This window comes from Kineosporia babensis (assembly GCF_021129305.1).
GTDB classification, from domain to species: domain Bacteria; phylum Actinomycetota; class Actinomycetes; order Actinomycetales; family Kineosporiaceae; genus Kineosporia; species Kineosporia babensis.
The window spans coordinates 1-57671 of the sequence record NZ_JAJOMB010000034.1; the positions used below are offsets into that span (position 1 = coordinate 1).

Here is a 57671-nt window from a genome sequence, read left to right on the forward strand (position 1 = left end):
ATGGCGGCCCCCGCCAGGCAACCCGCAAAGGTTGCCGGTGGAGCGGGCCGCCATCACTGCGTTTGCGCCCCAAGAGCGCGCGAACGCAGGCCGGGTGAACAAGGCGGCGCCACCGCGCGCCTTGTTCACCCGGCAAAGACCTGCTTACCCGGCCAAGAGCTACAGGTTCTCGGCGAAACGGATCGGTACTGGCTCGTTCAGGCCGGCCGGGTCGAAGCCGAACACCTTGCCGTAGAACGACAGCTCGGACTCGAAGGCCCGGATGATGTTCTCCGCCTTCCGGAAGCCGTGCTGTTCCCCGGCGAAGAGCAGGTAGCTGTGCGGCACCTGCTTCTCGGCCAGCGCAGCCACGATCATCTCGGCCTGAGCCGGCGGCACCACAGCGTCCTCGTCACCCTGCAGCACGATCAGCGGACGGTCGAAACCGTCGATGTGCGACAGCGGCGAGCGTTCGGTGTACGTGTCCTTGGCCTGCGGCCAGGGGCCGACCAGCCCGTCCAGGTAGCGCGACTCGAACTTGTGCGTGTCTGAAGCGAGAGCACCGAGGTCGGCCACGCCGTACAGACTCGCCCCTGCGGTGAACACGTCGCGCGTGGCCAGAGAGGCCAGCACCGTGTAGCCACCCGCGCTGCCACCTCGGATGGCCAGGCGCGAGGCGTCGGCCAGACCTTGCGCGGCCACCCAGAGAGCAGCTGCGCAGGCGTCTTCGACGTCGACGATGCCCCAGGAAGCGTCGAGCAGCTTGCGGTAGGAACGGCCGTAACCGGTGCTGCCGCCGTAGTTCACGTCGATCACGGCGAAACCCCGGCTGGTCCAGTACTGCGTGCTCAGCCGGAACGCGGAGCTGGCGGCGCTGGTCGGGCCGCCGTGCACGGTGACGATCAGGGGCGGGCGAGCTCCCTCCGGGGCCTGCACCGAAGCCGAGGCCGGCGGGTAGAGCAGCGCGTGGGCATCGCGGCCGCCGACACTGGGGAAGGTGACGTGGCGCGGCACGGAAATGCCGGCCGGGTCGAGACGGTGGTCCGAAACTTCGTTCAGGATGGTCCAGTCGAGCTTGCCCTGGGCGCCGACCCGGAACTCGACCACCGCGATCTCGGCCGTGGCCTGGGCCGCGATGGCGGTCAGCCGGGAACCGTCGGGGGAGAGACGCAGCCGCTCCAGCGAGACGAAGGGCAGGGGATCGGTTTCCGGCGAAGTGCCGTCCACCCGAACCAGGTTGGCGCCCTTGTCATCGGTGTACGTCAGCCAGACCTGCTGCTCGGCGTCCACCGCGTAGTCGCTGTTGCCGAAAACCCAGGCCGGTCCGCCGACCTCGGTGTGCAGCGCCAGCACCGGCGAGAGCGATCCGCTGTTCTCGTCGACCCGGTAGAGGTTCCACCACTGAGACAAGTCCGAGATGACGTAGAGCTGGCCGTCCGGACCGAATCCCGGCTGCATCAGGGACTGTCCGTCTCGGCTGGCGGCCCGGCCGTGCCCGACGCGGGCTGCGCCGGCCAAGAGGTGAGCGTCCGCGAGGCTGCCATCGTCCAGAATCTCCGCGGTCCACAGCGAAGTGCTGTCCCAAGGCATGTTCGGGTGCTGCCACTCGATCCAGGCCAGCCGCCTGCCGTCGGGGCTGATCCGCGGCGCGGCCACGAAATCGGCTCCGGTCACCAGAACCTTCGGGGCCGGGTTCTCGGTGTCGCCCGGGGCGGCAGCAATCGCCACGATCTCGTTGCGGACATCGCCACCCTCATGCGATTCCCGCACGCAGATAACGGTTTTACCGTCGGGGGTGAGCCGGCCGTCCGCGTACCGCCAGGCTGCCTTGGTGGGCGGAGCAGGGGTGATCGGTACCGGGCGCTTGCCCGGCTCGGCGCGGTACAGCCGCTGGTCGTCCCACTTCACCGCGAAAACCACGTCACCCGCGACCCACCAGGCGGCGCCGCCGTACTCGTGCACCCGCGTCCGTACGTTCCAGTCCGGCCCCAGCACATCGGTGATCGTGCCGTCGTCGGCGCGGAAGACCAGCTGCTCCCGCCCGCCCTGGTCCGGACGGGCCTGCGACCACCAGGTGCCACTCTCACCGGGCCAGACCTCGTTCGGACGCGTGACGCCGGAGACCAGGTCGGCCGCGCTGATCGGGGAAGGCCAGGCGCCGAACGGAACGACGGGGAGCTCGGAACCCGTTGAGTCACTCATGCCAGCACGCTACTGCGATCGAGTGACAACACCAGAGCTACTTCCAGGAACACCCGCAGAACCGAACGGAGGACGCCGGGCGGCCCACCGCACCTGCACACCGGGGATGGGACCGGTGTCGGGTGCTGCCGCCGACGTCCCCCGTCGGTAGTTGGGTCTACCCCTTACGGCGAACCTTGAAGCTGTGCTCGACCTCCTGGTCGGTGGTGCCCTTCCCTGCAGGGTCGATCACCACCCGGGCCTTGGCCGAGCTGCCCTTCTTGACCTTGCCGCCGTCCAGCCAGGTGCAGTCGCCGTCCTTCAGCAGCTGACGGTCTACGGTGGCGAACTTCTTGCCCTTGAGCGCGACCTGCAGCAGGGCACGGGCATCGGCGTCACCGGTGTTGCAGACCCGGGCCCGCACCACACCCGCAGAGGTCAGAGCGGTCTTCGGTACGGTGAGCTCGTAGTCCGGCTGGGGGCAGGAGACCTTCTGCTTCAGCAGCTGAGCGCCGGTGAGCGCTGATTCGAGGGTGAAGCTCCAGGGGCCGGAGCCGTTCAGCCGCAAGGTGGCGGGGAGCGTCAGTTCGTCCTCGTCGTTCAGCACGGCCTCGGGGTAGCTACCGGTCAACCGCACGGTTGCACCCTTGGTGGAGCACACCGGCGCGGCGGCAGTGGCGGTGCCCAGAGCCAGCGGCGAGCCCGCATAACTGCTGGTGATGTTCATGGACGAGTCGAGACAGTCGACGGCGACCGCGTAGTCACCGAGCGGGGCGTCTTCCGGAATGGTGATCTTGGTTCTCTGCCAGGTGCCGGCGGTGAGCTCCAGCGGGACCGTCACGATCGCCTCGGGATCGGCCTCGGCCCCCAGCCCCTCCAGCTCCTCGGAGCCGTCGTCATCCGGGTCACCGGAGTTGTCAGAGTTACCGGAGTCATCTGAGTCATCAGAACCCGAGTCACCGGAGTCGTCCACCGGCATGGTCGGGCTGATCTGGATCCGAGCGCTGGTCGGCTGCGCGGCCGAGGCATCACAGACGTCCACTGGTGCCACCGAGATCGCGGCACCGGGCTCGGCGATGCTGCGGCTGACACTCACCTGGGCCGGAGTTCCGGCCGCAGCCAGCGAGACCGGCTCGTAGGTCTGGGTGACATTCCCGTCGTCGTCCGAGGGCGGGTCGTCATCCTCCGGCTCATCGAGCTGCCGGACCGGAGGATCGATGATCGCCTGGCTGACCTGCCCAGGCATCCGGGACGAGAATCCAGGGGCGGTCCCGGCCGCCACGTAATCAGCATCCAAGCAGCTCACGTCCACAGTGCCCGGACCGGCGGCGACTGCCGGATCGTCCCATTCGCCGGAGCTGTCCAGGCCGGCCACCGGCAGGCGCAGCGAGGTCGCACCCCAGCCGCCGGAGCTGTCCGTGCTCAGCGCCGCAAGCTGGTGGGTGGTCTCTTCGCTGTCGGTGTAGGTGATGTAGACGACCTGCTCGCCCATGGCGCTGGGGCAGGGCGTTGGCGGGGTGAGCGTGAACGAGGTACCTGGGCGCACCTTCTGCACGCTCAGTGTGGGAACTGGGGCAGCCAGGGCCATGACGGCAGCCGGGCCGAGCAGGGTGGCCACTGTGACGGTTCCGGTGATGAGGACGCGGCGAATCATGCGGGTAACTCCTCCTGCCGGGGTACGGTCTCTCTCGCCCTCGACACTCCGGCCGCTGACCTGAAGCCGCACCGCCGACCTGAAGCCGTGCGGCGCACGGGTCACACCCTGAGACAGTCGCGCACGACCAGGCAAGGTAGGCCTAACCTTGCGCCTCATGGCGACTGGCGCGCAGCAGAGACCGGTGGACGCGAACGACGTAGAGCAGGCCCGGAAACGGCTCTCGTCGGTTCTGTCCCCAACTGCTCTGCATCTTTCCGATCGGCTCAGCGCGCGTACCGGCGGCGAGGTGTGGCTGAAGCGCGAAGACCTGCAGCCGGTTCGCTCGTACAAGGTGCGGGGCGCGTACAACCTGATCGCCCAGCTGGAGCCAGAGGCGCGGGCCGCCGGGGTGGTCTGCGCGAGCGCCGGAAACCATGCGCAGGGTTTGGCCTACGCCTGTGGCCGACTCGGCGTGCGGGGCCGGGTGTACCTGCCCCGGACCACGCCGCGGCAGAAGCGGGACCGGATCGCGGTGCTCGGTGGCGATCTGGTGGAGATCCGGGTGCTGGGCGACACCTATGACGATGCGGCGGCCGAGGCCAAGGCGGATGCCGCCCGGACCGGCGCCACCCTGGTGCCGGCCTTCGACCACCCGTGGACGGTGGCGGGCCAGGGCACGGCCGTCGCCGAGGCGTTCGAGCAGCTGCAGGAGCTCGGCAAGCCGTTGCCGGACGTGGTGGTGATCCCGGTGGGCGGCGGTGGTCTGCTGGCCGGCGCGGCAACGTGGCTGTCCGAGCGGCATCCGGAAGTACGGGTGGTGGGGGTCGAGCCGGCCGGGGCGGCCAGCATGCATGCGGCGATGCAGGCCGGAGAACCGGTGGTGCTGGCCGAGATCGACGGTTTCGTGGACGGTGCCGCGGTGCGTCGAGCCGGTGACGTGACGTATCCGATCATCCGCGACACCAAGGTCGAGGTGGTCAGCGTGGCCGAGGGCCGGGTCTGCAGCGAGATGCTGGAGCTCTACCAGGCCGACGGGATCATCGCCGAGCCGGCCGGGGCGCTGGCCGCCGCGGCGCTGGGCGAGGTGGTTCGGCTGCAGCCCGGCGCGAGCGTGCTGGCCCTGCTGAGCGGTGGCAACAACGACGTCAGCCGCTACGCCGAGGTGGTCGAGCGGGCGCTGATCCACGAGGGTCGCAAGCACTACTTCCTGGTCGATTTCCCGCAGGAGCCAGGCGCTTTGCGGCGCTTCCTGGACGACGTGCTGGGCCCGGACGACGACGTCACGCTGTTCGAGTACGTCAAGCGCAACAACCGGGAGACCGGCCCGGCGCTGGTCGGGATCGAGCTGGGCAGCCCGGACGATCTGCCGGCCCTGCTGGCCCGGATGGAGTCCTCTCCGCCGAACATCGAGAAGATCCCCGCCGACAGCCCACTTTTCCGCTACTTGCTCTAGAACATTGGACGTTGTGGGCACCCGGGTGCCCACAACGTCCCTTTGTTCAGGAGTTGGTTTCGCTCTTGTCGCCCGCCCACAGCGTGTGGAACGACCCTTCGGCGTCCACCCGGCGGTAGGTGTGGGCGCCGAACAGGTCGCGCAGGCCTTGGATCAGTGCGGCCGGCAGGCGATCCCGCCGCAACCCGTCGTAGTACGCCAGCGAGGACGAGAAGGCCGGGGTGGCAATGCCGTTCGTGGCCGCGGCCACCACCACCCGGCGCCAGGAGTCGGCGCCGTTCTGCACGGCCTCGGCGAAGTACGGCGCAACCAGAAGGCTCTCGAGTTCAGGATTGGCGTCGTAGGCCTCGCGGATCCGGTCCAGGAAGCGAGCTCGGATGATGCAGCCGCCGCGCCAGATCGTGGCCGTCCTGCCGCGGTCGATGTCCCAGCCGAATTCCTCGCTGCCGGCCTGGATGTGGTCGAAACCCTGAGCGTAGGCAACCACTTTGGAGGCGTACAGGGCAGCGCGCACGTCCTCGGTGAACGCCTCGCGGTCTTCGGCGGCGACCCAGCCGGCCTGCACCCCCGAGCCGAAGGCCTGCTGCGCCGCGAGCCGTTGGTCGGCGTGCCCGGAAAGCGAGCGCGCGAACGTGGCCTCGGCGATACCGGTGATCGGAACGCCCAGCTCGAGCGCGTTCTGCACGGTCCAGCGGCCGGTGCCCTTCTGCTCGGCCTGGTCCTGCACCACGTCGACGAAGGCCTGACCGGTGCGGGCGTCGACATGGCTGAGCACGTCCACGGTGATCTCGATCAGGAACGACTCCAGGTCGCCCTCGTTCCAGCCCCGGAAGATCTCGGCGATCTCGGCCGGGGTAGCGCCCAGGCCCTGGCGCAGCAGGTCGTAGGCCTCGGCGATGAGCTGCATGTCGGCGTACTCGATGCCGTTGTGCACCATCTTGACGAAGTGACCGGCGCCGTCCGGGCCGACGTGCGTGCAGCACGGCGTGCCGTCGACCTGCGCGGCGATCGACTCGAACATCGGTCCGAGCCGGTCGTAGGCCCACTTCGAGCCGCCGGGCATGATGCTCGGCCCGAGCAGCGCGCCCTCCTCGCCGCCGCTGACCCCGCAGCCGACGAAGTGCAGGCCCTGGGCCTTCAGCGCCTCCTCGCGCCGCCGGGTGTCGGCGAAGTGCGCGTTGCCGGTGTCGACGACGATGTCGCCCTCCTCCAGCAGCGGCACCAGCTCGTCGATCACCGCGTCGGTGCCCGGGCCGGCCTTCACCATGACGATGACGACGCGGGGTTTCTGCAGGGAGTCGACGAAGTCCGCCAGCGACTCGCTGGGCACGAAGGTGCCCTCGTCGCCGTGCTCGGCGACCAGACTCTCGGTGCGGGCGTAGGTGCGGTTGTGCACCGCCACCCGATGACCGTGCCGGGCCAGGTTGCGGGCCAGATTGCGGCCCATCACGGCCAGGCCGGTCACCCCGATGTTGGCGGAACCGGTCCTGGTCGTGACGTCAGTGTCAGCGCTCGTGCTCACCGTTCTCCTCAGGTCTGGGACGTGACTGTTCCAGTGCCTCAGGAGAACGGGATGTTCCCGGAAGTGATCAGCAACGCTGTTCGTACTCCACGACCAGCATGGTCACCGGCACGCCGTCGAACGCCTCGCCGGCCTTCGGCTCCTGCGAGCAGACCCGGTAGTCACCGAGGTTGCCGTTGACGTCGTCGCCGTCCTCCCGGTCGATGAAGCGCACGCTGGCCTTCTCGCCGAGGATCTCGCCGGCCATGTAGGCGGTGCGGTTCTTCAGGTCGGGCATCTCGGTGGTGGCCTGGCGGTAGAGGGCCTGGTCGCTGGCCGGGCACTTCTCGTCGATCTGGACCGCGCCGAGCTCGACCTTCTTGTCCGCGTCGGCGTTGCCCGCGGCCGGGGTCTGGAAGCAGACCACCCATTCCTTGTCGTCGCTCCAGCGGCGGTCCCGGCCCAGCGCGTCGTGCGACTCCACGTCGCCGAAGCCGGACTGGTCGGCCTTGTCCTTGGCCCACTCCAGACCCTTGCCGACCAGGTTGGGCAGCGGCTTGGTGTTGGCCGAGGCGCTGTCGCCGCCGCTGCCGATCAGCCAGAAGATCAGAATCAGGACGACCGGGGTTGCGAGCACCGCAATCAGCACGATCGTGGGTGTGCTCGGACCGCTCCGTTCACCTGCCATCAGCGCAACAACCCTCTCGGCCGTACTTGTGGGCGGTTCCAGCGGCCCACAAAAGACTTTCCGGGCCGGAACGAATTATCCCGGACCGGACGGACGCAGATCAATCCGCCTCGCGGCCGCGGTCCGGCACCGGTTCTGCATTGTTTTCGGCGCCGGACCGTGGCCTGCGGGTTTGTGATCAGGCCGGATCGGTGTGCACCGACGGATCGCTGGGCGCGAGGTCGGAGTCGGGCTTGGCCGGGCTCGTGGTGGCCAGGGCGGCCCGGGCCTCGTCGGTGGAGGCGGAGACCGGCCGGGCCGGCGGCTCGGCCGATTCCGGCAGCGGGGCGATCTCCTCCACCGGCGGCAGGTCGCGGTTCTCGCGGGCCTGCCGGGCGGCCTCCTTGGCCTCTTCGATCTGGTTCAGCTCGGCCTCGTCGAGCGGGTGCACCTGCACCTTCAGGATGGCCCGCGGGGTGACCTCCAGAGCGGTCAGCCGCCACTGGCCCACGATGGTCTCGGTACCGGCCGGCGGGAACTCGCCCAGCGCCTCCAGCATGATTCCGGCGATCGTGGCGTTGCGGCCCGGGTCCAGGTCGATCCCCAGGTCGGGCAGGTCGTGGGCGGGGAAGGAACCGGTCAGCTCGATGTCGCCGTCGGGCCGGCGCACCACCTGCGCGGTGTCCAGGTCGAACTCGTCGTAGATCTCGCCGACGATCTCCTCGAGCAGGTCTTCCAGGGTGACGATGCCGGCCACCGCGCCGAACTCGTCCATCACCAGGGCGAGCTGGCCGCGCTGCTGCTGCATCCGGCCCAAAGCCTGCAGCACACCGGCGGAATCGGGCAGGACCAGGGCCGGGCGCACGTAGTCGGAGACCGTGCCGACCCCGGCCACCAGCTGGCGCAGGTGCACGAAACCGATCACGTCGTCCTCGGTCTCGCCGATCACCGGGGCGCGCGAGCGGCCGGCCTCGATCAGCACGTCGCGGGCGGTGACGGCGTCCTGCGCGGCGGACACGAAAACCACGTCGGTGCGCGGCACCAGCACCTGGTAGAGCCTGCGCTCGTCGAGCTCCAGCGCTCCCTCGATGATCGAGCGCTGCTGCTCGGGGATCGACTCCTGGGCCGCGATCATGTCCTTGATCTCCTCCTCGGAGACCTCCTCGCGCACCGCCTTGGGGTCCAGACCGACCAGCCGGACCACCATCTCGGTGGAGCGGGCCAGGATCCAGACCAGCGGCCGGGCCAGGGTGGCGATCAGGTTGATCGGGCCGGTGGCCCGCAGCGCCCAGGTCTGCGAGGTCTGCATGGCGATCCGCTTGGGCGCCAGCTCACCCAGCACCAGGGTGACGTAGGTGAGGATGATGGTGACCAGGACGACCGAGAACGGCTGGGCCGCGGCGCCGAGGAAACCCAGCGGCTCGACCAGTGGCTCGGCCAGCGAGACCGCGGCGGTGGCCGAGGCCAGCGCCCCGGCCAGGGTGATGCCGATCTGGATGGTGGACAGGAAACGGTCCGGGTTGCTGGTCAGCGAGGCCAGGCGCTTGCCCTTCTCGCTCTCCGCGGCCAGCCGGCTGACCTGGCTCTCGCGCAGCGTGACCAGGGCCATCTCGGAACCGGCCAGCGCGGCGTTGATCAGGATCAGCACGGCGACCAGGGCGATCTCGACCCACATGGTGTGCTCGGCTCCTTAGGCTGAAGGGTTCAGCACGAGGTGTTCAGTTTCGGGCAGAGGTGATCATGGCGCCTCCCGAGACACTTCGCAGCGTTCCCAAGGGGCCCACACGCACCAGGTGAGCTGGGAGGCTCCGCCGCTCACAGCGTCCACCATTTCTGCTGTTGCCCCCGGGCGCACCTTGGGTGATTTTGGAGCAGAGGCGCTGAACCTCAGGTGAACGGGCCGACGCCACCATTTCCCAACTACCGGTGAACACCTGGCCGTTGCGCAGTGAACCTCGCATCGCGGCTCTGTTCGGCGTGGGGAGCCGGATGCGAATCTCGGAGGCTGGGATCGAGGGCCCTCGTGACCTGCTGGAACGGAGATGGATCAGATGGAGAACGCACCTGTGACCGAGGAGCCGGAAGGCGGGGCGTCCGAGGCGCCGGGCGCTCTGGTCGCCGCCCGCGTGGCCGAGATCCACCGGGAGATCCACGTGCCGGGAGCGGGACAGCCTCTGGAGGGACTCTCGCTGGAGGGCCTGAAGGTGGACGACTCGGACGACGACGATCCGGTCCTGATCACCGCCGAGGGTTCCCCGGTGGACACCTGGCGCGAGGGCTACCCGTACCAGGAGCGGCTGCGCCGCGACGTGTACGAGGCGGAGAAGCGGCTGCTGCAGATCGAGCTGCTGAAGCTGCAGAACTGGGTGAAGAGCTCCGGCGAGAAGGTCGTGATCCTGTTCGAGGGCCGGGACGCGGCCGGTAAGGGCGGCACGATCAAGCGGTTCATGGAGCACCTGAACCCGCGCGGCGCCCGGGTGGTGGCGCTGGAGAAGCCGAGCGAGCGCGAGCAGGGCGAGTGGTACTTCCAGCGCTACGTCCGCGAGTTGCCCACCAGCGGCGAGATCGTGCTGTTCGACCGGTCCTGGTACAACCGCGCCGGGGTGGAGCGGGTGATGGGGTTCGCCTCCGCGCCCGAGTACCTGGAGTTCATGCGCCAGGCCCCGGAGCTGGAGCGGATGCTGGTGCGCTCGGGGATCCGGCTGGTCAAGTTCTGGTTCTCGGTCTCGCAGCTGGAGCAGCGCACCCGGTTCCTGATCCGCCAGGTCGACCCGGTCCGGCAGTGGAAGCTCTCGCCGATGGACCTGGCCTCCCTGGACAAGTGGCAGGAGTACACCGAGGCCAAGGAGGCGATGTTCTTCTACACCGACACCGCCGACGCGCCCTGGACCGTGGTCAAGAGCAACGACAAGAAGCGCGCCCGGCTCAATGCGATGCGTCATGTCCTGCACCGTTTCCCCTACGAGGGCAAGGACCTCGAGGTGGTCGGCACGCCCGACCCGCTGATCGTCGGTCTGGCCACGGACGTGTACGAGCACGGGGAGCACACTTCGCGGTACTTCCCCCGGCTGTAAAGGGCTTTCGAACCAGAGGACGGGGTGCTCACCGGAGCGGCTCGCATGCGGTTTGCGACTTTCCGTGGCTTTGCGCTGCCGTTCAGGGCATCCTTTGCGAGTGCCTGAAGCCCGTACGACACCGGAGCCGACCCTGACCTCGATCCCGCCTGCAGGCGCTCACCCGGCCCCGGCCGGGTCGGCGGTGGAGATCTGGTGGGCGCGGGTGGACGTGGGGAATCTGAGCGACGACACCCGGACCCGGCTGGCCTCCGACCTGGACGAATCGCGGACGGCCAAGATCGAACGTTACCGCCGGGCCGAGGACCGGGACCGGGGGCTGGCGGCGCACTCGCTGCTGCGCCGGGTGCTGACCTCGGTCACCGGTACCCCGCCGGCCGAGCTGGACCTGGGCTCGTTCTGCATCACCTGCAACGAGCACGGGCACGGCAAGCCCTACCTGAGCAGCGGCGACGGCGCCCGGCCGGTGGAGCTGAACCTGTCGCACTCGGGGGAGATCGTGATCGTGGCGCTGGCTGCCCCCGGGGTGCAGATCGGTGTGGACGTGGAGCAGTCCCGGACGGTGGACTGGGACGCGATGCGCAGTTCGATCTTCGCCGACCAGGAATGGGCGGCCACCGAGCGGCGCACCGACCGGGAGCACCGGCGGCTGTTCACCTGGGCCCGCAAGGAGTCGTCGGTGAAGGCCAGCGGGCACGGCCTGTCGCTGCCGTTGCGCGGGGTGGTCACGGTGGAGGAGACGGAAGGCACCTGGTCGGCCTCGATGCCCCAGGGGGTGGGCCGGGTGGCCGGCGCCGACCTGGATCTGGGCCCGGACGTCGCCGCGGCGGTGGCGGTCCTGCGCGAGTCGGGGTGGCCGGAACCGCCGGCCCTGCACCAGGTGGAGATCGGCTGATCGGTGGCCGGGGGAGGCAAGCGAGGGATGTCGCGCGGTGGCCGGACGAGCGGGGTGAACGGCTGAATGCCCGAGACCACCATCGCCACCAGCACCGAGGAGCAGCAGCGGGCCGTCGTCTCCCGGACCGAGCGGCTGCGCTCCGCCCTGGCCCAGGTGACGCTCGAGGAGTACCGCAGCGAGGACGTCCGGTTCGAGCGTGACTCCCGGCTCGGGCGGGAACTGCTCTACCTGGTCTCCAACAACTCCTGGTGCCGGCGCACCACCGAGGTGCTGCGGCTGAACCTGGCCGAGGCGGTGGACACCGACGTGATCGTCGACGTCGACCTGTCCTACGCCGACCACGAGGCGTTCGAGCTGGACGCGGGCCTGACCTGGCTGCCGCTGCTGGCGCTGCCCCCGATGAAGGCCCGTGAGCCCTCCCGATCGCGAGAGGCCCGGCTGTTCAAGGAGTTCCAGGCCCGGCGGCACGAGGTGCCGCTCGACCGGTGGGCCGACGAGGACGCCGACCCGATCGCCACCCTGGAGGTCAGCGACGCCGAGGGCACCCGGCTGCACCGGCTGACCCAGGCCGAGGTGCGCCAGCGCCTGGCGGCCGCGCTGGCCGAGATGATCCTGAACGTGATGACCCGCCGGCCCCAGCAGGTCGGCCCGGAGCCGGGCGCGGCGGTCCAGCGTTCGCAGAAGCTGTTGCTGTCGGCGGCGATTCGGCGGATGCTGCCCGGAGCCTCGCCGGTCGACGAGGCCGGGCAGTTGCCGGCCGGTGGCACGGTGCCCGACGGGATTCGCGACGCCCGGCGCCTGCTGGACGAAATTCTTTCTGCCGACGTGGAACTCGCACAATCGGCCACGGACGAGGCGGCCGGGCCGGGCTCGTCGAACGCCCGGTGGGCCGACGGTGGATACCTGGTTCCAGGCGCAAGGCCTTTCGAGTCAACGGATTCGGGTACGGCACCCGCCGGTGAGGCGACCGCGGAGGCGAGCACACCGTCCGTTGCTGGAGATCTGGACCCGGAAGCGACCATTCCGCTGCGGGTGACCAAGAAGCCGGGCCTGGACACCGAAGTCATGAAGGTGCTGACCGGGCCGGTGGCCGACGGGCCGGGGACCGGGCCGATCAGCGGGCCGATCGCGGTGGACTCCTGGCTGGAGGACGGCGGCCGGTTGCGGCCGGTGCTCGGATCGCACGTCGGGGAGATCCTCGACGCCCTGATCGGCACCATGCTGGTGGTGATCGCGGTCAAGGACGAGGGTCGGCCGATGTCGTACACCGTGCACGTGCCCTCGCGCCGGCTGGTGCGCCGCGGCCGGGCCTGGTTCCAGCCGCGGGCCCTGCTCAGCATCGACCTGCTGGCCCCGACCGCGCACGCCGACCGGCAGATCCGGCTGATGCTGCCCGAGGGCGTGGTCTGCCGCGGCGACCGGGTGCAGGGGCGGATCGACGTGCAGCTGCCGGCGCCGTTCGAGCGCCTGGAATCGCTGATGCGCCGGCTGTTCCCCCGGCACATGCCGCACGACCGGCCGGCCTCCTGGGTGGACGTGCAGATCGCCGAGATGGCGCTGCACAAGGTCGATTCCGCGCTCGACAGCCTGCGGCACTACCTGGTCGAGGCGACCCACGACGAACAGGCGGACGACGGCGAGCCCCGGCGGCTGCGGGAGATCCTGAGCGGGGTGCGCCGGCCCTCGCGCGAGCAGCTCACTCACCAGCTGGACCTGCGGCTGCGGGATCTGCGGGTGCAGCTGGACCGGGTGCGTGCGGCCGGGGTGCTGGGCGACGGGATGGCCGAGGTCTGGCGCGCCTGGGACTCGGGCACCTGGTACCCCCGCTGGATGCGCCGCCGGGTGGACGTGAACACGGCCAGCGTGAACCTGGTGATGCTGAGGGCGGCCTCGGTCGACGATGTGGCGATCCGGGCCCGGCCGATCCGCGCCCGGATCGAGGCCGACCTGGGGCTGGCCGAGGTGTCCGACGTGGCCCGGTACACCGGTGGGCTGAACCTGGCCGTGCTCGGGGTGCTGTTCCTGCTGCTGTGGATCGGGCAGCCCCCGGACGACGAGGTCGGCGACATCAAGCAGGTGCTGGCCACCATCCTGACCTTGTTCGCCGCCGTGCTGGCCGGGCGGATTGAGCTGGGCCAGGCCTTCACCCTGCGCGGCCTGCTGACCCGGGCCACCTACTGGCTGATGTTCGGGGCCGTGCTGCCCACCGTGCTGCTGGCGATGTGCCTGGCCATCCTCGACTTCCAGTACGCCGAGTCGGCTTCGTTCATCGCCTTCGTGGTGCAGGCCCTGCTGATGCTGCGCCTACGCCGCACCGAGCCCCGCCGATCCCGGCCCAAACGCCGCTCGCGGACCGCCACGATGCGGGTGACCAGCGCTTATTCACCCGACTACGCCCGGGTGGACATGCTGCGCGGACGGCGCAGCCGGGCCCTGATCACCGAGGCCCTGCTGCTCGGGCGGGACGCGTTCGCCTACGTGGTCACCCGGCCCGCGGGGGAGGGGCAGTTGCAGAGTCTGCTGGAGCGCAGCCAGGTCTCCGACGGCCCGGTGACCGGGCTGACCCGCAATGCCCGGCGGTCGATGGCGCGGTTCCTGACCGCTCGCGGGCTGGATTTCCCCGGCGCGGTGGACCTGGAGGCCCCGGCGAGCGCCGCGCGACAGCTCGGCATCACCTCGGAACAGGTGAACCTGCTGGGCGCAGTGCAGGCGGCCACGGCCGGCCGGGCGATGACCTACCTGGTGTTCCGCGATCAGCCGGTGGACGACTGGCGGACCGCGAACGGGGACAACGACGACGTGGTGGCCCCGGTGCCGCTGGACCCGGACCGGGTGGCCCCGCAGGAACCGCCGGAATGGCAGCTGCAGATCATGATCGGCCTGCCGGTGGACCCGGGCGCGGTGGCCTTGGCCCGGCACCCGGTGATGGCGGTGGTCTCGGCCGCGGCCCGGTACAACTTCCAGGTCAGCAGCGTGCAGTTGCCGGCCCCGCCGCCGGTCGGGTACTCCGGGCAGGCGCTGCGCTGGATGCAGCTGAGCGTGGGGGTGACCTACCGGCGCGGCGACTCGCTGCGCGGGCTGGGCTCGTTCCTCTACCGGGTGCACCGGATGGACGGCATGGCCTTCGGCAACGGGCGGCTCTCGGTGCTGGTGCAGATCAACGCCGAGAGCCGGCCGCTGCCCGCCCTGGCCGCCTCCAAACCGCTGAGCGACAAGGACTTCGACGTCGTACCGGACGACGAGGCAGCCGCCGACCTGCAGCGCAACTGGCGCACGCTGGCGCTGACCGCGCACTCGCGGGTGGGCCTGCTGCGCGATGTGCTGACCGGACTGGCCACCCAGGCGCCCAATTTCGAGCTGGCCGGGCTGACCGTGGAGGGGGTGTACGGGCAGACCGTGCTGTTCCTGGTCGGCCGGGACGCCGGGGGCGCCTCGGACGCCTCGCTGAAGGTGGCGCTGCAGCGCTGGATGCGGCCTTCGGACCGGCTGATCGTGGCGGTGGACCGGCGGGTCAGTGCGCGCACGCTGGACGGGTCGGCGGCGATGCGCGAGCGGTTGCTGCTGCAGGTCTCGCTGCGTACTCCGGACCGGCCCGGGGTGCTGCGCGAGACGCTGAAGAACCTGGCCCGGGCGCTGGACGTTTACGGGCCGCCGGGACCCGCGTTCGGCGAGGCGCTGGAGAAGATCGACGTCTGGTTCGTGACCATGGAGGTGGCCAACGGGCGCACCTTCAAGGGGCAGCTGACGGTGCGGCTGCCGGGCAAGCCGGAGGACTGGGACGAGTGGGCGGCGGTGGACTGGCCGGCCGTGGAGCGCTCGCTGAGCCAGGCCTCGGCGCAGGCTGCGCGGGGCGAGGGCAACGATGCGGCGATGGGCGGGGCGGTGGCGATCATGGACGACACGGTGATCACCGTCGAGTTGATGCGCACCGCCGACCAACGGTTGCCGAAACTGACTCCGCCCGAACTGCCTTAGGTGCGCACCGCGTCCGTTGTTGCTGCTCTTCGGCCAGCCGGAGCGCTCAGGCCGCCGGGCTCTGGGAGTCGGCGAAGGCGGAGTCGTTCAGCCGGCCCAGCTTCCAGTTGACGTTGTCGGCGGTGTACTGGGTGACCTCGACGTCGCGACCGGCGGCCGGGGCCTGCACGGCGGTGCCCGGCTCCACCACGATCATCACGTGCCCGGCCGAACCGCGTTCCCCGAGCGCCCCGAACAGCAGGTCGCCCGGCTGTTCCTGACCGGGCTCGATCATCGTCGAGTTGTCCATCATCTGCGCCGCGGTACGGATCTTGAGCGGGTGGCCGACCTTTTGGTACGAGTACACGACCAGGCCGGAGCAGTCGAACGAGTCGGGGCCGACCGCACCCCAGATGTACGGGTCGCCCTGCTGTTCCAGCGCCACCTGGAGGAAGTCGCCGACCGTGGAGTCGGGCAGGTTGGCGCCGACCATGTTCTGGTCGCAGCCCAGTTGGCCGTCACCGACCACGGATTCGACCAGCGAGCCGGCCAGGGACTCCCAGCGGGCGTAGGCGAACGGGAAGGCCGAGCGCTGCACCTCCTGGGCCGCGTCGGTGACGTCCATCGACTGCCAGTTGTCCACGTCCACCAGGCCGGGCTGCCCCTGCTGGCCGCCGGTGAAGAACATCCGGGCGGACTCTTCGGGGTTGGTCCGGTCCGAGGCCGGGCCCCAGGCCGCCCGCTGCTGGAACAGGCCCAGGCTGTCGCGGTCGCCGTAGTTGATGTTGCGCAGGGTTGACTCCTGCATCGCGGTGGCCACCGCCACCACCAGCCCGCGCGGCGGGATGTCCAGCGCCACGCCGGTCTCGATCACCGTCTGCGCGTTCTCGAGCTGGGAGTCGTCCAGCACCACGTCGGTGTTGCCGGTCTGGGCGATCCGGGCGCAGCTGACGCTCAGGGTGCCGCTGTCGGAGTCCTCGTCCAGAGGGACCCCGGCGATGCCCATCATCATCATCGCCGGTACCAGCACCAGGCCGGCGCCGAACAGGCCGAGGATCGCCAGCAGGACGATCACCAGGCGCAGCGGGACCCTACGTTCCATGGCTTCAATCCCCGGTGTTGGGTTGCACGTCGGACACTTTCGCCTCGCTGGTGCCGTCGCCGGCCACCACGGTGACCAGTACCGAGTCCCCACCGCCGAGCGGGATCGCGATCATCGCCGACTCCTGGGCCAGGAACCGGACCACCGGATCGCCGGAGGGCTGGCCGCCCGGCAGAGTGGCCGTGTCGGTGGTGCGCAGCGCCTGGGCGTAGTCCTCGGTGGCCCGCGGGACGAGCTTGTCCAGCCACTGCTGGTTGCTCTCGCCGGGCGCCACCTCGGCCCACAACCGGACGAACTCCACTGCGGCGAGCACGTATTCGTCCGCGTCGGGGATCGCCGCATTGGTCGACCCGATCGACTCGGTGTTGCCGGTGCCGCCGGTGGTGTCCACCGCCGTGTCGTCGTCGGTGAGCGCTGTGATCCCCACGAAGGCCAGGATGATCGCGGTCAGGCTGACCACCACGAGCCGGCGCGGACTGGCGAACAGCCAGGTTCGGAAGTTCTCGAGCATTGTGCCTGTCGGTTTCTAGCGCTGCCGGGCGCGGTCGTCGGAGTCCGCGGCGGAGCGGTGCGGGCGGAAGACCTCGTCGAGTTCGCTCTCGAAGGTGTCGGGGGCTTCGCTCTCCGAGCGCTGGAAACCACGGTCGCCCGGCCGGATCACCGGTGCGCCGTCGTCCTGCGGACGCCAGTTCTTGCTGCCCACCGGGACCGGCGGATCGGTGGCGAACACCCGGTTGCCGGTGTTGTTCTCGACCCGGCCGGCCTCTGCCGGTTGCTCCGGCTGGCGTTCGCCCGCGTTACCGCCGAAGCCGGACAGGGCCGAGCGGGCCGCGGCCCGGCCGGCCCCGGTGCCGTTGTTGACCGTGGCCGACTCGACCCGGTTGCCCGCGGCCGTGGGGGCGTAGATCTCGCCCTCGGCCGGAGCCTGGGCCGGCGCCGGGGCCTCGCTCTGCCCGCGGATCACGGTGACCTGGCCGCCGGTGACCGTGACCGGCCCGCCGAGCGCGGCCGGTTCCGGCGTGGCGCCCTCGGCCTTGGCCGGGACCGGGTAGTTGCTGATCGCCTCGACCCGTTGCGGCGCACGGCCTTCTGCGGCCTGGGCCTCGGCGATGGCGTTGGCCGGAGTGGCCCGCTGACTGGCCGAGACCCCGAGGAAGGTGCTGAGCGCCCCGGTGAGGATCCGGCTGCTGGTCCGGGCCGCTCCCTTGGCGCCTCCGGTGACTCCGCCGGCGGCCTGGGCGAAGTGGTTCTCCCGGGTGGAGACCATCTGGGTGAGCCGGCGGAACGGGCGCAGCGCCACCCACATCACGATGGTCAGCAGCAGCATCAGGATGATGCTGAGCCAGCCCGGGGTACCGCTGGTGGGGGAGAGCAGCACGCCCATGCCGAGTACCGTCACCGACGCCCCGATGCCGAACACCAGCGCGTTGATCAGGGCTGCGGCCACGGTGCTGCCGATCCCGGTGACCAGGGTGCGCATGGTCGGGAACAGGCCCAGGGTGGCGAAGGCGGGGAAGAGCATGATGCCGAAGCGCACGATGATCAGCGCCCCGAGCACCAGCAGACCGGCCACGAACAGGAACGGCACGGTGCACAGGGCGGCCAGCAGGGCCAGCATGGCGTAGCCGACCCGGCTGTCCGAGCGCTTGCCGGTCAGGTACTCGTAGGCGTCCGGGTCGACGGCCTTGATCTTCTCCGCGGCCTCGGCGAACTTCTCCTGCTTGGCCTCGACGATCTGCTTGCCCTGTTCCGGGTCGGACTGCATGATCGCGGCCTCGCGCCAGGTCAGCGCGGTGGCGTCGAAGATCACCGGGCCGTACTCCTTGGCCACCTCGGAGTCGGTGCTGCCGAAGGTGCCGCCCAGCCAGGACTCGTACAGCAGGGCCTGGTGCATGCCCGAGGTGGCGGCGCTGCCGGCGTCGGCCGAGCCGTCCGCACCCTGGCCGTTCAGCCCGGTGGAGACCGCCGAGAGCGTGGTGGCGACGGTCTGGTCGGCGGCGTGCCCGGCCACCAGGGGCCAGCGGAAGACCATGGTGACCAGCACCATCACCAGCAGGGCCCAGCCGATCGCGCCGGCCGAGGAGGCCAGCGCGGCGTGCCGGGACCGCCAGATCAGCAGCACGCCCAGCGCGGCGACGACCACGAAGGCCCAGCGCTCGAACACGGTCCGCTGCAGGGTGTCGACCACGTCGGTGATCAGCGGGTCGAACACGCCGAGGAAGTCGGGGGTGAAGGCCGCGTCGAGCACCGCCCCGGTGGCGGCGACCATGGTGGTCGGCACCTCCATCACCCAGTTGCCGATGGCGGTACCGATCGCCGCGTCCGGGTTGCGCACGATCTCCGAGCCGCAGCCCAGGTCGTAGGTGTTCCAGCGGACGCCGGCGTAGCCGTAGACCTCGTAGATCGAGACGTCGGCGTTCTCGGCGAACGGGTCGGCGTCCGGCGGGAGGTTCTTCGGGGGTGCTTCGAAGAACCCGACCACGCCGCGGCCCGGTACCTCGGGGACCGGGGGCTCGGAGCAGTCGACGAACGGGACGGCCGGGGCCGCCTGGTTCGGGGTGGTGGCCGCCAGGACGTTCGGGCTGGCGTTCGGGGTGGTGGCGGCCATGGCGGACGGGCCGATGCCGACGGCCAGCGCGAGCGCGGCCAGCACGGTGACGACGACGCGCCGCCGCTTCATCGCTGTCCGCCGGTCTCGTCCGGGTGCCGGGTGCCACGATCCGAACCGGCTTCGGCCGGGCCCGTGGGCCAGCCGTTGCCGTTGGTGCTGGGCGGGTTGCTGACAACCCGGTGGGAGCCGGTGCTCACAGCTGCATGCTCTCCCGTGGTCACGGCCGCGTGTTCTCCGGTGGTGGCGCCGTTGCGGGCCCGCATCCCGTGCCGGGGCCGGCCTGCGCCGACCGGCAGGGCGTGCCGGGACCCGCCTGGTGGAGTCTGTGGATCCTTGCGAGGCGCGGCCCAGGAACCGGTGCCGATCGGCCGGCCGGAACCGACCGGGGCCCCGGACGCGTCGAGTTCTACTGCGGTGAGGTCGATCTGGTCGGTCCGCGGCTCGCGGGCCGGGCGTTCCACCACCGGCCGCGGCGGAGTGATCGGCGCCGCGGTGGTGTCCAGTGCGGCCAGCACGTGCGGCAGGTGGTCCAGGTCCACCCGCATCCGGTCGACGTTGCCGTCCACGTCCCGCATCACGAATTCGCGCAGGCCGGAACGGGTTCCGGTGAGCGAGCGGGGAGACAGCCGGCCCAGCACGCCCTCGTAGCCCACTCCCGGCGGGACCCGCAGCATCCGCAGCGCGTCGGCGGCCACCTGCTCGTCCTCGATCCGGCCGACGAACGCGGCCGAGATGAAGTTGGAGACCTCCATGCCCAGCACGTCGGCCGGGTTCTGAGAAGCCGCCAGGACGCAGGTGTTCCACTTACGGCTGTCCCGGCCGAGCCGGGTGAACAGGGCCCGCCCGGCTCCCCACTCGCCCAGGAAGTGGGTCTCGTCCAGGGCCACCAGCTTGCGCTCGTTGCGCGGGCGGCCGTAGATCGTGCGGGTGGCGTACCAGGAGGCCAGGTGCAGCAGCGGCACCGCCATCTGCTCGCTGGTGGACCAGTGCTCGCGCGGCACCGAACCGGGCGGCAGCACCAGGCCGGGCATGGTCAGCACGGTCAGCACCGCGTCGTCGTGGATCGGCTCGGTGCTCGGCCCGATCGGGAAGAACAGCCGGGCCAGCGGCATCTCGGCCATGTCGCGCAGGTAGGCGGCGATGTCCGCGGCGTGGTCGTCGTGCCGCGACTCCAGGTGCTCGACCACCGTCCAGAGGCTGGTCTGCGGGGCGCCCTTGGTGGCCCGGATCGCCTCGGTCAGCATCAGCCGGGTCCGGGCGGCCGAGGCCAGGCCGGGCGGCAGCAGCATGGTGGCCACGTCCAGGGCGAGCAGCTTGCGGTCCTGGGAGGCCAGGGTGCGGGCCTCTTCTAGGGCGTCCAGCGTGGGGTAGTCCTCCGGCCGGGGCTGGACCACCACGGCGTAGGGGTTCAGCGTGCCGGAGGGCGCCGAGGTGAGGTCGATGTGCCGGGACCGGTCGCGCAGCTCGGGCAGATCGGTGAGCCGGGCCAGCGGTCCGGAGGGGTCGAGCATCACCGAGGTGATGCCCCGGCGCACCGCCTCGTAGGTGATCAGCCCGGCCAGCACCGACTTGCCGGAGCCCAGGGCACCGACGATCGGGACCAGGCCGGAGGTCTCCCGGACCTCGGTGGCGAAGTGCGTGTCGAACATCACGGCCCGCCGGCTCGAGGCCGCGGTGTGCCCGATGTACGGACCACGGCGGTCGCCCAGCGAGGACGAGGCGGCCGGTACCCCGGCCGCGAAGTACAGCGTGGGCAGCCGGCGGCGGTAGGCGGTGGAGGAGAGCGGTTCGCCGGGGATGAACTCGCGCAGCAGGCCGTGCTGGCCCTTCGGGTGAGCGATCGTGACCTGCCGCTTGCGGTACGTGTCGACCACCTGGCGGGCCCGCTCCAGGGCCTCCTCCTGGGTGGCGCCGGAGACCGCGATCCGGAACCAGCCGTGCACCCGGGAGGCGGTGGTGTCGCCCCCGGTGCTCATCTCGTCCTCGATCGCCCGGGCCTGCCGGGCCTGGCGCTCCAGGGCCAGCGGCTCGTCCAGGTCGTGATCGCGGTAGTGCCGCTGCATGTCGCGGACCACCAGGAGCTTGCGCTGCACCGCGTCCAGCGCCTGGTCGCCGTCCAGCACGTCGAGCCGGACCGACCACTCCACCGCGAACGGCAGCCGGTCGGCGTGCACCAGCCAGGGCTCGTGCGCCGGGTCGGGGATCTCGATCTCGTCCACCCGGCCGACGGTGAGCACGCTGACGTACCGCTCGGAACCGGCGCCGCCCGGGTCACGCCGGGAGATCTTGACGCTCGGGGCGAACGGCTCGGCCTCGTGGATCACGCCCTCGGTGAGCTCGTACAGGTCTTCGGTCTCCCACCGGCCGTCCTGCACCGGCGAGAGCGCCCCGGGAGCGGGCAGGCCCAGGCCCAGCGAGCGGCGCATCAGCCACTCCAGCTCGCGCGGGGTGACCGGACGGCCGTCCAGACCGTGCCCGGCGATCGCCTCGCCGACCAGCGCCGCGTCCTTGTCGACCTTCTGCAGCTCGCCCAGGGTGGGCCGGCGCAGCACCCGCTGGGTGAAGTTGGCCATCTGCGAGCGCTCGCTGATCTGGACGCCGAGGTAGACCTCTTTCTCGGCCATCGTCGAGGCGCGCACGTGCTGCTGGGCGCTGACCAGGTGGTCGGCCCAGGTGTTGCCGTCGATCCCGGGCAGCGGATCGGGGGTGCGGGCGTCCAGGGCCCGGGCCCAGGAGGCCGCCGGATAGGGCCGGGACGTCACCCGCAGGTGCAGCCGCCGGCCGGACAGGGCGGCCATCCGCGTCGCCGTGTCGATGATCAGGTTCAACCGCTCGCCGTCGGCCCGGAACGCCCAGCGCTGCGTGGGCAGCGCGAACCAGGCCCAGGCCGCCTGGTCGGTGAACGCCAGGTTGCCCTCGATCGTCCGCAACGCCAGTGCCATGTTCGCGGCCCGGGTCTGGCCGCTGCTGAAGATCCCCATGAGGTGGCCGCGTCTCTCCCTAGCTGCTGGCCCTGCGTGCCCGGGCGGCGGTGCGTTTGTCGCGGACCCGGACCTTCGGCTGCAACCGGTACTTCTGGGTGCGGCCGGCCCGGGGAGCGTTGAGATCCGAGACGAAGGTCTGCCAGACCGCGTTGGCCGGGCGCTCGTGGTCGATGAACCCCATCAGCCCGTAGGTCGCGAGCGTGGCGAGGCAGATCTCCCAGACCGGTGGGATGTTCACCGAGAGCGGGGTGACCGCCTCGACGAGCAGGATGAGCAGGAAGGCCACCAGCCACATCGCGTAGGCGATGTATCTGGCTGTCCAGGGAAAGGTCAGCCCGCTCGGTCCGAGCCACACGGTGTTGACCCGGTAGACCTCGTCATCGGGGGTTACCCGCATGCCTCAGCCGTCCCCGAACACCAGGTTCGTCAGCTGGCCGGCGAAGCCGTACAGCACGGCCGCCCCGGCGATGACGCCCATGCCCAGCATCACGTTGGTCAGTGTGTTCGCGTTGTCGCTGATCCTGCCTTTTCGGGCGGAGGCGATGATGCCTATCCCGATCACCAGCAGGACCAGCGGGATGATGTTCTTGACGCCCCACTCGACCACCCCGTTGGAGTTGAGCGAGGGTCCATCGTTCGTCGTGGTCGCGATGAGTGCTGCTGCGACCGAATTCATGACGGCCATTCGTACCTCCAGGGCACCGGTGAACCCCTCCGTTACCTCGGCGCCGTCACGCTGCTTCGGGCTCCGCTGATCCGCACGTTCTGTTACGACCTTGCCACGTCAGGTCAGACCGATGGTAGGGGTTCTGTCACGATTTGCCGAATAATCCGTTGTGACAGAGTAGCGCCGCCCAGCCGATCGTCCTGTCGATGTCGCACGTGTCAGCTTAAAGCTATGCATAAGCAGACGTCAGCGGCGACCGCCACACCGACGGTGTACCGAGTCGGCATCTGATTCATAGGTTTGCCCCGCCCGGGGACGTTTGCGCAGGTGATCCGCCGGTTGCAGCGGGTGGTGAAAAATCTGGCGGGGGCCGGGACCCGGCACCCGGAGGGCACCGAGGGCGGGCTCTGTGAAGCACCCGGCCCGACCGCTTACAGTTCGGTCCGTGGCAGAGCTTGTGTATCCCCCGGTCATCACCCTGGCGCGTTCGGTGTTCGCGGCCCTCGGTATCCGGTTCACCGTCGAGGGTGCCGAGCACGTTCCCGCCGAGGGGGGTGCGGTGCTGGCCAGTAACCACGTCAGCTACCTGGACTTCACCTTCTGCGGCCTGCTGGCCCGGCCGCAGCGCCGCCTGGTCCGCTTCATGTGCAAGGAGTCGGTGTTCCGCCAGCCGGTGGCCGGTCAGCTGATGCGCGGCATGCATCACATCCCGGTCGACCGGGCCGCCGGCGCCGCCGCGCTCAGCCATGCGGTGCGGGCGCTGAAGGAGGGCGAGGTGGTCGGGCTCTTCCCGGAGGCCACGATCAGCCGCTCGTACACGCTCAAGGAGTTCAAGTCCGGCGCCGCGCGGATGGCGGCCGAGGCGGACGTGCCGATCGTGCCGATGGCGATCTGGGGCGGGCAGCGGATCTACACCAAGGCCCGCAAGCCCGATCTGGGCCGGGGTAAGGCGGTCATGCTCAAGGCGGGCGAGCCGTTCCGGGCGGAGCCGGGGGCCGGGCCGATGGAGACCACGGCCGAGCTGCAGCGCCGGGTCGACGTCCTGCTGAAGGACCTGCAGCAGCGCTACCCCCAGGAGCCGGCCGACGACGCCGACCGCTGGTGGCTGCCGGCCGAGCTCGGGGGTAGCGCCCCGACGCTTGAGGAGGCCAAGGAGCTGGACGCTGCTGCGGCGGCGGAGAAGGCCGCCAAGCGCCGGGAGAAGCTGCAGAAGAAGCGGCGCTGATTCCGGCGATTCCCTACCCGACCGCTCGGGTGGCGACGAAACGGACGTCCGTTGCCGGTTCGTTCGCCGGACCCGGCCGGAGCGGGTGGTGCCGGTGCTGAGGCCCGTTGCCTGATCGTTCGCCGACCCGGCCGAAGCGGACGGTTCCGATGCCGACCAAGGCGTGCGGACGTCCGTTGCTTATCTCTTCGGTGACCTGACCGGTCTGCCGGCCGAGCGTCCGTTGCTGATGTTCTGGGCAAAGGAGGGCGCCGGCTGACGGGCTGTCAGCCGGCGCGTGAACGCGGTGGCTAGTTCAGAACGCTGTCGAAGAACGTGCCGATGGAGTCGGCTGCATCCCGCAGCCAGTCCCAGATGTCACCCACGAAGTTCCCCGACTGCTGCGGGTCGTTGACGACCGCGTAGATCAAGAACACAACCAGGATGACCACGAGCGCTCGCCGGGTCCTCGTCACTGCGGCCTCCCCAGAGTGGTGTAACTCAGGCAAATGTAGCGCTACGAGTATGTTCTATCCGTGTCGACCTTGTCACGCATGGCTACGCAGCGAGTCTCAACCTCAACTAGAGACTCATGGTAGCCGTGCGGGCATCAGACTACGCCGTACAGGCGGTCTCCCGCGTCTCCAAGACCAGGCACGATGTAGCCGTTCTCGTTCAGGCCGGGGTCCATCCCGGCCAGGACGATCTGCACCGGAGCGTCCTCGCCGACCGCCTGGCGGACGTGCTCGACGCCTTCTGGTGCACCAAGGAGGCAGATCGCGGTCACGTCGTCCGCGCCCCGCTCCATCAGGTACTGAATCGCCACCGCGAGCGTGCCGCCGGTGGCCAGCATCGGGTCCAGGACGTACACCTGGCGGCCGGTCAGGTCGTCCGGCAGCCGGTTGGCGTAGGTGCTGGCCTCGAGCGTCTCCTCGTTACGGATCATCCCCAGGAAGCCGACCTCGGCGGTCGGCACCATCCGGGTCATCCCCTCGAGCATGCCCAGACCGGCCCGCAGGATCGGCACCACGAGCGGCTTGGGCTGGGTGAGCTTGATGCCGGTGGCCACGGCGACCGGGGTGTGGATCTCGTGCTCCTCCACCCGGACCCCGCGAGTGGCCTCGTAGGCCAGCAGTGTGACCAACTCGTCGGCCAGGCGCCGGAACGTCGGCGAGTCGGTCTCTCGGTTGCGGAGAGTGGTGAGCTTGTGGGCGACGAGCGGATGGTCGACGACGTGCAGGCGCATGCGGGCAACCTATCGGTGTCCGGGTGGGTTGTCGGTGCAGCGTGGCTATGACATAGGTGTCGAGATGGCATAGGTACGGGAACGAAAGGACGTCGGTGGGCGCGCAGTCGCAGGGAGCCTTCGGGGAGTGGATGGGGCTGGCTCTGGAGGAAGCCGCGCTGGCCCCCGCGACCGGAGACGTGCCCGTTGGGGCAGTGCTGCTGGACCCCTCAGGGAGCGTGCTGGCCCGGGGTAGGAACGAGCGGGAGGCCCGGCAGGATCCGACCGGCCACGCGGAGCTGGTGGCCCTGCGCCGGGGCGCGGCCGCGGCGGGAAGCTCGCGGCTGGACGGCACGACGCTGGTGGTCACTCTGGAGCCCTGCGCGATGTGTGCAGGGGCGATCGTGCTGGCCCGCGTTTCCCGGGTGGTGCTGGGGGCCTGGGACCCGAAGGCGGGCGCCACCGGATCGACCCGGGACATCGTGCGGGACGCCCGGCTGAACCACCGGGTCGAGGTGGTCGGCGGGGTGCGCGAGGCGGAGGCGGCCGCCCTGCTCGTCGACTTCTTCGCCGAGCGCCGCTGATTTGTTCCTGTGCAGCAACGTCTTTGGAAGTCGGCGGGGCCGGCCGGGGGAGGCGATTCGGTGAACCGGCCCCTGATTCGGTAAGGTTCTCCGCGGTGGCGTGTCCGAGCGGCCGAAGGAGCACGCCTCGAAAGCGTGTGAGGGTTTACGCCCTCCGTGGGTTCAAATCCCACCGCCACCGCCGTCGAAGGGCGCGGCATCCGGTTTCGGGTGCCGCGCCCTTCGCTTTTGGTCCGTTTCTGGTACCGAGCATTGGCGTGAGCGTCAAGACCGCTGGGCGATAGATGCAGTGGAAATGCCGGGCAAATGATTGCGGCCGGAATTCGTCCGCGGGTATTGACCGCCGCTTTGGATGCCGCCCGCGAATTCGTGTTTCAGAGCCGCTTGAGGCCTTCCAGAACACGCATGGCAATGGCCACCCGGCTGTTCGGGTCCAGGTCTTCCGGCAGAGGCATCGGCTTTGGCGGAGGTGGGGGCGGCGGTGCCGCTTCCACGGTTACTTCACTGTCCTCGGCCGGCTCCGCTTCGGAAGTCTTGGGGCGCCGCCGGGGCAGCCGATCCGGAGGTGCGGGAATCGGCTTGGAAGCAGTCAGAATTGTGGACGCCGACAGCGTGGGGTCGACGGTGTTCACCGGCCCGGTCTCGGGGGCCTGGTTCGGCTCGGCGGTGGTTTTTGCCGCCTCAGCGGTGGGAGCCGGAGTGTCCTGAACGGGGCCGTCGTGATGCACCAGCCGGGCCACGCCGGCCGAGATCATGGCGGCGATGCTGGCCAGCGTGGCAGTGAGCGGGATGCCGGAGCGGCGGGCCAGCGAGCGAGGGCTGTCGGCGGTGGTGAGGCGGCCGGTCAGGGCCCATTGCTGGGCGTCGATCACGACCGTGCGCCCGCGGGGCAGCCAGCACAGCTGCACCTCGTCGTCGGGATCCACCCCGAGCCGGCGCAGCCGCCCGATCAGATCGGTGATCTCGGCCAGCAGGTGCTCGACCGCGATCCGGCAGCGCAGGCCGGTCCAGTGCCGGCGGCCGGGCCGGAACAGCGGCCGGTCGCCCTCCACCCGGGGGCCGGAGAGCATCTCCACCCCGGCCTCGAGGATGGTCGAGCGGATCAGCCCGGGCAGTTCCGGATCGGCCTGGCTGGTCTCCGGAATCGGTGGCACACCGATGGTTTCGGCATAGGTCACCTCGCCCTCGTGCAGGAAGAACGCGCCGCCGGGCACCCCGCGCACCTCGAGCGCGCCCGAGCTGCGGCTGATCGCGAGCACCCGCAGAACGTCGATCGCCGGATGCTCGGCTTGCTGAACCGTCATCGCGGGCAGCCGACTTTCGTAGTGATGGACGGGCAGGGCGACCGGAGCGCGCCGGCCTCGCAGGGCAGACGCGGACCCGGCCGGCGGCGGCTCAAATCGTGAGCTCGCCCTCGATGCGCTTGAGGTGATGGCGGGCCAGCGCCAGGTTGGCCTTGGTCTTGTCCAGGGCCAGGTAGATGAACAGTCCGCTGGCGGCCTGCCCCCGGACCAGCCGGATCACGTGGTACTGGCGGCCCAGGGTGATCAGGATGTCGTCGATCGTCTCCTGCATCCCCAGCGACTCCAGGGTGCGCATCTTGGCCCGGACCACTTCCGTGTTGCCGGCCGAGGCGATCTCCAGGTCCAGGTACTTCCCGCCGCCCAGGCTTCCGAGCGACATTCCACTGCCGTAGTCGACCAGGCTCACGCCCAGCGCTCCGTCGATCTCCATGGCTTCTTTCAGAGCGGTGTCGATGTCCACGGGAAGAACTCCAGTCTCATTTCGACGTTGACACAAGCATGTGTCGGGTAAGGTCTGAGTGCCTGTTTCGGCGCTTCTCGCGAGTTCGTCCGGCGCGTTCGCAGGGTTTGGATCGAACCTGTTGTAACGGGGCGCTTGTAACAATTCGTGAGCGGCAGAATACTGCACTCAGGCGGGGGCATCGTCAAGAAGTCGTGTAGAAGACGAAAGAGAATCGAGTTCGATATCTGTGCCTCGTGATAGCGATGTGATAGTGCTTTGCCGGTTGTCACAGCAGCCGCTGAGCAGGGTTTGATGCCGGTGAACGCACCACCATCCGCCCCTGGTGCCCCCGCGGGCGGACCGGACGCGGTCCACGCCGTCCTCGCCCGGTTGCAGGGCATCGACGGACTGGTCACCGCGTGCCTGGTCGAGCCGGATTCTGCTTTCGTTCTGGATACCGTGGTGGGCAAGCCGGCCACCGATGTGGACGCCGGTGTGGACGTGACCGACAACGGGGCGCTCGCCGCGACCATCTCGGCCGCCGCCAGTGACGTGGTGCAGGTGATCGGGCTGATGACCTCGAGCCTGGGCGACCCGGACGAACTGGAGGACGTGACGATCACCTTCGGCCGCCGGCACCACCTGATCACGCCCCTGCCCGAGGCCGGGGTGGACGGCCTGCTCGTGGTCGTGACCTTCGACCGGGCCCGGACCAACCTGGCGCTGGCCCGCCAGCAGTTGCGTGCCCTGGGGCCGTTGCTGCAGGTCGCCACCCAGCCCGCGGCGATCGAATCGGGCCATGGCTCCTAGCGTCTGGGGGCGCTGGACCGGGCGGGGGCGCTCCAGCGAGAACACCCAGCCACCGGCCCCGCCGCCGCCCGAGCCGGAGGAGACCGCCTACGACCGGCTCTTCGACCTGGCCGAGGAGCAGGCCACCGGGGCGCTGTACCTGAACGGGCGCTGGGGTGGCACGGTTTACCTGGTCAGCGGGCGGATCGGCTACGTGGAATCGGTGCTGACGCCGGGGATCGAGGCGCTGCTGCTGCGGCCCACCTACACCGACGAGCGCAGTTGGGCCCGGCTGGTGTCGTCGTTGCGCCGGGGCCGGATCGACGCCGCGGTCTCGGCCGCCTCGCAACTGCTGGGCAGCGAGGCCACCTCGGCCTTCGACGCCGAGGTACTGCGCCGCACCGCCCTGGCGGATGCCGCCCTGGTGACGCTGGGGGCGGTGGTGCCGGACGCGACCGGTGCGGTGGCCCGGTTCCGGCCCGGGGCCTGGCACTGGTGTGAGCCGGTGCGCACGTTCAGCGTGGCCGAGATCCTCACCGAGGTGGAACGCCGAAAAGCGGTTCTGGGGCGGATGACTCGGGGGGTGCGGATGGATGCGCCGATCCAGCGGGCGCCGCAGTTGCCGGTCGAGCGGATCCGGCTGACCGCCACCCAGTGGAACATTGCGGCGCTGGCCAACGGCACGACCACGCCGCTGGACATCGCCTGGATGCTGGGTCACGGGGTGTTCGCCACCACGGTCGCGATCCATCAGCTGACCCGGCTCGGGGTGATCAAGGCCGGGCCGGCCCCGACCTCGACCGTGACGGTGCCGCCGAGCGCGGTGCCGCCGACCTCGATCCCGGTGACCGGGGCAGCGGTGACCTCGCCGAACGGGATCCGCACGGGGGTGGGGGCGCCGAACCCGGCCCGGCACGTGCCCTCGTTCCTGCCCTCGCGGCCGTTGCGGATCGATCTGGATGCGCTGGAGGCCCAGCAGCAGGGCCGGGCGGGCCGGCCGGACGCACAGAACCAGCCGGATCAGCAGGATCAGCAGGTGGGCAGCGGCCGAGCCTGAGCACGAACGCCTGCGCGGAGAGCCGAGACTGGGGTCGGGTCGAGGCTGGTTGGGCGGTGGCCAGGAGGTCGGTGGGCCCGAGGGTCGGCGGAGTGAGACCGAGAGTCGGTGGGGTGAGACCGGTTGGGGCGTATCGAGTATCTCTTGGGGATCCCGCTCGCCAACGGTAGGGCTCCCTGAGCGTGCCAGCCCGGATCCTGAACTGGCAGCAGACCTTGGAGCGTTCCGGACTCCACCGTTCCGTAGCGCCACTGTCCCGGATTCTGGCCGTTCCGAAGCATGACCTTTCCGGGGCAGATCTTTCCGGGGCAGGGCCGGCACCGGGTTCAGCACCGGCACCCGGTACCGGCACTGAACCCAGCCCGCAACGATCACCTCAGGGCCGCTGCGGCCGCCCGAAAACCGGCTGGCACCAGTGCCCCGCCGCCCAGGCGGGCTCCCACGGCCAGCGCCCTCGATCGTCGGTGTAGACCACCTGCAGGGCCGGGACCAGCCCGGCCGAACTGGCGTAGATCTGCTGCGCCTGAGCCAGCCGCCGCGGATCCTCCACCTCGACCAGCTGGAGCTGATGGGCCGGGCAGCACTCCTCACCCAGCCGGTCGCCCTCGGCCAGCCGCAGCCCGCCCTGCACGTCCTCGGCCAGATCGTCCAGCAGCCCGGCCGCCGGCTCCGCCTCCAGCCCGGAGACCAGCAGTTCGGGATGACCGTGGAACCTGGTCAGGCCCACCGTGTAGGTGAAGGCGGCACTCTCACCGCCCTCGACATGAACGAACCCCCAGCCGTGGACCTCGATGTCGTGCCGGCTCTTGGCCAGCAGTTCGGCATCGCTCCACCCGGCGCACCTCAAACACATGGCGACCCCCGCCTGTTCGTCAAAGCCGTTCGGTGATGCCGATTCGCACCACCTGATGACGTTTGACGACAGTACGCACCACCACCGACAGTCTTGCCCGTTCCAGCACTTCCGGCTCAGGCGCCGGGGGATCCGGCGGGCCGGCAGCCGGCCGGGGTGGGCACCGCCGCGATCGCCGCAGCAGCCTGCTCGCGATCCTTCATGGCCCGGTAGCGGCCACCGATCACCACGTCCACGGAGTGCTCGTCCCGGGCCGCCTTCTCGGGCAGCATCCGCACCTCGCCGGAGAACTGCAGGGCCACGGTGCGGGCCAGGATCTCGTCGCCCCGGCCGTACCGGAGCGAGACGGCGGTGGCGATCACCCCGGTGGACGAGTGGTTGCCGACGATCTGCACCCGGAACCGGCGCCGCTTCAGCTCCTTGGCCACGGCTGCGGCCAGACCACGCCGGGCGGTGGCGTTGAACACATTCACCTTGACCTGATCGGCCGCACTGACGGTCTGCTCCGGACAGGGCGGGCGCTCGGCCGGGGCCGGCCCGATGTTCCACCACTGCAGCCAGTTGCCCAGTGCCCCGACCGCCACCAGCACCACCGCCAGGAACACCGCGGTGAAGGTCAGCGCCTGCCGCCGCCGGGTACGCCGGCCGGCCGGTGAGTACGAAGAACCCATCTGCCCCGCCCCCTCGGGCCCGGACGGGGCAGCTTCGGCTCAGCCGTCCTGGGCGTCGATCACCAGCACCCGGGCGTGTAGCACCGGCCGCTGGTGCAGCGCGGCGCGAACCGCGCGGTGCAGGCCATCTTCCAGGTAGAGCTCGCCCTGGTACTGAACGACATGGGCGAACAGGTCACCGAAAAAGGTGGAGTCCTCGGACAGCAGGGCGTCCAGGTCGAGCGTGCGCTTGGTGGTCACCAGGTCGTCCAGCCGGACCTGGCTGGGTGGCACGTCGGACCACTGCTTGGACGTGCTGTACCCGTGGTCGGGATACGGACGGCCCTCGCCGACAGCCTTGAAAATCACCCTGAGGATTCTGTCGTCTCTGCCGTCTTCGGCGCCACTTTCGTGACTCTGGGCAAAGTGGGGGGAACGAGACGTGACCGCCGAGGGAGTGAAAGCTGCCCGGGCAGGCTCGTCATCGCACGAGTCCGTAACGATGACGAGCCGCCGCAGCTGGCGGAGGATAGGGGATTTGAACCCCTGAGGGCGTTAACCCAACCCGCTTTCCAAGCGAGCGCCATAGGCCACTAGGCGAATCCTCCGTGGGAGAGCCTAGCAATGCCGGAGGGGTGCTCGTGCACCTGGGGGTGATCGGCGGTTCGCGCCGTGACCCGCCGGGTGCCCCGTGGTCGGTGCTCGCCCGCGGATTGGGTACAGTGGTGCGCAGACCCCTCGTGCGGCGTCATCCAGTTGAACCCCCCCAGGGCCGGAAGGCAGCAAGGGTAGGCGGGCTCTGGCGGGTGTGCGGGGGGTCCTTTCTTTTGCTCCCCGGTCCCGTCCGGACGATCGGGTGGAGTTCTCCACAACTTGGATCCGAGCCTGAATCAGCCCCGCCGACTGGCCTAGGCTGGCGGCCGTGACGACCGCTCTGTACCGCCGCTACCGGCCCGAGTCCTTCGCCGAGGTGATCGGTCAGGAGCAGGTCACCGGCCCGCTCTCGGTGGCCCTGAACAAGAACCGGGTCAACCACGCGTACTTGTTCTCCGGCCCGCGCGGCTGCGGCAAGACCACGAGCGCGCGGATCCTGGCCCGCTGCCTGAACTGTGAGCAGGGTCCCACTCCCACCCCCTGCGGAACCTGCCCCTCCTGCGTCGACCTGGCCCGTGGTGGCCCGGGCAGCCTGGACGTGGTGGAGATCGACGCGGCCAGTCACGGTGGTGTGGACGACGCGCGGGACCTGCGCGAGCGGGCCGCCTTCGCCCCGGTCCGGGACCGCTACAAGGTCTTCATCATCGACGAGGCGCACATGGTCTCGCCGCAGGGCTTCAACGCCCTGCTGAAGATCGTCGAGGAGCCGCCGGAGCACATCCGGTTCATCTTCGCGACCACCGAGCCCGAGAAGGTCATCGGCACGATCCGCTCGCGCACCCACCACTACCCGTTCCGCCTGGTCCCGCCCGAGCGTCTGGTGCAGTACCTGGCCGAGCTCTGCGAGCGGGAGGGCGTGGCGGTCGGCCAGGGGGTGCTGCCGCTGGTGGTGCGAGCCGGCACCGGCTCGGTACGGGACACGCTCTCGGTGCTGGACCAGCTGATCGGCGGCTCGGGCGAGGACGGCCTGGACTACGCCACCGCGATCGGGCTGCTCGGCTACACCGACGGCGCCCTGCTCGACGACGTGGCCGATGCCCTGGCCGCGGGCGACGGGGCCACCGTGTTCCGGGTGATCGACCGGGTGATCGAGTCCGGCCACGACCCCCGGCGCTTCGTCGAGGACCTGCTCGAGCGGCTGCGCGACCTGCTGGTGATCGCGGCGGTGCCGGACGGCGGGCACGCGATCTTCCGCGGGATGCCGGACGACCAGCTGGAGCGGATGCGTCATCAGGCCGGCCGGTTCGGCTCGGCCGAGCTGTCCCGCGCCGCCGACGTGGCCAACGCCGCCCTGACCGAGATGACCGGGGCCACCTCGCCCCGGCTGCAGCTGGAACTGCTGTGCGCCCGGCTGCTGCTGCCCTCGGCCGACGATGCGCAGCGCGGTCTGGGCGCCCGGGTCGACCGGCTGGAAAAGCGGATGGGTTCCGGCGCGATGGTGGTGGCCGCGCCGGGTGCTGCGGTGGCTCCGGCCCCGCTGCCGCCGCTGCCCGATTCGGCCGGGGTGGCCGAGGCCGACGCGAACCCGCAGACCCGCTCGTCCGGTCTGGCTGCGGTGCGGGCGGCCATCGGCCGCAACAACGGCACCGGCACTGCATCCGCAGAAGGGGCCGAAACCGAATTGGGGACGTCGGCGAGCCCGCAGGGGGCATCCGCCGGTCCCGATCCTTCCGCAGCTTCCCAGGCTCCGGCGGCCCAGCCCTCGGCCCCGGCGGCGCACCCGGAACCGGCTCCCCAAGCCCCGCCGCCCACCCAACCCCAGCAACCGGCGCAAGCCCAGCAACCGGCCCACCCGCAGCCACCGGTCCAGCCGTCCCAGCCCCAGCCGGGCGGCGGCGACCTGGAGGCGATCCGGCGCAACTGGGACGAGGTGCTCAACTCGGTGCGCTCGATCAAGCGCATCACCTGGACCCTGGTCTCACAGAACGCCAATGTCCTGGACTACGACGGCCGGCGGCTGCTGCTCGGGTTCGACTCGGCCGGTCTGGTCTCGACGTTCGGCCGCGGTCCGCACGCCAACTTCATGCGGCAGGCCCTGATCGAGGTGATCGGCCTGGACTGCGCGGTCGAGGCCGCCGTCACTGCGGAGTTCCGTGCGGGCGGTGGTGGCGGCCCCCGCCCTAGCCAACCGGCCGGGCCGTCCGCACCGCCCGGCCGGGCACCTGAAGCGTCCACCCCGTCCGAGCCCGCGCCGGTGGCCCCGCAGCCCCGCAGCGCTCCGAGCGGTGGTGGCTGGCCGGAGCAGCCGCCCGCAACCGGCCCGGCGGCGGCCGGCTCACCAGCACAACCCCAGGCCTCGGCCTGGACCGAGGTCCGCCAGACCCCGTCGGCCCAGCCCAGCCATCCGGCCCAGTCGTCCCCGGCCCCGCAGCAACCGCAACCCACCGTCGCGACGGGCGCACAAACGTCCTCAGGTGGGGTTGGAGTGGCCACCCGCGAAACCCCCGCCGCTCCCGAGCAACCCCGCTCGATCGGTGCCGCGGCCGCCCGGGCCGCAGCCGCGGCGGCAGTTGCCCGCGCCCAGCAGAACCAGCAGGCCCGGGCCGCCGGTGCACCCCCCGCCGCGCGCCCGGCCACCCAGGAGGAAGACCGCGGCATGCCCACGCCGCAGGCCTCCCCCTACGACGACATCCCGCCGGACCTCAGCGAACCGATGCGCGAGGACGAGGCTCCGCCGGACGGCGGCTGGTCCACCCCTCAGGCGCGTCGTCCGCAGAACACCCGTCCGCAGACCGCACCACCGGCCAGCAACGGCTCAGCCCCGGCCAACCGCGTCGTCGACCTGTCCGACGACGGCAGCGAAGACGACGGGGGAGGCCTCGACACCTCCCCGATGGCCGGACTGGTCGGCGTCCAGGCCGTCGAGCGACTGCTCGGCGGGCGCATCATCGAGGAACGGGACCTGTGAGCGAACTCGCCGGCATCGACGACTGGGAACAGCTCTGGGGGGTGCCGAACACGGCCGCGGCCGTGATCACCGCGGACGGCAACGTGAGTGCCGCCCGTGGTGACCAGAACCGCGAGTTCGGCCTGGCCTCGGTGACCAAGCTGCTCACCACCTACGCCGTTCTGGTGGCGCTGGAGGAGGAGGCGCTCGGCCTCGGCGACCCGGCCGGCCCGGAAGGCGCCACCGTCGAGCACCTGCTGGCGCACACCGCCGGCTACGGGTTCGACTCCGGCTCCGCCCCGGTGGCCCGCCCGGGCGCCCGGCGGATCTACTCCAACCAGGGCATCGAGGTCCTCACCCAGCACCTGGCCCAGGCCACCGGCATCGACTTCGCCGACTACCTGGCCGAGGCGGTGCTCACCCCGCTGGGGATGAAGCACACCTCGCTGCCCGGCTCACCCGCCGCGGGCGGCCGCAGCACTGCTGCCGACCTGTCCCGGTTCGCCGCCGAACTGCTCAGCCCCCGGCTGGTCGACCGCCAGACCCTCGAGACGGCAGTGCAGGTGCACTATCCGGGGCTGGCCGGCATCCTGCCCGGCCTGGGCCGGTACAACCCGCTCGACTGGGGCCTGGGTTTCGAGCGCAACTTCGCCCGTCCGGGTCACTGGGCCGGCCGCCGCATCTCGGCCGGTGCCTTCGGTCACTTCGGGGCCGGCGGCACCTTCCTGTGGGTGGACCCGGAATCGGCTCTGGCCTGCGTCTGCCTGTCCGACCGGGAGTTCGGCGACTGGTCCAAGCAGGCCTGGCCCGCGCTCAGCGACGAGGTGCTCGCCGCGCACGGCCGCTGAGGTCGATCGCGCGGCATGGGCGACGCCACCGATCCCAGCACGTAGGCTCGTACCTGTGTATGAGGGCGTGGTGCAGGACCTGATCGACGAACTCGGGCATCTTCCCGGCGTCGGTCCCAAGAGCGCGCAGCGGATCGCGTTCCACATCCTGCAGTCCGACCCGGTGGACGTGCGGCGGCTGGTGCTCGCCCTCAACGAGGTGGTCGAGAAGGTCCGGTTCTGCGTGGTCTGCGGCAACGTATCGGCCGACGAGAAGTGCCGGATCTGTGCGGACGCCCGGCGCGACGGCACGGTGCTGTGCGTCGTGGAGGAGTCCAAGGACGTCGTCGCGATCGAGAAGACCCGGGAGTTCCGAGGCCGCTACCACGTGCTCGGCGGCGCGATCAGCCCGATCGAGGGTGTGGGCCCGGACGATCTGCGGGTCAAGGAGCTCGTCACCCGGCTGGCCTCCGGTGAGGTCACCGAGATCATCCTCGCCACCGATCCGAACCTGGAGGGCGAGGCCACCGCGACCTATCTGGCCCGGCTGCTGAAGCCGATGGGCCTGAAGGTCACCCGGCTCGCGTCCGGGCTGCCCGTCGGGGGGGACCTGGAGTACGCCGACGAGCTCACCCTGGGGCGGGCCTTCGAGGGCAGGAGACTGCTGGATGTCTGACGAGAAGAACAGCAAGCGCGACGCCTTCGGCCGACCGCTCGGCCCCCGCGGCCGGCACGAGGCCACCGGCTCGATCCCGCAGGCCCGCACCCGCGGCAGCGCGTCGATCGACCTGACCGACGAGCGCGCCGACGAGGCCCGCGAACTGCACCAGCTGGCCGACGAGACGGCCACCGATGCGCAGACCTACCTGAACGCGCTCACCGAGGTGGCGGCCGGCTCCTCGCCGGACACCGCGATCCCGGTGCTGCTGCTGGCGGTCTCGCAGATCCTGCTCGGCGGGGCCCGGCTCGGCGCGATCACCGACGTGGTGCCGAGTGAGCGCTTCGAGCCGGACGCCGGGCCCGACCCGGACATCGACCCGCTGCGCACCGGCCTGGCCAACCTGCTCGAGGGCCTGGACGAGTACGCCGACATCGTCGACCCGCTGACCTCCGGCGAGCTGATCCGCGGCATCCTGTCCGACGACCTGGCCGACGTGGCCGCCGACCTGGCGCACGGGCTGCGGCACTACCGCGACGGCCGGGTGGACGAGGCGCTGTGGTGGTGGCAGTTCTCCTACCTGTCCACCTGGGGGGTGCGGGCCACCAGCGCGCTGCGCGTCCTGCAGTCGATGCTCGGGCACCTGCGCCTGGACGTCGAGGAGGACACCGTGGCCGATGCGGAGTTCGAGGCCCTGAACCTCGATTGATCCGGCGCAGCCCGCCCCGACCCGGACGATCTGGGGCGGAAGCGGCCTTCCGCAGGGCATCTCACCAGCCGAAATACCCTGCGGGGCAAGGCCGGGGAGGTCGGTAGAATGACGGCCGACAGTACCCGTTTTCGAGTAGCTAGGAGCGACCCGGTGAGCTTGGTCGTGCAGAAGTACGGCGGTTCCTCCGTCGCGGATGCCGAGAGCGTCAAGCGGGTTGCCCGCCGGATCGTGGACACGCGAAAGCAGGGGCACGACGTCTGCGTCGTGGTCTCCGCCATGGGTGACACCACCGACGACCTGATCGACCTGGCCGAGAAGGTCTCGCCGCTTCCCCCCGCCCGCGAGCTCGACATGCTGCTCACCGCCGGTGAGCGGATCTCGATGGCGGTGCTGGCGATGGCGATCGCGGCGCTCGGCCAGGAGGCCCGGTCGTTCACCGGCAGCCAGGCCGGGGTGATCACCGACGGCGTGCACGGCAAGGCGCGGATCATCGACGTCACCCCCGGCCGGATCAAGGCCGCGCTGGACGAGGGGCACATCGCCATCGTCGCCGGCTTCCAGGGCGTCAGCCAGGACACGAAGGACATCACCACGCTGGGCCGCGGTGGTTCCGACACCACCGCGGTGGCGCTGGCCGCGGCCCTCGAGGCCGACGTCTGCGAGATCTACACCGATGTGGACGGCATTTTCACCGCCGACCCGCGGATCGTCCCCTCGGCCCGGCAGATCGCCCGGATCACCAGCGAGGAGATGCTGGAGATGGCCGCCTCCGGGGCGAAGGTGCTGCACCTGCGCTGCGTCGAGTACGCCCGCCGGTTCAACCTTCCGGTGCATGTCCGGTCGTCCTTCAGCCACCGCGAAGGCACCTGGGTCACCGACAAGCCCGTCGAATCAACGCAAGGAGCAGTGGTGGAGCAGCCGATCATCTCCGGGGTCGCACACGACCGGAGCGAAGCGAAGATCACCGTGGTCGGGGTCCCGGACAAGCCGGGCAAGGCCGCCGAGATCTTCCAGGTGGTCGCCGCCGCCGAGATCAACCTCGACATGATCGTGCAGAACGTCTCCGCCGCCACCAGCGGCCTGACGGACATCTCCTTCACCCTGCCGAAGACCGACGGCCAGAGCGCGATGAACGCGCTCAACCGGGCCCAGGAGGGCATCGGCTTCGAATCCCTGCGCTACGACGACCAGATCGGCAAGGTCTCGCTGATCGGCGCCGGGATGCGCAGCCACCCGGGGGTTTCCGCGCAGATGTTCGCCGCCCTGGCCGAGGCCGGGATCAACATCGAGATGATCAGCACCTCGGAGATCCGGCTCTCGCTGGTCACCCGGGCCGAGCGACTCGACGACGCGGTTCGCGTCATTCACACAGCTTTCGGTCTCGACAGCTCCGACGGAGAGGCCGTGGTCTACGGAGGTACCGGACGATGAGCACCCGCAAGCCCACCCTCGCCGTTGTCGGCGCGACCGGTGCCGTCGGCACGGTCATGCTCGGCATCCTGTCCCAGCGCGAGAACGTCTGGGGTGAGATCCGGCTGATCGCCTCGGCCCGTTCGGCCGGCAAGCTGCTCACCGTCCGCGGCGAGCAGGTCGCCGTCCAGGCGATCAGCCCCGAGGCCTTCGACGGCGTGGACATCGCGATGTTCGACGTGCCGGACGAGATCTCCGCCGAGTGGGCGCCGATCGCCGTGGAGCGCGGCGCGATCGTGGTGGACAACTCCGGTGCCTTCCGGATGGACCCGGACGTGCCCCTGGTGGTGCCCGAGGTGAACCCCGACGCGGCCCGTAACCGCCCGCGCGGCATCATCTCCAACCCGAACTGCACCACGCTGACCATGATCGTGGCGCTCGGCGAGCTGCACCGGAAGTGGCGCCTGACCGAGCTGGTGGTGGCCTCCTACCAGGCTGCTTCGGGCGCCGGCCAGCCCGGCATCGACCGGCTGCACGACGAGCTGGAGGTCGTGGCGAACGATCGTTCGCTCGGCAACGTGGCCGGTGACGTGCGCCGCGCCCTGGCCGAGAAGCTGGGCGAGGGCGAGTCCCCGTTCCCGGCCCCGCTGGCCCTGAACGTGGTGCCGTGGGCCGGTTCGGCCAAGGGTGAGGGCTGGAGCAGCGAAGAGCTCAAGGTCCGCAACGAGTCCCGCAAGATCCTCGGGATCGCCGACCTCAAGGTCTCCGCCACCTGCGTCCGGGTTCCGGTGGTCACCACCCACTCGCTCGCGGTGCACGCCACCTTCGCCGAGGAGATCACCGTCGCCGAGGCCCGGCAGGCCCTGGTCGAGGCGCCGAGCGTGGTCGTCGTGGACGACCCGGACGGCAAGGAGTTCCCCACCCCGGCCGACACCGTGGGCGCCGACCCGACTTTCGTCGGCCGGCTGCGTCAGGCACTCGACTTCCCCAACACGCTGGACCTGTTCGTCACCGGCGACAACCTGCGTAAGGGGGCGGCGCTCAACACGGCGCAGATCGCCGAACTGATCGCTCGCGACCTGTAACCAGCAGTTCGTCTCTGCGGGCCGGTGCCGAAAGGTACCGGCCCGCAGTTTTGCTTGAAGACGCTTGCCAGCCCGGCTTTCGGGGTCAGCGGCCGTTCAGGTGCCGGGTGGCGAAGTCGATCTCGGCCCGGACCTGGCGCACCCGCTCGTCGTCCACCAGTGACCCGTGCCCGGCGTCGTACCGGTACACCTCGTGCTCGGCGCCCCGCTCGGCCAGCACCGCCACGTAGTTCTCGATCTGCCGGATCGGGCAGCGTGGATCGTTCTCGCCGGCCAGGATCAGCACTGGCGCCTGCACCGCTTCGGCGTAGGTGATCGGGCTGGAATCGCGGTACTTCTGCGGCACCTCGTCCGGCGAACCACCGAAAAGCGAGCGGTCGAAGGCCTTCAGCGCCTCCATCTCGTCCTCGTAGGCGGCCAGGTAGTCGGCCACCGGAACCCCGGCCACGCCCACCGCCCAGCGGTCCGGGTACAGGCCCAGACCCAGCAGCGTCAGGTAACCGCCCCACGAGGCGCCGGCCAGCACCACCTTGTCCGCCGCCACGATCTGGGCCTCGACCAGGTGGTCGCGTACCGCCACGACGTCTTCCAGTTCGATGTGACCGACCCGCTGCTCCAGCGCGTCCCGCCACTGCGAACCGTAACCCGTTGAGCCACGGTAATTCACCTGCAGCACCGCGTACCCGTGATCCACCCAGGCGCTGGGGTAGGCCCGGAACAGATCGGCGTCGTGCGCCGTCGGCCCGCCGTGGATGTCGATGATCAGCGGCACCGGACCCTCGCTCGAAAGCGGGCGGCGCAAGAGGGAGTGAATGCGACCACCCGGGCCCTCGACCCAGATGTCCTCGACCGCGACCGACGGCGGAGCTGGTTCGCCGGGCGGGGTCAGTACCACGTTGCCCTCAAGATCGCGCACCGCCGGGGGCTGGGCGGCCGAAGACCACAGCGCCCAGATCCCGCCGTCCGGGCGGGTGGTCGCATCCATCACCGTGCCGTCCGGGCGGCCCACCGGGGTGGTGCTCAGGTCGAGCAGATTGAAGGTGTAGAGCCGGGTCCGGGCCTCATGGTCCACGCTCACCAGCAGGGCCGAGGCGTCGCGGAACCACTGCGCCTCCGAGATCTCGCCGGGCACATCGAGATTCACGTCCAGCTCCAGGCCGGACTCCACGTCCCAGATCAGCAGCTCACCGCGCCCGCGCCGCTCATGCAGCACCAGCAGTCGCCGGTCGCCGATGACCGGAGCAAAGCCCAGCGGTTCCAGGCTCTTTCCCGGACCGTCCCACAGATCGGCAACCGTGGAGCCGTCTTCCACCCGCAGCACTCGCAGCGCGGTGTGCCGGGAGTCGCCGTGCTCGCTGTGTGCGATCGCCAGCAGCGAGTCGTCCTCACTGAGCCCGCCGACCCCGGCGTCCTCGATGTGTTCGTAGAGCAGCCGCAGCGGTTTCCCGTTCTCCACCACCTGGATCCGGGTGCCGTAACCGTCGTCGTTCTGGCCGATCACCGCCAGCCCGTCGCGGCCCAGGGCCAGCCCGGCCGAGTAGGACGGGGCCAGATCCGCGACCGCCACCTGGTCGGCGCCCGGGGCGCTGCCGAACGGCTGCTTGCGCCAGACGCCGTGCTCGTTGCCGGCTACGTCGTCGAACCACCAGATCCATTCACCGGACGGGTCGATCTCGCCGAGCGCGGTGCCCTCCGAGCGGGAAGTCAGCTGGGTGGCCGGGGTGCCGGGCTGCCAGCTGTGGATCTCCAGCACGCCCTGGTGGGTGGCCACCACCGAGCACCGCTCGGGCGCGTCCAGGGCCCAGACCGGCAGGCTCGTCCGGCCCGCCCGGAAACGCCGTTCCCAGGCGGGGAGTGAACTGTCCGGCGAAGAGTTCGGCGCGCTCATGCCGAGATCTTTGCACGCGCACCACGGCCGGAGAGGCTTCTCGGCGGGGTGTCCGGACGCGGCCGGGTTGGGTGACACTCCGCCGCAGTGGTTCCAAGCCCACCACGGCGGAGCGCCGTGGTCTTCATATCGGCATCCGCCCGCGGGTCTTGAAGTGATCTGCGGTCATCCTGCGGAAACGACGTCTCGTGGCTGAGCTGATCTTGAGGGGTCGTCAGCAGTCGGGGATGCTGGGCAGGACGACCAGGGCCAGGGGAGAGGTAGGCACCATGGGGAGCGCCGATGAGAACACGAACGCTGCGGTTCCAGGGGACGAGCGTGACGCCAGGGACGGCAGTGGCGCTGGGGTTAGCGAGTCAGCCGGTGTAGCGGGCCTCGCCGAAGGCTGCGAGCCAGCCGAGGCGGAGTGCCCTGCCGGGTCCAGCGGGCCGGCTGGGGTGAGGCGCAGTGCCGGGGTCAGCGAGTCGGCCGGAGTGGCGGGCAGCGCGGGAGTCTCTCGTAGCGCTGGGGTTGCGGGCAGTACCGGCGTCTCTGGCAGCTCCGGTGTTGCCGGGAGCACCGGTGTTGCCGGTAGCGCCGGAGTCTCTGGTAGCGCGGGCGTGGCTGGGTCTGCGGCGGTAGCCGGAAGCGCTGCAGTGGCAGGTAGCGCGGGGGTAGCCGGAAGCCTGGGGGTCAGTGGCAGCGCCGGGGTGGCAGGCAGCATCGGCGTCAGCGGCAGCATCGGTGTGCTGCTGAGCGTGGCCACCGTGCTGGGGATCGGGATCAAGCGCTCGATCGGCACGTTCGCCTGCATCGGCTGCCGTGACTGTGTCGGCTGCGCGTTCTGCATCGGGTGCCGGGACTGCGTCGGGTGCGCCTTCTGCATCGGCAAGGTGGGCTTACGTGGCGTGAACGGCCTCAGCCGCAGCAAGAAGTTCGACAAGTGAACGGCTACCTCCGGTGACCAGATTCGGGTGCAGCAAGAAGGCAGCATCGAAGGTTTCGGCCGGCTGCTGAGCGGGTACACGGCGTACTAGAACCATCGACGCATGGCATCTAGTGCGCGCGGAGCGGGACAACTGTGGTGAGCGGCCGGTGCGACGCCGGTCCGCCTCGCCACTTCGACGGGAGAACCCGCAATGATCATCCGCTCACCGCGCAAGGTTGCTCTGGCTGCGGCCGCGTTGCTGGCCGCCGGCGCTGCCCTGACTCTGGTGCCCGCCACCGCTGCCCAGGCCAAGGACGAGGTCAAGGGCAACTTCGCGGTCACGGTCAACGGGAAGACCTACGACCCGAAGGGGGGCAAGGAGGACAAGATCAAGGACGTCGGAATCCCGGTGGGCGAGAAGATCGTGGTGAACGGGGTGAACGTCAAGTTCAAGATCGATCCGGCCACCCTCGGCGTCTACGACTACACCCTGACCGGTGCCCCCGACCCGGAGCGGATGGTCACCGAGCCGACCGTGGTGTTCACCTCGAAGGTGCCGGTGCTGAGTGCGGCCCAGCGCAGCGGGGTGAAGCTGGAGCGGATGGACCTGAAGGACGACAACGTCACGATCATCCTGCGCTCGGCCGGCGGGAAGATGAAGTTCCAGGCCAAGGACCACGCCCAGGGCGGGATCTTCCAGCAGGAGCCGGAATTCGCGGGGAACGTCGAGATCGAGCACACTCTCGGGCCGAAGCTGTTCTACTTCACCAACGAGTTCACCGGGAAGATCAACTTCGGTGACGGGCAGGACCCGGTGACCAAGGCCCAGAGCAGCACCGGCTATCACGAGATGCTGCTCGGCAAGGACAGCCCGCAGGTGACCACCAAGCTCTACCAGGACGGTGCGGTGACCCGCTGGTCGGTGGCCTCGGGCGGCCGGATGGGCGGCGTGCTGGGCGAGGACGCGATCGAGCTCTCGCAGGGCGCCACCAACTGCACCAGCAAGTGTCAGGCGCAGAACCGGATCCGCGGCTCGGTGCCGGTGCCGCCGCTGCCCACCGACCCCACCCCGCTGCCGGTGCCCGCGCAGAACTGATCTCGCAAAAGCCGGTGCCGGAGGGTGGAATTCGCCGCCCTCCGGCACCGTCGGGGCTCAGACCGGGTACTCCTCGAACGGGACCGAAAGCCGCCGGAGCGTGGCCCAGACGTTCCGGTACGCCCGCAGTTTGCTTTCCTTCTCCAGGTACCGGGCATCGGTCTGCGACTCCAGATAGACCACATCGGTGTCCGGATCGGGAAATTCCAGCAAGGTGAAGGCCCCGCTGCGCAACCCCGGATGCGCGCCGGCCGACCAGGGCAGGACCCGGACCTCGACGTTCTCCCTTTCCTTGGTGAGATCCCGCAGGTGGCGCAGTTGCTCGCTCATCACCCCGGCCGAGCCGACGATGCGGTGCAGCGCGGATTCCCCGATCACGGCAGCGACCGGCAGCGGGGAACGACCGCCGAAAGCACTTTCCACCCGGGCCCGGCGCAGGGCGGCGGCCTGTTTCCGGTCGGTGGCCTCCAGACCTTCGCCCAGGGTGAGGTGGTCGTGATAGGCCGGGGTGCGCAGCAGGCCGTGGATCATCTCCGCGTCGTACGTGTGCAGGGCGGCGGCCGACTGCTCGAGGTCCAGGTAGAGCCCGAGACCGGGGGCCGGCAGATCACTGAACTCTTCCCAGATGTGGTCCTGATCGGTCATCCCGGCCAGCTCGGTGAGCCGGTCGGTGGTGGCCTCGTCGGCCCCGTACATGAAACACAGCGCCCGGATGTCCGCGTACTTGTAGGGACCCTTTCCGGCCTCCATCCGCCAGATCTTCTGCCGCGAACCGACCGACCGAACGTCTTCCGGTTTCTTCCCGGCGGTTTCCCGCAGCCTCCGGAGTTGCCGGCCCAATGACCGGCGCCCCGTCCCCGACCCACCACTCATGGCCGGAAGTGTTCCATTCCGGAAATCGACGGGCGAGTAGCAAAAGCGGACGTAATTCCCGGCGTCACGCTCGGCCTGTCACAAAACGTTACGTTGAAGTCTGCCGGTGAATCGGCCGATGGTAATCGCGGGCGGGAGGGAACCGGTGTCAGCGACGCCGGCCATGCCAATGTCGGGGGTTCTACGTCATGCACGATCAATCTGCGCTGAAAGGTGAAAGACCCGGAACCGGGGAATGGGTCGGTCGGCTGGAGCTCGACCTGCGTAATGCCCGGGACTGGTCGATCGGCACGCTGGGGCTGCAGTTCGCCCCGGACTCGGTCACGGTCTGGTTCGGCTCGCGCACGCTGGCGGTCCTGGACCGCGAGGAGTTGCGCGAGTGGATCATCCATCCGCGGGGTACTCGCCTGGCGGTGGACGACCTGGTCTGGTCCGCCCAGTACGGCTCGATCTACGTGGCCGTCGGCTGGGCCTGCGAGTACCGCCTGGGTGATGCCTCGGTGCGCGAACTCACGGCGGTGGTCTGATGTCCGCATCCTCGCCCACCGGTGAACCGGCACAGCCCGGCCAACCCGAGGAACCCGCTGAGTCCGGCCGGGTCGATCACCTGCCGGCCGGGGGTTTCTGCGCCTGCTGCGGCGCGGTCTACCCCTGTGCGACCGCCCGGCGGCAGGCCCGGGCCCGGCCGCTGCCCCGCCAGTTCCTGGCTCCGATGAGCAGACTGACCCGGTTGCGCGCCGAGAGTGCCATGCCGGCGCACTGAAAACATTCTCAGTGCCCGGAAACATTCGGCACTGAGGGAATTCCGGGTACGAGGCAGTAGATTGTGACCGAGGGCGGATCGGACCAGCGGGGGCTGATCCGCCCTCAACCCGTTCCGGTAGCGTTGCCCGGCCGGATTTGCGCGGGCGAAAGACGTTTCGTCCAGGGGTTTTACCCTAGGTCGGCTCGGTCGTAGGTCCCGTTCGGCGAAGCAGTCCGATAGTTGCTCTGACAAGCAGTCGTGCCATGGTGAAAACTGTGGCCGTGTGTCAAGCGATTGCCGTTCCGGTCGGCGAGCTTTTCCGGAGGTGGCCGTGACCGAGGCTCATCTGCCCCGGCAGCGCGCCGCGCGGCCCTCACCAGAGCCCTACGCCCTGCTCACGCACCGGCATGATCGCCGAATGCTGCCGCTCGGCAAGGAAATCACGATCGGTCGCGGAGCCGGGGCCGGGATCCGGATCGCCCACGAACCGGCCGACGAGCACGTCTCCCGGCTCACCGCCTCACTGCGGACCCTGCCCGACTGCGTGATGGTCCAGAACCGTTCCAGCAGTAAACCTCTGGTGCTGCGGCCGCTGGTCGGGGCCGAGCGCCTGCTGGAGCCCGGCGCGGCCACCACCTCGATGCCGTTCACCGAGTTCTTCGTCGTGGTGACCGGCCGGTTCGGAAGGGAGTACCGCGTGCACGTGGACGTTCGTGACCTCACCCCGCAGACGCCCCGGCCGGTGATCGATCCGCTGGAGACCGTCGACGGGGTGCCGATCGACCTGAGCGGGCCGCAGCGGCACCTGCTGGCCGCGCTGTGCGAGCCGTTGCTGACCCGCACCGGGGCCCGCGCCGCGCCCGCCACCTACCGGGAGATCGGGGCCCGGGTGGGCCGGAGCCCGAGTTACGCCCGAAACGTGCTGCGGCGGCTCCGGGAACAGCTGGCCGCCCAGGGCGTGGCCGCGCTGGTCGCCTACAACCTGGAGAAGGTCTACGAGGACTTCCGCCCGGCCCTGGCCCGCTGGGCGATCAACAGCGGCACGATCACCCTGGCCGACATCCAGGACCTCGGTGCCCACCCCTGAACCGCCGGAGGGCCACCCGGAATCCGACGATGCGGTCACGGTCGGCGGCTCCCCGGGGACCGGGAACCGGCCGAGCGGCCCGATCGACGTCTCCGGGCTGCTGGCCACCGAGGACCGGGCCCGGCTGGCCGGTGGGGCCGAACCGAACGGCTGGTACGCCGGGCCGGACTGGGACCCGGACCGCTACCAGCTGCTCGGGCCTGGGCTGTCCGGCGGCGAGGGAGACATCTGGCGGGCCCGCTACCGGGGCGAGCTGACCTCGCCGCTGCCGGTGGCGGTGAAGCGACTGCGCCGCCCGGCCAACGTCGGCGACGACTGGCCGACCCCGGCCGACCTGCGCCGCTGGGAAGACCTCCGGGCCCTGCTGCTGATCATGCGGATCGATCACCTGGTCAGCGTGCTCGACGTGTTCGTGGGGCCGGCGCCGCACCCGCACGGCCTGGTCCCGGAGCAGGAGGCCCCGATCACGCCCTACGTGGTGATGGAGTGGGTGCCCGGGCCGACCCTGGCCGACGAGTACACCGGGCGCCCCGCCACCGCGGAGAACCTGGGGCTGCGTCTGCGCCAGGTCGAGCAGGTGGCCAAGGCCCTGAACGCGCTGCACTCACGCACCGTCTCGGCCGGGAACCCGAGCCTGCACCGCGACGTGAAGCCGACCAACTGCATCCTCGCTCCGCTGCGCGGGGTGGTCCTGGTCGATGTCGGCACCATGCGGCGGGTGGACGACGGCCGCGACCTGTCCGGCCGCCACACCCCGGCGTACACCGCGCCCGAGGTGCTGACCGATCCGATGGCCGCCCGGGAAGCCGCCTCGGACCGGTACTCGCTGGGCGCGCTGGCCTGGTTCTGCGTCACCGGCCAGAACCCACCGCCCGCCCGCGACCCGCAGGCTCAGGAGCAGGCCCGCAGTCTGGCGCTGGAGGCCGCTCGCAACGCCGGAGTCCGCGATCCCGCCGCCTTCGCCACGCACCTGACCCAGATGCTGGCCCCGCAGCCGACGGCCCGGCCCACCGATGCCCAGGCCTGGGCGGAGCGGCTGCGCACCCTCGGGGTGATCTCCGAGCCCACCTCGAAGAGTCTCCTGGCGGCCGCGATCGCGATTCCCCTGATGGCGATCGCGCTGATCCTGCTGCCCCTGGCCGTGCCGCGGGAAGAGGGGGAACCCAGCGCCTCGTCCACCAAGGCGACGCTGCCGGCGTCCATAGTTACTGAGCCGCCACCACCCCACCGCAACCTTGACCGCGGGCCGTGGCCCACCCGCGGCACCACCAGTAAGTCGGCCGCGTTCACCGCCCCCGCCGACGGCGCCGAGATCGGCCGGTGCCCCCAGCTGCGGGGCACCGCAGACCTGCCGCCCGGCCGGACGCTGCTGTTCACCGTGGAGAACCTCAGCGTCGGCGAGCGGATCCGGCACGTCACCCTGATCCCCGGCTGGCGCCGTCCGGCCTCGCTGGCGCGCTGGAAGCTGCGCCCACCGGTGGGCCTGCCCTCCGATCCGCTGGGAGACCGCTACCGGCTGGAAGTGGTAGTGGTGCCGTTGGCCGCGCTCAAAGGTCAGGCCGCCACTCGCTCCGGCCTGGCCATTCCCGCAAAGAGCTACGTCGGAGCAAGCATTTTCGTCAGCCGGGGCAACCAGTCCGACAAGGGCTGCCCGACCGGCCCACCGCCTGCCGGCGGGCCGCCACCGCGCCCTTAGACCTCGATCTGGATCCGGGCGATCTCCTCGGACAGCGGCCCGAAGATCTCGCGGCGCAGCCGGTTGTGCTCCTCGTCCTCGTCGTACGCCCGGTAGGCAGCAACGTCGGCGAAGTCCGCGGTGATGGTGAAGTCCCAGTTGCCCTCGCGCAGTCCGGCGTCGCGGCCCACCTTCACCCCGGTCATGCCCGGGATCGCCAGGGCGACGATGCCGGCCAGGCCCTTCTCGAGCAGATCGGTGTCCGCGCCGGGCTTGAGCCGGCCCATCACGACGTTGCGGATCATGCGCATTCTCCGTTCACCGGGGCTGAGACGCCGATCCTAATCCGGACAACAAAAGGCGCCGCCCCCGGGAAGAACCCGTTGGCGGCGCCGAAACCGGATGCCTTACGAACCGGCCTTACGCCGGAACATCTGCTGCGCTCCGGAGGTCTCGGCGCCGTGGGACCCGCCCACCTTGCCGTTTCCCTTGACCTCGGCCTGGTGCAGCCCGCCATTGGCGTGCTTGCGCTCCAGTGCCTCGCGGAACTTACGCTTCGTGTCAGAACTGACCTGATTGTCAGACGGCATGAATGCTCTCCTTCGAGGTCGGCGTCCACTTCCCCGCCCGCTCAGCGTGACAGCCCACCTGGCGCCCCGCCACCGCTTTTCCGCCAAGTGGGTCTACTGCGCCGCATCGTCGCTGGTCACAGCGTTGACGGCACGCAGTACGGCATCGGCCTTGAGGCGAACCTCACGCCATTCGGGCTCCGGACCGGAGAGCACCGTGATCGCCCCACCGGCGCCCACGCTCACCTGGTTACCGGTATGGACCAGTGTGCGGATGACAATGCTCAGATCGGCCGTGCCATTTACCCCGAAGAATCCGATGGCGCCGGAATAGATACCGCGCGCCGTTCCCTCCAGATCGCGCAGCAGACGCATGGTGCGAACCTTCGGAGCGCCGGTCATCGAACCGCCGGGAAAGGCTGCCCGCACACAGTCAACCGCGCTGCGCCCCGGCGCCAGATCGCCCTCGATCGTCGAAACCAGCTGGTGCACAGTGCTGAACGATTCGACCTGCATCAGGGTGGGGACATGGACCGATCCCGGTTCGCACACCCGTCCCAGATCGTTGCGGAGCAGGTCGACGATCATCAGGTTCTCGGCACGTTCTTTGGTGTCGTTCTTCAGTTCTTCGGCCAGAGAACGGTCTTCGTCCGGAGTGTCACCTCGGGGGCGGGTGCCTTTGATCGGCTTGGCGCTGACTTTCCCCTGGCGATCGATCCTCAGGAAGCGCTCCGGGGAGGAAGAAGAAATGCAGAAGTCCCCGAAATCCAGAAAAGCGCCGTAGGGAGCCGGATTCAGATTGCGCAGCCGCCGGTAGACCTCGAAAGGCGACGATTCGGTCTGCGCCTCGAACCGGGTGGTCAGGCAGGCCTCATAGGTCTCGCCTTCGCGGAGCCAATGATGGACGTTCGCAATGTCTTTGAGGTATTGGGCTCGCCCACGCACGGGTCGGGCAATGCTGCGCGGGTGGTCGCCGAGCGCGGGTAGCTTCCGGCCGGATAGTCCGGCGATCAGTGCGGCGGTGGCGTCGAGCCAGGCGGAAGTCTCCTCGACCGGGTGATTTTCAGGATCAAGAGCCAGCAGATGGACGTTTGCCAGGACGTGGTCGAGAACCACCAGTCGGTCGGCGAAGAGGAATACGGCATCCGGCTGATCGCTGGGAAAGGGGCTGGCGGTCGCCGGATCGGCGGTTGCCTCGTAGCCGAGGTAGCCCACGTAGCCGCCGGTGAAGTCGAACGGCAGATCGGCAGGCTCCGCAACCCGGAAAGTGCTGAGCAGAGAACTGATCTGGTCGAAGATGTTGTGGTCTTCGTGATGGATCAGGCTCTCGCGCAGTGGTCCGCCCGGGCCACAGACCAGATACGAGAACCGGCCGGAATCCTGCCCGGGCGCGGCGCTGTCCAGCCAGATCGCCGGCTCTTCCTGAGAACCACGAAGTTCGGCGAACAGGAGTTCGGCATCCACCTGGCCAGGAATGCAGCGGGCGGTGAGCCGGAGCGGGGTTCGCTCCTCGTCCATTGTTGGTGGAAGTTGTTCTTCTCCGGCCGGTCTCAGGCCTCGCCGGGGAGTCAGATTCCGGAAGTTCTCGATGATCTTCGCACCGTGAGCGGTAAGGATGGACTCGGGATGGAACTGGACGCCGAAAAGCGGGGCGTCGGCGGCCTGAAGACCCATCAACGTGCCGTCCTCGGCCCAGGCGGCGGCGGTCAGGCCGTCCGGCAGCGGCTCGGGCACCGCCAGCGAGTGGTACCGCACCACGTCGAAATCCTGTGGGATACCGGCCAACAGCGGCCCCTGATGGCGCACCCGGCTGATCCGGCCGTGCATCACCTGCCCGGCGTTGACGGTGTGCGCTCCGTACGCCACGGCAATGCCCTGATGCCCTAGGCAGATCCCCAGCAAGGGCACCTGCTCGGCCCGCGCCCAGGCGATTGCCGCCGCGGAGAGCCCGAAGTCGCCGGCGTGCTCCGGACGGCCCGGGCCAGGGGAGATCACGATGTTGTCGAACTGGGCCCGGGCCAGTACCTGGCTCCAGTCGCCCTCGTCGTTGCGCACCACGGTGGGCTCGGCCCCGTTCGCCACCGCCAGCAACTGGAACAGGTTGTAGGTGTACGAGTCGTAGTTGTCCACCAGCAGCGTCCGGACGGGTCTGGGTTCGGCCGTCATCGTGCTCCTAGCTCCGGATCCTGCCAAAACGATCGAAGGCCGGTTCAGCTTCCGCTGAACCGGCCTCTGACCAGTTACTGCACCGTCGGGGTGACAGGATTTGAACCTGCGGCCTCTTCGTCCCGAACGAAGCGCGCTACCAAGCTGCGCCACACCCCGGTGGAGTGGTTCTAACCTTACCCGACGAGGTGCCCAAGTCTGAAATTGGTTAGTGCGGACCGCTCGGTGGGCCCGGTTCAGGCCGCCGGCGTGAGGGTCAGCAGCGTGGCCTCGGGGCGGCAGGCGAACCGCACCGGCGTGTACGGCGAGGTGCCCAGGCCGGCGCTGACGTGCATCCAGGCGTCGCTCGGGTCGGTGCCGTCGCCGGGGTAGCGGGACACGCCCTTGGCCCGGCCGCGGTCCAGGTCGCAGTTGGTGGTCAGGGCGCCCACGCCCGGGATGCACAGCTGCCCGCCGTGGGTGTGCCCGGCCAGGATCAGCCCGGCGCCGTCGGCCGTCATCGCGTCCAGCACCCGCAGGTACGGCGCGTGGGCCACACCGATCGTCAGCGCCACGCTCGGGTCGGCCGGGCCGGCCACCTCGCTGTAGCGGTCCCGCTTGATGTGCGGGTCGTCCACGCCGACGAACTCCAGCCGCAGGCCGTTGATCTTCAGCTCCTCGCGGCGGTTGTTCAGGTCTACCCAGCCCGCCTCACGGAAGCCGTCGACCAGATCCGCGGTGGGCAGCCGGTTGCCGTGGATGCGCTTCTTGCCGCCGTAGGGCAGCAGGTAGCGCGCCGGGTTCTTGGGCTTGGGGGCGAAGTAGTCGTTGGACCCGAGGACGAACACCCCGGGCAGCCGCATCAGGTGCTCGTGCGCCCGCAGCACCGCCGGCACCGCCTCCATGTGGGCCAGGTTGTCGCCCGTGCTGACCACCAGGTCCGGCTCCAGCGCGGCCAGTCCGCGCACCCACTCCAGCTTCTTGGTCTGGTTGGGCACCAGGTGCAGGTCCGACAGGCACAGCACGCGCAGCGGTGAGCTCCCCGCCGGCAGCACCGGCACGCTGAATCGCCGCAGCGTGTAGGCACGGGCCTCGGCCAGGGAGTAACCGAGTCCGGCGGCCCCAAGGGCCAGCGCGGCGAGGGGAAGCTTGGCGGATGGGCGCATCGGCACATCCTCGCAGGTCCGCCTCGGCCGTTCGCCGGGTACGGAAAATTAGCCCTGATGTAGTAAGGGGCCCGAGTACCGGTAAATGATGCGGATGGAACTGTTGACAGGTGCGAGGATGGGCCCCATGTCCGACTCCTCGACCGGCCTCAAGGCCCGCCTGCGTTCCGACCTCACCACCGCCATGAAGGCCCGCGACGCCATCCGCTCCAGCACGATCCGGATGGTCATGACCGCGATCAAGGCCGAGGAGGTGTCCGGCACCACTGCCCGTGAGCTGTCCGAGCAGGAACTCGTCACGGTGCTCACCCGCGAGGCGAAGAAGCGCCGGGAGGCGGCCGGCGCCTACGACGACGCGGGCCGCGCCGAGTTGGCCGAGAAGGAGCGGGCCGAGCTCGCGGTGCTCGCCGACTACCTGCCCGAGCAGCTGTCCGAGGATGAATTGCGGACGCTGGTGGCCGAGGAGGTCTCGGCGGCGGCAGCCGCCGGGAAGTCCGGTAAGGCGGCGATGGGCCTGGTGATGAAGGCGGTCCGGGGCCGGGTGTCCGGCCGGGCCGAGGGCGGCCTGGTGGCCGCCGAGGTGAAGAACCAGCTCGAGGCCTGATTTTCGGGCTCATCACGACGAAGGCCTGGAGTCCCTTGCGGACTCCAGGCCTTCGTTCGGTGGGCGCGGGTGATCAGCGGCCGAAGTTCCCCGGATCGTCGCCGAAGCCGGGCTGCTCGATACCGGGCAGATCGAAGTCGCCGTTACCGGGCATCTCCTCTTCCTGCCCTTCCTCACCCTGATCGGGGCCGGAGCTGAGGTACAGCGTCACCGAGCCGCCGGTGCTGGTCCGGCCGGAGGGGTCGGTGCGGGCCACGGTGCCGGCCGGCTGGTCGGACGCCTCGAGCTGGCTGCTCTCCTCGACCGTGAAACCGGCCTGCTCCAGGATGCTGCGGGCCTCGTCCGGGCTCTTGCCGGTCACGCTCGGGATGTCCGACATCGGGGTCTCGAGCAGGCTGCTGTCCGCCTCGGGGAAGTCCTCGACCGCCTTGCCCTCCAGCGCCGGCTCCATGATCTTCTTCCAGATCGGCGCCGCGAGCGTGCCACCGTAGACCGCGTTGTAGTAGCGGCCGTTGATGTAGATGTTGGTCATGTTCTTGCGCTTGCCGTCCACCGTCTCCGGGCCGACCCAGACCGCGGTGGACAGCTGCGGGGTGTAGCCGGCGAACCAGGTGGCCTCGGAGCCGTTGGTGGTACCGGTCTTGCCGGAGGCCTTCTGGCCGTTGGCGAGCGGGCCGGTGCTGGAGGCGGTGCCGTTGGTGAGCGCCCGGCTCAGCCCCAGCGTGGTGGTGTTCGCGACCTCGGCGTCGATCGTCTGCTTGCAGTTGGCCTTCGGGATCTTGATCTTCTTGCCGTTGCGGTCCTTGATCGAAGTGACCACGATCGGGTTGCAGTACTTACCGCCCGAGGCGAACGTGGCGTAGGCGTTGGCCATGGTCAACGGGGACTGGTTGATCACGCCCAGGGCGATCGCGGGAATGTTGTCCGGCAGCTTGGTGGTCTTCTTGCCGTCCACCTCGACCGGCGCGGCCTGGTGCATGCCCAGAGCCTCGGCCATCTCCCGCACGTCGCACAGGTCGAGCTGCTGTTCCATCCGGACGTAGGCACCGTTGACCGAGTTGGCCGTGGCGTCCCAGACGCTCATGGTCCCGTTGCCGCTGCTGTCGCTGGAGTTACGGACCGTCCAGATCTCGCTGGACTGCAGGTTCGAGCCGCAGCTCTTGAACGAGTTCACCGGGAGCGAGCCGGGGGAGCCGTTGATCGAGGCGTTCAGCGAGTGCCCGGCCTTGAGCCAGGTGGCCAGGATCACCGGCTTGAACGTCGAGCCGGTGAGGAAGCCGGAGGAACCACCGTACTTGTAGTCGGTGGAGTAGTTGATCGTGGTGTTCTTGCGGCCCTTCTTGGTGCTGTAGTACTTGTTCTGGATCATCGAGAGCACCTTGCCGGTGCCCGGCTCCACGGTCACCGAGGCGGTGGCCACGTTGCTGGAGTCGTTCGGCGGGATCGCTTCGTTCACGGCCTTCCAGCCGGCCTTGAGGATCTTCGGGTCCAGCGTCGTGCGGATGGTGTAGCCACCCCGCTTCAGCGCGGCCTGCCGGTCCTCCTCGGTGGCGCCGAGCGCCTTGAACCCGTTGCCCTTGGTGATCACGTTGTAGACGTAGTCGCAGAAGTACGCCCGCGTGCCGGCGTTGGCGCAGCCCTGGTAGGTCGGGGTGACGTCGGACTTCAGCGGGGTGTCGACCGCCTCGTCGTGCTCCTGCTGGGTGATCATCTTCAGCGAGAGCATCTTGTTCAGCACGGTGTCGCGCCGGGCCAGAGCCTTGTCGTGCTGTTCCTCCGAGGCCGGGTTGAACTGGGTCGGGGAGGCGATCATCCCGCCCAGCATCGCCGCCTGGGGCAGGGTCAGCTTCTTGGCACTGGTGTTGAAGTAGTACTTGGCCGCCGCCTCGACACCGTTGGTCTGGCCGCCGAACCAGGCGATGTTCAGGTAGCCCTCGAGGATCTCCTGCTTGGACTTCTTCTTCTCCAGCGCGGTGGCCAGCCGGATCTCGCGCAGCTTGCGGGAGTTGGTCTGTTCCTCGGCCGCCTCGTAGGCCGCCTCGTCCCCGCTGGCGTGCGCCGCGTCCTTCAGCGTGTTCTTCACCAGCTGCTGGGTCAGCGTGGAGGCGCCCTGCGAGACCCCGCCCGAGGCCTGGTTGACCAGTAGGGCCCGGACCAGGCCCTTGGTGTCCACCCCGCCGTGCTCGTAGAACCGCTCGTCCTCGATGGCGACCACCGCGTCCTGCATGAACTCGGAGATCTCCTCCAGCTTCACCGGGTCGCGGTTCTCGTCGTAGAACGTCGCGATCAGCGAGCCGTCCGAGGCCAGCACCCGGGTGCTGGCCGAGACCTGGGTGTCCTCCAGCTCACTGGGCAGAGCGTTGAACGCATCGATCGCACTGTTCGAGGCCAGGCCTGTGGCGCCGATCGCGGGGACTGCGAGCCCGGCCGCGAGAACGCCCGCCACCAGACTGGTCACCGTGAAGGCGCCGAGCAGACCCAGGACATTCTTGGGGGTAGGTGCCGGCGACATGCGCGCCACCCTAATACGGAGCCCTGTGCGACCTTTGCGCTCAAGTCGGGCCGGGCGAACCCCCGGCCAGGGCGCCCGCAGCAGGTCCGCAGGAGGTTGGGCGGGGATCTGATGCCCCACCGGCGCTGCATTCCGGGTGCCGACCTGTATCAATTGTCGCTGTGCGTGACTCGACATTGACGCATCCGATGTCTAGCACCTTTGATCGTCGGTCGGGCCGTATGCCTTCCTTAAGAGCCCGAAAGGGTGGCGTAACGAAAGGGCGGGCTCGAACGATCGTCAGTGCAGAGATGTCCGGGAAGGGCAAGTTGAACTGCGCGCGCGGAATGTTCGCAGGTCAATGCGCGGTGACGGACGGGTCGCGTCAAGGGAGTCGCGGTCACTCAGAAGCACTGTCAGACAGGCGAGTCGATCTCTCAATCCGGCACTATCTGTAGCTAAACGGTTGCGCAGAGTAACTCATCGTCACTTCGGCCGATACCGATTCATCCATCCGGCCCTTATTGGCGTTGCAGTTGCTCACCTACCGTCATCGACAGAGGGGTTCGGCTCGGGGGTGAGCGTGGATCCACGGGGGTCCAGGGAGGGCCGAGGGAAATGGGTGTGACGGTGAACCAGTGGGCAACTCAGGGTGCGTGCCGCAAGAGCGACCCTGATGCACTGTTTGTTCAGGGGGCGGCACAGAATCGCGCCAAGTTGGTCTGTATGTCTTGCCCGGTCCGGACCGAGTGTCTCTCAGACGCGCTGGACCACAAGATCGAGTTCGGGGTATGGGGCGGGATGACCGAGCGGGAGCGCCGTGCGCTGCTCCGCCGTCGCCCGAACGTGCAGTCGTGGCGACGGCTGCTCGAGACCGCTCGCTCGCAGCAGGTCCGGATCATCGACCTGCTGAACGAGCAGGAGGTCGTCAAGGTCGGCTGAACCGGCCGGCTTCAGCACCAAACCACCGGGCGCCCGGGCGGGATCTTCGGATCTTTGCCCGGGCGCCGGGTTTTGCCCCTGGGTCAGCGGGAGTAGGCCGGTTCGCCGGTGCCGGCCAGGTCGGCACCGATGCCCCGCAACCCCTCCAGATCGTGCACATCCTGCGGCCGGGCCGGTACCCGGACCACCGCCACGTCCGGATGGGCCTGCCCGAAGCGACTGGCCACGGCCTTCTCCCGCTCGCTCAGCCGCATCCGGTCGGCGTGGATCCGCAGCAGGCCGGCCGTGGTGGCATGTTCCTGGGCGTCGTCCAGGTCCTCGGCCGCGGTGAGCGCACGCTCGGCCGAGAGCCCTTCGGCCGGACCGGTGTGCACCCGGTTCAGGACCAGCCCGGCCAGCGGCATGCCGTCACCCTCCAGGCGCTCCACGAAGTAGGAGGCCTCGCGCAGGGCGTCTCGCTCCGGCGCGGCCACCACCAGGAAGGCCGTGCCCGGTGCCTGCAGCAGCTTGTACGTGGCGTCGGCGCGCTCCCGGAAACCGCCGAACATTGTGTCCAGAGCAGCTACGAAAGTCTGCACGTCTGTCAGTACCTGGGCGCCCAGGATCTTGTTCAGCAGGCTGGTGGCGGTGCCGATCGCCGCGGACATCATCTTCAGGTAGGCCCGGCCGCCCGCCTTGGCCGGAGCGCCGAGAATCCGGATGAAGCGGCCGTCCAGGAACGAGCCCAGGCGTTGCGGGGCGTCGAGGAAGTCCAGGGCGGAGCGGCTGGGCGGGGTGTCGACGACGATCAGGTCCCAGGGATGCGCGCCGCTGTCGGCCTGGGTGCGCAACTGGCCCAGCTTCTCCATCGCCATGTATTCCTGGGTGCCCGCGAAGCTGCTGGAAAGCGCCTGGTAGAAGGGGTTCTCCAGGATCTGCGCGGCCTTCTCGGGCGGGGCGTGGCCCTCGATCACCTCGTCGAAGGTGCGCTTCATGTCCAGCATCATCGCGTCCAGGCTGCCGCCGGCGGCGGTGTCCACCCCGGCCACCGGCCGCGGGGTGTTGTCCAGCTCGGCCAGCCCGAGCGACTGGGCCAGCCGGCGGGCCGGATCGATGGTGAGCACCACCACCCGGCGGCCGCGCTCGGCGGCCCGCAGGCCGATCGCGGCCGCCGTGGTGGTCTTCCCGACCCCACCGGAACCGCAACACACCATGACCCGGGTGCGGGCATCGTCCAAAAGCTCGTCGATCTGCAGCACCGGCTCGTTGCTCATGCCGCGCCCTGCTCACCCAGGCGCCCGGCCAGCTCGTAGAGCGCACCGAGATCGATGCCGCTGGCCAGCGCGGGCAGTTCGTACACCGGGCGGCCGAGGGAGAGCAGTTCACCGCGCTCGGTGTGTTCCATCTGCACCCGGGCCCCGTGGTCGGCCGCCTCCTCCAGCAACGCGGTGGCCAGGGCCGCGTGCGAGGTGTCGTTACCGGTGGCCCGCGAGCGCCGCCCGAGCCCGGCCGCGGCCAGCCCGGCCAGCACCTCGGAACGATCGAGTCCGCCCTGGGTGGCTGCCTCCAGGGCATCCGGCGGCAGGAACGGGGGCCGGACCATGTTCACGAACACCCCACCCACCGGCAGGCCGATCGTCTCCAGTTCGGCCACCGCGTCGGCGGTCTCCTGCACCGGCATCTCCTCCAGCACGCTGACCAGGTGCACCGCGGTCTGCCCGGAGCGCATCAGGGTCATGATCGAGTTGGCCTGGTTGCGGATCGGGCCGACCTTGGCCAGCCCGGCCACCTCCTCGTTGACGTTGAGGAAGCGGGTGATCCGGCCGGTCGGCGGGGCGTCCAGCACCACGGCGTCGTAGACCGGGCGCTCCACGTCCGGCGCGGCCCGCCCGCCCTTCACCGTCTCCCGGCGCCGGACCGCCTCGTAGACCTTTCCGGTGAGCAGCACGTCGCGTACTCCGGGGGCGATGGTGGTGGCGAAATCGACCGCGCCGATGCGCTCCAGCATCCGGCCGGCCCGGCCCAGGCGGTAGAACATCTCGAGGTAGTCCAGAAGAGCGGCTTTCGGATCGACCGCCAGCCCGTACAGTTCGCCGCCGCCCGGGGCGACGGCGATCCTGGTCTCCTCGTACGGCAACGGGGGTAAGTCGAACAGCCGGGCGATGCTCTGCCGGCCCTCCACCTCGGCCAGCAGCGTGCGCCGCCCCCCGGTGGCCAGCGCCATCGCCAGGGCTGCGGCCACGGTGGTCTTCCCGGTGCCGCCCTTACCGGTGACGATGTGGAGCCTTACCCCGGGCCAGTCGGTCTCCCGGGCCTGCGCCGCCCGTGCTGCGACCGAGTGTGCCGGGCGCTTACGAGAACCCTGCGATGCCACCCCACCAGGTTAGACAGCGCCCACCCGGGATGCAGGGCGACTTGGCTGGCGACCTCCTCACAGCGTCGATCCGGTGACAATC

The 57671-nt window shown here is 70.0% G+C and carries 49 protein-coding genes, 3 tRNA genes and 1 other RNA gene; 24 read left to right on the forward strand and 29 right to left on the reverse strand.

All coding sequences use genetic code 11. The features are described from left to right. Positions 1–159: 159 nt before the first annotated feature. Both LR394_RS38205 and LR394_RS38210 read right to left on the reverse strand, forming a co-directional pair. Entirely contained in the window at positions 160–2181 is a 2022-nt protein-coding gene (locus tag LR394_RS38205) for a S9 family peptidase (RefSeq protein WP_231449599.1), read from the reverse strand. A gap of 157 nt (positions 2182–2338) precedes the next feature. Continuing rightward, on the reverse strand, positions 2339–3814 hold the full coding sequence (locus LR394_RS38210) for a DUF4625 domain-containing protein (RefSeq protein WP_231449600.1): 1476 nt from the start codon (positions 3812–3814) through the stop codon (positions 2339–2341). 157 nt (positions 3815–3971) lie between these two features. Between LR394_RS38210 and ilvA the strand changes: the two genes are divergently transcribed. Next, on the forward strand, positions 3972–5249 hold the full coding sequence (gene ilvA / locus LR394_RS38215; protein ID WP_231449601.1) for a threonine ammonia-lyase IlvA: 1278 nt from the start codon (positions 3972–3974) through the stop codon (positions 5247–5249). Between the two features lie 46 nt (positions 5250–5295). Here the strand turns inward: ilvA and gndA are convergent, their stop codons facing one another. The 3 genes from gndA to LR394_RS38230 all read right to left on the reverse strand — a co-directional run bounded on the left by gndA (position 5296) and on the right by LR394_RS38230 (position 9092). Further along, the gene (gene gndA / locus LR394_RS38220; protein WP_231449602.1) at positions 5296–6771 is read right to left on the reverse strand and encodes an NADP-dependent phosphogluconate dehydrogenase; all 1476 of its coding nucleotides are present in this window, start codon (positions 6769–6771) and stop codon (positions 5296–5298) included. A 67-nt stretch (positions 6772–6838) separates the two neighbouring features. Next, positions 6839–7438: a hypothetical protein gene (locus LR394_RS38225; protein ID WP_231449603.1), complete on the reverse strand. Its 600-nt coding sequence runs from the start codon at positions 7436–7438 to the stop codon at positions 6839–6841. Between the two features lie 178 nt (positions 7439–7616). Next, positions 7617–9092: a hemolysin family protein gene (locus LR394_RS38230; RefSeq protein ID WP_231449604.1), complete on the reverse strand. Its 1476-nt coding sequence runs from the start codon at positions 9090–9092 to the stop codon at positions 7617–7619. 376 nt (positions 9093–9468) lie between these two features. On the opposite strand from LR394_RS38230, the gene ppk2 reads away from it, so the two are divergent. From ppk2 to LR394_RS38245, 3 genes are all read left to right on the forward strand, one after another. Then, positions 9469–10491, forward strand: coding sequence for a polyphosphate kinase 2 (gene ppk2 / locus LR394_RS38235; RefSeq protein WP_231449605.1), 1023 nt, complete (start codon positions 9469–9471; stop codon positions 10489–10491). Positions 10492–10591: 100 nt separating this feature from the next. After that, entirely contained in the window at positions 10592–11386 is a 795-nt protein-coding gene (locus LR394_RS38240; protein ID WP_231449606.1) for a 4'-phosphopantetheinyl transferase family protein, read from the forward strand. Positions 11387–11452: 66 nt separating this feature from the next. Continuing rightward, positions 11453–15364 (forward strand): hypothetical protein, encoded by a 3912-nt coding sequence (locus LR394_RS38245; RefSeq protein WP_231449607.1) that lies wholly within the window; start codon positions 11453–11455, stop codon positions 15362–15364. Between the two features lie 46 nt (positions 15365–15410). Here the strand turns inward: LR394_RS38245 and LR394_RS38250 are convergent, their stop codons facing one another. The 6 genes from LR394_RS38250 to LR394_RS38275 are packed head-to-tail and all read right to left on the reverse strand — an operon-like array spanning position 15411 to position 22725. Beyond that, a complete protein-coding gene (locus LR394_RS38250) occupies positions 15411–16445 on the reverse strand; it encodes a C40 family peptidase (RefSeq protein ID WP_231449608.1) in 1035 nt (344 codons plus the stop codon). Positions 16446–16449: 4 nt separating this feature from the next. Then, on the reverse strand, positions 16450–16956 hold the full coding sequence (locus LR394_RS38255; protein WP_231449609.1) for a hypothetical protein: 507 nt from the start codon (positions 16954–16956) through the stop codon (positions 16450–16452). Positions 16957–16971: 15 nt separating this feature from the next. Further along, positions 16972–19125: a hypothetical protein gene (locus LR394_RS38260; protein ID WP_231449610.1), complete on the reverse strand. Its 2154-nt coding sequence runs from the start codon at positions 19123–19125 to the stop codon at positions 16972–16974. After that, the gene (locus tag LR394_RS38265) at positions 19122–22037 is read right to left on the reverse strand and encodes an ATP-binding protein (protein WP_231449611.1); all 2916 of its coding nucleotides are present in this window, start codon (positions 22035–22037) and stop codon (positions 19122–19124) included. The genes LR394_RS38260 and LR394_RS38265 overlap by 4 nt, the downstream gene beginning before the upstream one ends. Positions 22038–22056: 19 nt before the next feature. Then, complete coding sequence (locus tag LR394_RS38270; protein WP_231449612.1) at positions 22057–22437, reverse strand: hypothetical protein; 381 nt, start codon at positions 22435–22437, stop codon at positions 22057–22059. A 3-nt stretch (positions 22438–22440) separates the two neighbouring features. Next, complete coding sequence (locus tag LR394_RS38275) at positions 22441–22725, reverse strand: hypothetical protein (protein ID WP_231449613.1); 285 nt, start codon at positions 22723–22725, stop codon at positions 22441–22443. A gap of 427 nt (positions 22726–23152) precedes the next feature. On the opposite strand from LR394_RS38275, the gene LR394_RS38280 reads away from it, so the two are divergent. Then, complete coding sequence (locus LR394_RS38280; protein WP_231449614.1) at positions 23153–23932, forward strand: lysophospholipid acyltransferase family protein; 780 nt, start codon at positions 23153–23155, stop codon at positions 23930–23932. A 290-nt stretch (positions 23933–24222) separates the two neighbouring features. Here LR394_RS38280 and LR394_RS38285 read toward each other — a convergent pair whose 3' ends face one another. Together LR394_RS38285 and upp are read right to left on the reverse strand one after the other, a co-directional pair. Then, positions 24223–24387: a hypothetical protein gene (locus tag LR394_RS38285; protein WP_231449615.1), complete on the reverse strand. Its 165-nt coding sequence runs from the start codon at positions 24385–24387 to the stop codon at positions 24223–24225. Positions 24388–24521: 134 nt separating this feature from the next. Then, positions 24522–25157 (reverse strand): uracil phosphoribosyltransferase, encoded by a 636-nt coding sequence (gene upp / locus LR394_RS38290; RefSeq protein WP_231449616.1) that lies wholly within the window; start codon positions 25155–25157, stop codon positions 24522–24524. 131 nt (positions 25158–25288) lie between these two features. Here upp and LR394_RS38295 point away from each other — a divergent pair, with 131 nt between their 5' ends. After that, positions 25289–25720: a nucleoside deaminase gene (locus LR394_RS38295; RefSeq protein ID WP_269330477.1), complete on the forward strand. Its 432-nt coding sequence runs from the start codon at positions 25289–25291 to the stop codon at positions 25718–25720. 94 nt (positions 25721–25814) lie between these two features. After that, positions 25815–25901 (forward strand) — tRNA-Ser (locus tag LR394_RS38300). A 193-nt stretch (positions 25902–26094) separates the two neighbouring features. On the opposite strand, the gene LR394_RS38305 is transcribed toward LR394_RS38300, so the two are convergent. Both LR394_RS38305 and LR394_RS38310 read right to left on the reverse strand, forming a co-directional pair. Further along, on the reverse strand, positions 26095–27024 hold the full coding sequence (locus tag LR394_RS38305) for a DUF4388 domain-containing protein (protein WP_231449618.1): 930 nt from the start codon (positions 27022–27024) through the stop codon (positions 26095–26097). Between the two features lie 91 nt (positions 27025–27115). Then, on the reverse strand, positions 27116–27484 hold the full coding sequence (locus tag LR394_RS38310; RefSeq protein WP_231449619.1) for a hypothetical protein: 369 nt from the start codon (positions 27482–27484) through the stop codon (positions 27116–27118). 300 nt (positions 27485–27784) lie between these two features. On the opposite strand from LR394_RS38310, the gene LR394_RS38315 reads away from it, so the two are divergent. Together LR394_RS38315 and LR394_RS38320 are read left to right on the forward strand one after the other, a co-directional pair. Next, positions 27785–28276, forward strand: coding sequence for a hypothetical protein (locus LR394_RS38315; protein ID WP_231449620.1), 492 nt, complete (start codon positions 27785–27787; stop codon positions 28274–28276). Beyond that, positions 28266–29312 carry a hypothetical protein gene (locus LR394_RS38320; RefSeq protein ID WP_231449621.1) on the forward strand — a complete coding sequence of 349 codons (1047 nt, stop codon included), beginning with the start codon at positions 28266–28268 and terminating at the stop codon, positions 29310–29312. Before LR394_RS38315 ends, LR394_RS38320 begins: the two co-directional genes overlap by 11 nt. 376 nt (positions 29313–29688) lie before the next feature. Here the strand turns inward: LR394_RS38320 and LR394_RS38325 are convergent, their stop codons facing one another. The 4 genes from LR394_RS38325 to LR394_RS38340 form a co-directional block, all read right to left on the reverse strand. After that, complete coding sequence (locus tag LR394_RS38325; RefSeq protein WP_231449622.1) at positions 29689–30165, reverse strand: DUF4262 domain-containing protein; 477 nt, start codon at positions 30163–30165, stop codon at positions 29689–29691. Between the two features lie 116 nt (positions 30166–30281). After that, positions 30282–30836 carry a LytR C-terminal domain-containing protein gene (locus LR394_RS38330; RefSeq protein WP_231449623.1) on the reverse strand — a complete coding sequence of 185 codons (555 nt, stop codon included), beginning with the start codon at positions 30834–30836 and terminating at the stop codon, positions 30282–30284. Positions 30837–30875: 39 nt separating this feature from the next. After that, positions 30876–31184: a type II toxin-antitoxin system VapB family antitoxin gene (locus tag LR394_RS38335; RefSeq protein WP_231449624.1), complete on the reverse strand. Its 309-nt coding sequence runs from the start codon at positions 31182–31184 to the stop codon at positions 30876–30878. A 151-nt stretch (positions 31185–31335) separates the two neighbouring features. Continuing rightward, a tRNA-Ser gene (locus LR394_RS38340) sits at positions 31336–31423 on the reverse strand. 121 nt (positions 31424–31544) lie between these two features. Here LR394_RS38340 and ffs point away from each other — a divergent pair. From ffs to LR394_RS38375, 7 genes are all read left to right on the forward strand, one after another. Further along, positions 31545–31641: signal recognition particle sRNA small type (gene ffs, locus LR394_RS38345), an RNA gene on the forward strand. 96 nt (positions 31642–31737) lie between these two features. Continuing rightward, the gene (locus tag LR394_RS38350) at positions 31738–34377 is read left to right on the forward strand and encodes a DNA polymerase III subunit gamma and tau (RefSeq protein WP_231449625.1); all 2640 of its coding nucleotides are present in this window, start codon (positions 31738–31740) and stop codon (positions 34375–34377) included. Continuing rightward, positions 34374–35204, forward strand: a complete 831-nt coding sequence (locus LR394_RS38355; RefSeq protein WP_231449626.1) for a serine hydrolase domain-containing protein — start codon at positions 34374–34376, stop codon at positions 35202–35204. Before LR394_RS38350 ends, LR394_RS38355 begins: the two co-directional genes overlap by 4 nt. Positions 35205–35259: 55 nt before the next feature. Further along, the gene (recR, locus tag LR394_RS38360) at positions 35260–35859 is read left to right on the forward strand and encodes a recombination mediator RecR (RefSeq protein WP_231449627.1); all 600 of its coding nucleotides are present in this window, start codon (positions 35260–35262) and stop codon (positions 35857–35859) included. Then, positions 35852–36550: a DUF5063 domain-containing protein gene (locus tag LR394_RS38365; protein ID WP_231449628.1), complete on the forward strand. Its 699-nt coding sequence runs from the start codon at positions 35852–35854 to the stop codon at positions 36548–36550. Before recR ends, LR394_RS38365 begins: the two co-directional genes overlap by 8 nt. Positions 36551–36703: 153 nt before the next feature. Beyond that, complete coding sequence (locus tag LR394_RS38370) at positions 36704–37984, forward strand: aspartate kinase (RefSeq protein WP_231449629.1); 1281 nt, start codon at positions 36704–36706, stop codon at positions 37982–37984. Further along, entirely contained in the window at positions 37981–39048 is a 1068-nt protein-coding gene (locus LR394_RS38375; RefSeq protein WP_231449630.1) for an aspartate-semialdehyde dehydrogenase, read from the forward strand. Before LR394_RS38370 ends, LR394_RS38375 begins: the two co-directional genes overlap by 4 nt. A gap of 85 nt (positions 39049–39133) precedes the next feature. On the opposite strand, the gene LR394_RS42505 is transcribed toward LR394_RS38375, so the two are convergent. After that, positions 39134–40936, reverse strand: a complete 1803-nt coding sequence (locus tag LR394_RS42505; RefSeq protein WP_269330473.1) for a prolyl oligopeptidase family serine peptidase — start codon at positions 40934–40936, stop codon at positions 39134–39136. Positions 40937–41571: 635 nt separating this feature from the next. Between LR394_RS42505 and LR394_RS38385 the strand changes: the two genes are divergently transcribed. Beyond that, positions 41572–41862: a hypothetical protein gene (locus tag LR394_RS38385; protein ID WP_231449631.1), complete on the forward strand. Its 291-nt coding sequence runs from the start codon at positions 41572–41574 to the stop codon at positions 41860–41862. A gap of 192 nt (positions 41863–42054) precedes the next feature. Continuing rightward, positions 42055–42939, forward strand: coding sequence for a hypothetical protein (locus LR394_RS38390; RefSeq protein WP_231449632.1), 885 nt, complete (start codon positions 42055–42057; stop codon positions 42937–42939). A 57-nt stretch (positions 42940–42996) separates the two neighbouring features. Here LR394_RS38390 and LR394_RS38395 read toward each other — a convergent pair whose 3' ends face one another. Then, on the reverse strand, positions 42997–43812 hold the full coding sequence (locus LR394_RS38395) for a helix-turn-helix domain-containing protein (RefSeq protein ID WP_231449633.1): 816 nt from the start codon (positions 43810–43812) through the stop codon (positions 42997–42999). Positions 43813–44000: 188 nt separating this feature from the next. On the opposite strand from LR394_RS38395, the gene LR394_RS38400 reads away from it, so the two are divergent. The 4 genes from LR394_RS38400 (at position 44001) to LR394_RS38415 (ending at position 47340) form a co-directional block, all read left to right on the forward strand. Further along, positions 44001–44339, forward strand: coding sequence for a hypothetical protein (locus tag LR394_RS38400; RefSeq protein WP_231449634.1), 339 nt, complete (start codon positions 44001–44003; stop codon positions 44337–44339). Further along, positions 44339–44575, forward strand: coding sequence for a hypothetical protein (locus LR394_RS38405; RefSeq protein ID WP_231449635.1), 237 nt, complete (start codon positions 44339–44341; stop codon positions 44573–44575). The genes LR394_RS38400 and LR394_RS38405 overlap by 1 nt, the downstream gene beginning before the upstream one ends. Before the next feature lie 313 nt (positions 44576–44888). Next, a complete protein-coding gene (locus LR394_RS38410; RefSeq protein WP_231449636.1) occupies positions 44889–45644 on the forward strand; it encodes a hypothetical protein in 756 nt (251 codons plus the stop codon). Further along, on the forward strand, positions 45631–47340 hold the full coding sequence (locus tag LR394_RS38415; protein WP_231449637.1) for a protein kinase domain-containing protein: 1710 nt from the start codon (positions 45631–45633) through the stop codon (positions 47338–47340). The genes LR394_RS38410 and LR394_RS38415 overlap by 14 nt, the downstream gene beginning before the upstream one ends. On the opposite strand, the gene LR394_RS38420 is transcribed toward LR394_RS38415, so the two are convergent. The 5 genes from LR394_RS38420 to LR394_RS38440 form a co-directional block, all read right to left on the reverse strand. Continuing rightward, positions 47337–47624, reverse strand: coding sequence for a Dabb family protein (locus LR394_RS38420; protein ID WP_231449638.1), 288 nt, complete (start codon positions 47622–47624; stop codon positions 47337–47339). The two genes, LR394_RS38415 and LR394_RS38420, sit on opposite strands and share 4 nt — an antisense overlap. A gap of 102 nt (positions 47625–47726) precedes the next feature. Continuing rightward, positions 47727–47909 (reverse strand): DUF5302 domain-containing protein, encoded by a 183-nt coding sequence (locus tag LR394_RS38425; RefSeq protein WP_231449639.1) that lies wholly within the window; start codon positions 47907–47909, stop codon positions 47727–47729. A 93-nt stretch (positions 47910–48002) separates the two neighbouring features. Then, the gene (gene pabB, locus LR394_RS38430; protein ID WP_231449640.1) at positions 48003–50054 is read right to left on the reverse strand and encodes an aminodeoxychorismate synthase component I; all 2052 of its coding nucleotides are present in this window, start codon (positions 50052–50054) and stop codon (positions 48003–48005) included. Positions 50055–50139: 85 nt separating this feature from the next. Further along, positions 50140–50213 (reverse strand) — tRNA-Pro (locus LR394_RS38435). A gap of 77 nt (positions 50214–50290) precedes the next feature. Beyond that, positions 50291–51199, reverse strand: a complete 909-nt coding sequence (locus tag LR394_RS38440; protein ID WP_231449641.1) for a metallophosphoesterase — start codon at positions 51197–51199, stop codon at positions 50291–50293. 127 nt (positions 51200–51326) lie between these two features. Here LR394_RS38440 and LR394_RS38445 point away from each other — a divergent pair, with 127 nt between their 5' ends. Then, positions 51327–51803 carry a GatB/YqeY domain-containing protein gene (locus LR394_RS38445; protein ID WP_231449642.1) on the forward strand — a complete coding sequence of 159 codons (477 nt, stop codon included), beginning with the start codon at positions 51327–51329 and terminating at the stop codon, positions 51801–51803. Positions 51804–51876: 73 nt separating this feature from the next. Here LR394_RS38445 and LR394_RS38450 read toward each other — a convergent pair whose 3' ends face one another. Continuing rightward, on the reverse strand, positions 51877–54315 hold the full coding sequence (locus LR394_RS38450) for a penicillin-binding protein (protein ID WP_231449643.1): 2439 nt from the start codon (positions 54313–54315) through the stop codon (positions 51877–51879). A 597-nt stretch (positions 54316–54912) separates the two neighbouring features. Here LR394_RS38450 and LR394_RS38455 point away from each other — a divergent pair. Then, positions 54913–55236: a WhiB family transcriptional regulator gene (locus LR394_RS38455; protein WP_231449644.1), complete on the forward strand. Its 324-nt coding sequence runs from the start codon at positions 54913–54915 to the stop codon at positions 55234–55236. Between the two features lie 83 nt (positions 55237–55319). Here LR394_RS38455 and LR394_RS38460 read toward each other — a convergent pair whose 3' ends face one another. Together LR394_RS38460 and LR394_RS38465 are read right to left on the reverse strand one after the other, a co-directional pair. After that, the gene (locus LR394_RS38460; RefSeq protein WP_231449645.1) at positions 55320–56489 is read right to left on the reverse strand and encodes an ArsA family ATPase; all 1170 of its coding nucleotides are present in this window, start codon (positions 56487–56489) and stop codon (positions 55320–55322) included. Continuing rightward, complete coding sequence (locus LR394_RS38465) at positions 56486–57589, reverse strand: ArsA-related P-loop ATPase (protein WP_231449646.1); 1104 nt, start codon at positions 57587–57589, stop codon at positions 56486–56488. The genes LR394_RS38460 and LR394_RS38465 overlap by 4 nt, the downstream gene beginning before the upstream one ends. Positions 57590–57671: the final 82 nt, after the last annotated feature.

Coding starts and splice junctions, on each gene's coding strand:
- LR394_RS38455 (WP_231449644.1), top strand. CDS start 54,913: ATGGGTGTGACGGTGAACCAGTGGGCAACTCAGGGTGCGTGCCGCAAG.
- ppk2 (WP_231449605.1), top strand. CDS start 9,469: ATGGAGAACGCACCTGTGACCGAGGAGCCGGAAGGCGGGGCGTCCGAG.
- LR394_RS38390 (WP_231449632.1), top strand. CDS start 42,055: ATGATCATCCGCTCACCGCGCAAGGTTGCTCTGGCTGCGGCCGCGTTG.
- LR394_RS38365 (WP_231449628.1), top strand. CDS start 35,852: ATGTCTGACGAGAAGAACAGCAAGCGCGACGCCTTCGGCCGACCGCTC.
- ilvA (WP_231449601.1), top strand. CDS start 3,972: ATGGCGACTGGCGCGCAGCAGAGACCGGTGGACGCGAACGACGTAGAG.
- LR394_RS38400 (WP_231449634.1), top strand. CDS start 44,001: ATGCACGATCAATCTGCGCTGAAAGGTGAAAGACCCGGAACCGGGGAA.
- LR394_RS38440 (WP_231449641.1), bottom strand. CDS start 51,199: ATGCGCCCATCCGCCAAGCTTCCCCTCGCCGCGCTGGCCCTTGGGGCC.
- LR394_RS38450 (WP_231449643.1), bottom strand. CDS start 54,315: ATGTCGCCGGCACCTACCCCCAAGAATGTCCTGGGTCTGCTCGGCGCC.
- LR394_RS38205 (WP_231449599.1), bottom strand. CDS start 2,181: ATGAGTGACTCAACGGGTTCCGAGCTCCCCGTCGTTCCGTTCGGCGCC.
- LR394_RS38210 (WP_231449600.1), bottom strand. CDS start 3,814: ATGATTCGCCGCGTCCTCATCACCGGAACCGTCACAGTGGCCACCCTG.
- LR394_RS38260 (WP_231449610.1), bottom strand. CDS start 19,125: ATGAAGCGGCGGCGCGTCGTCGTCACCGTGCTGGCCGCGCTCGCGCTG.
- LR394_RS38275 (WP_231449613.1), bottom strand. CDS start 22,725: ATGGCCGTCATGAATTCGGTCGCAGCAGCACTCATCGCGACCACGACG.
- LR394_RS38375 (WP_231449630.1), top strand. CDS start 37,981: ATGAGCACCCGCAAGCCCACCCTCGCCGTTGTCGGCGCGACCGGTGCC.
- LR394_RS38250 (WP_231449608.1), bottom strand. CDS start 16,445: ATGGAACGTAGGGTCCCGCTGCGCCTGGTGATCGTCCTGCTGGCGATC.
- LR394_RS38425 (WP_231449639.1), bottom strand. CDS start 47,909: ATGCCGTCTGACAATCAGGTCAGTTCTGACACGAAGCGTAAGTTCCGC.
- LR394_RS38325 (WP_231449622.1), bottom strand. CDS start 30,165: ATGTGTTTGAGGTGCGCCGGGTGGAGCGATGCCGAACTGCTGGCCAAG.
- LR394_RS38305 (WP_231449618.1), bottom strand. CDS start 27,024: ATGACGGTTCAGCAAGCCGAGCATCCGGCGATCGACGTTCTGCGGGTG.
- LR394_RS38420 (WP_231449638.1), bottom strand. CDS start 47,624: ATGATCCGCAACGTCGTGATGGGCCGGCTCAAGCCCGGCGCGGACACC.
- LR394_RS38295 (WP_269330477.1), top strand. CDS start 25,289: ATGGGGCTGGCTCTGGAGGAAGCCGCGCTGGCCCCCGCGACCGGAGAC.
- LR394_RS38395 (WP_231449633.1), bottom strand. CDS start 43,812: ATGAGTGGTGGGTCGGGGACGGGGCGCCGGTCATTGGGCCGGCAACTC.
- LR394_RS38225 (WP_231449603.1), bottom strand. CDS start 7,438: ATGGCAGGTGAACGGAGCGGTCCGAGCACACCCACGATCGTGCTGATT.
- LR394_RS42505 (WP_269330473.1), bottom strand. CDS start 40,936: ATGAGCGCGCCGAACTCTTCGCCGGACAGTTCACTCCCCGCCTGGGAA.
- LR394_RS38320 (WP_231449621.1), top strand. CDS start 28,266: ATGGCTCCTAGCGTCTGGGGGCGCTGGACCGGGCGGGGGCGCTCCAGC.
- LR394_RS38265 (WP_231449611.1), bottom strand. CDS start 22,037: ATGGGGATCTTCAGCAGCGGCCAGACCCGGGCCGCGAACATGGCACTG.
- LR394_RS38270 (WP_231449612.1), bottom strand. CDS start 22,437: ATGCGGGTAACCCCCGATGACGAGGTCTACCGGGTCAACACCGTGTGG.
- LR394_RS38405 (WP_231449635.1), top strand. CDS start 44,339: ATGTCCGCATCCTCGCCCACCGGTGAACCGGCACAGCCCGGCCAACCC.
- LR394_RS38330 (WP_231449623.1), bottom strand. CDS start 30,836: ATGGGTTCTTCGTACTCACCGGCCGGCCGGCGTACCCGGCGGCGGCAG.
- LR394_RS38460 (WP_231449645.1), bottom strand. CDS start 56,489: ATGAGCAACGAGCCGGTGCTGCAGATCGACGAGCTTTTGGACGATGCC.
- LR394_RS38230 (WP_231449604.1), bottom strand. CDS start 9,092: ATGTGGGTCGAGATCGCCCTGGTCGCCGTGCTGATCCTGATCAACGCC.
- upp (WP_231449616.1), bottom strand. CDS start 25,157: ATGCGCCTGCACGTCGTCGACCATCCGCTCGTCGCCCACAAGCTCACC.
- LR394_RS38245 (WP_231449607.1), top strand. CDS start 11,453: ATGCCCGAGACCACCATCGCCACCAGCACCGAGGAGCAGCAGCGGGCC.
- LR394_RS38445 (WP_231449642.1), top strand. CDS start 51,327: ATGTCCGACTCCTCGACCGGCCTCAAGGCCCGCCTGCGTTCCGACCTC.
- LR394_RS38255 (WP_231449609.1), bottom strand. CDS start 16,956: ATGCTCGAGAACTTCCGAACCTGGCTGTTCGCCAGTCCGCGCCGGCTC.
- pabB (WP_231449640.1), bottom strand. CDS start 50,054: ATGACGGCCGAACCCAGACCCGTCCGGACGCTGCTGGTGGACAACTAC.